The 57,671-nt window shown below is 41.5% G+C and carries 52 protein-coding genes and 1 pseudogene (1 of these 53 running past the window's edge); 23 read left to right on the top strand and 30 right to left on the bottom strand.

What is annotated here, in order from left to right:
- The 5 genes from B0185_RS07070 to rraA all read right to left on the bottom strand — a co-directional run.
- On the bottom strand, positions 1-3,990 hold a 3,990-nt coding region (locus B0185_RS07070), incomplete at its 3' end, for a S6 family peptidase (RefSeq protein ID WP_143413719.1).
- Between the two features lie 350 nt (positions 3,991-4,340).
- Positions 4,341-6,611 carry a 5-methyltetrahydropteroyltriglutamate--homocysteine S-methyltransferase gene (gene metE, locus B0185_RS07075; RefSeq protein WP_005706964.1) on the bottom strand — a complete coding sequence of 757 codons (2,271 nt, stop codon included), beginning with the start codon at positions 6,609-6,611 and terminating at the stop codon, positions 4,341-4,343.
- A 306-nt stretch (positions 6,612-6,917) separates the two neighbouring features.
- Positions 6,918-7,442 (bottom strand): DUF1523 family protein, encoded by a 525-nt coding sequence (locus tag B0185_RS07080; protein WP_005706992.1) that lies wholly within the window; start codon positions 7,440-7,442, stop codon positions 6,918-6,920.
- A gap of 8 nt (positions 7,443-7,450) precedes the next feature.
- Entirely contained in the window at positions 7,451-8,239 is a 789-nt protein-coding gene (locus tag B0185_RS07085; protein WP_005706934.1) for a TatD family hydrolase, read from the bottom strand.
- 66 nt (positions 8,240-8,305) lie between these two features.
- Complete coding sequence (rraA, locus tag B0185_RS07090) at positions 8,306-8,803, bottom strand: ribonuclease E activity regulator RraA (RefSeq protein ID WP_005706937.1); 498 nt, start codon at positions 8,801-8,803, stop codon at positions 8,306-8,308.
- Positions 8,804-8,986: 183 nt separating this feature from the next.
- Here rraA and murB point away from each other — a divergent pair, with 183 nt between their 5' ends.
- From murB to miaA, 3 genes are read left to right on the top strand one after another with little or no spacing between them, the layout of a single operon-like run.
- Positions 8,987-10,012, top strand: a complete 1,026-nt coding sequence (gene murB / locus B0185_RS07095) for a UDP-N-acetylmuramate dehydrogenase (RefSeq protein ID WP_005706976.1) — start codon at positions 8,987-8,989, stop codon at positions 10,010-10,012.
- 22 nt (positions 10,013-10,034) lie between these two features.
- Entirely contained in the window at positions 10,035-10,796 is a 762-nt protein-coding gene (locus tag B0185_RS07100; RefSeq protein ID WP_005706984.1) for a biotin--[acetyl-CoA-carboxylase] ligase, read from the top strand.
- A gap of 14 nt (positions 10,797-10,810) precedes the next feature.
- Positions 10,811-11,749, top strand: a complete 939-nt coding sequence (gene miaA, locus B0185_RS07105) for a tRNA (adenosine(37)-N6)-dimethylallyltransferase MiaA (RefSeq protein WP_005706982.1) — start codon at positions 10,811-10,813, stop codon at positions 11,747-11,749.
- Between the two features lie 76 nt (positions 11,750-11,825).
- Here miaA and B0185_RS07110 read toward each other — a convergent pair whose 3' ends face one another.
- The 4 genes from B0185_RS07110 to B0185_RS07125 all read right to left on the bottom strand — a co-directional run bounded on the left by B0185_RS07110 (position 11,826) and on the right by B0185_RS07125 (position 15,361).
- Positions 11,826-12,311 carry a hypothetical protein gene (locus tag B0185_RS07110; protein WP_005706959.1) on the bottom strand — a complete coding sequence of 162 codons (486 nt, stop codon included), beginning with the start codon at positions 12,309-12,311 and terminating at the stop codon, positions 11,826-11,828.
- Positions 12,312-12,334: 23 nt separating this feature from the next.
- The gene (locus B0185_RS07115) at positions 12,335-12,655 is read right to left on the bottom strand and encodes a DUF2322 family protein (RefSeq protein WP_005706989.1); all 321 of its coding nucleotides are present in this window, start codon (positions 12,653-12,655) and stop codon (positions 12,335-12,337) included.
- 146 nt (positions 12,656-12,801) lie between these two features.
- A complete protein-coding gene (nadN, locus tag B0185_RS07120) occupies positions 12,802-14,553 on the bottom strand; it encodes an NAD nucleotidase (RefSeq protein WP_050855330.1) in 1,752 nt (583 codons plus the stop codon).
- Between the two features lie 85 nt (positions 14,554-14,638).
- Positions 14,639-15,361, bottom strand: a complete 723-nt coding sequence (locus B0185_RS07125) for a hypothetical protein (RefSeq protein ID WP_005706921.1) — start codon at positions 15,359-15,361, stop codon at positions 14,639-14,641.
- A gap of 224 nt (positions 15,362-15,585) precedes the next feature.
- Between B0185_RS07125 and znuA the strand changes: the two genes are divergently transcribed.
- Positions 15,586-16,515: a zinc ABC transporter substrate-binding protein ZnuA gene (znuA, locus tag B0185_RS07130; RefSeq protein WP_370447476.1), complete on the top strand. Its 930-nt coding sequence runs from the start codon at positions 15,586-15,588 to the stop codon at positions 16,513-16,515.
- 197 nt (positions 16,516-16,712) lie between these two features.
- Here znuA and ddc read toward each other — a convergent pair whose 3' ends face one another.
- The 10 genes from ddc to radC all read right to left on the bottom strand — a co-directional run bounded on the left by ddc (position 16,713) and on the right by radC (position 25,997).
- Complete coding sequence (gene ddc / locus B0185_RS07135; RefSeq protein ID WP_005706963.1) at positions 16,713-18,248, bottom strand: L-2,4-diaminobutyrate decarboxylase; 1,536 nt, start codon at positions 18,246-18,248, stop codon at positions 16,713-16,715.
- Positions 18,249-18,267: 19 nt separating this feature from the next.
- Positions 18,268-18,666 carry a type II toxin-antitoxin system tRNA(fMet)-specific endonuclease VapC gene (gene vapC, locus B0185_RS07140; RefSeq protein WP_005706920.1) on the bottom strand — a complete coding sequence of 133 codons (399 nt, stop codon included), beginning with the start codon at positions 18,664-18,666 and terminating at the stop codon, positions 18,268-18,270.
- Positions 18,666-18,899 (bottom strand): type II toxin-antitoxin system antitoxin VapB2, encoded by a 234-nt coding sequence (vapB2, locus tag B0185_RS07145; protein WP_005706948.1) that lies wholly within the window; start codon positions 18,897-18,899, stop codon positions 18,666-18,668. The genes vapC and vapB2 overlap by 1 nt, the downstream gene beginning before the upstream one ends.
- Before the next feature lie 146 nt (positions 18,900-19,045).
- Entirely contained in the window at positions 19,046-20,410 is a 1,365-nt protein-coding gene (locus B0185_RS07150; RefSeq protein ID WP_005706918.1) for a diaminobutyrate--2-oxoglutarate transaminase, read from the bottom strand.
- A 351-nt stretch (positions 20,411-20,761) separates the two neighbouring features.
- Complete coding sequence (gene rpmG, locus B0185_RS07155; protein ID WP_005706939.1) at positions 20,762-20,932, bottom strand: 50S ribosomal protein L33; 171 nt, start codon at positions 20,930-20,932, stop codon at positions 20,762-20,764.
- A gap of 11 nt (positions 20,933-20,943) precedes the next feature.
- Entirely contained in the window at positions 20,944-21,180 is a 237-nt protein-coding gene (gene rpmB / locus B0185_RS07160) for a 50S ribosomal protein L28 (RefSeq protein ID WP_005599762.1), read from the bottom strand.
- A 169-nt stretch (positions 21,181-21,349) separates the two neighbouring features.
- Positions 21,350-22,006, bottom strand: a complete 657-nt coding sequence (gene torD / locus B0185_RS07165) for a molecular chaperone TorD (protein WP_005706922.1) — start codon at positions 22,004-22,006, stop codon at positions 21,350-21,352.
- Positions 22,006-24,489, bottom strand: coding sequence for a trimethylamine-N-oxide reductase TorA (torA, locus tag B0185_RS07170; protein ID WP_005706995.1), 2,484 nt, complete (start codon positions 24,487-24,489; stop codon positions 22,006-22,008). Before torA ends, torD begins: the two co-directional genes overlap by 1 nt.
- A gap of 8 nt (positions 24,490-24,497) precedes the next feature.
- Complete coding sequence (locus B0185_RS07175) at positions 24,498-25,124, bottom strand: hypothetical protein (RefSeq protein WP_005706941.1); 627 nt, start codon at positions 25,122-25,124, stop codon at positions 24,498-24,500.
- A gap of 207 nt (positions 25,125-25,331) precedes the next feature.
- The gene (gene radC / locus B0185_RS07180) at positions 25,332-25,997 is read right to left on the bottom strand and encodes a RadC family protein (protein ID WP_005706985.1); all 666 of its coding nucleotides are present in this window, start codon (positions 25,995-25,997) and stop codon (positions 25,332-25,334) included.
- 162 nt (positions 25,998-26,159) lie between these two features.
- On the opposite strand from radC, the gene coaBC reads away from it, so the two are divergent.
- The 5 genes from coaBC to crp all read left to right on the top strand — a co-directional run bounded on the left by coaBC (position 26,160) and on the right by crp (position 29,477).
- Complete coding sequence (gene coaBC / locus B0185_RS07185) at positions 26,160-27,371, top strand: bifunctional phosphopantothenoylcysteine decarboxylase/phosphopantothenate--cysteine ligase CoaBC (protein ID WP_005706923.1); 1,212 nt, start codon at positions 26,160-26,162, stop codon at positions 27,369-27,371.
- Positions 27,371-27,826 carry a dUTP diphosphatase gene (gene dut / locus B0185_RS07190; protein ID WP_005706994.1) on the top strand — a complete coding sequence of 152 codons (456 nt, stop codon included), beginning with the start codon at positions 27,371-27,373 and terminating at the stop codon, positions 27,824-27,826. Before coaBC ends, dut begins: the two co-directional genes overlap by 1 nt.
- Positions 27,827-27,871: 45 nt before the next feature.
- Complete coding sequence (slmA, locus tag B0185_RS07195; protein WP_005706993.1) at positions 27,872-28,480, top strand: nucleoid occlusion factor SlmA; 609 nt, start codon at positions 27,872-27,874, stop codon at positions 28,478-28,480.
- Between the two features lie 9 nt (positions 28,481-28,489).
- Entirely contained in the window at positions 28,490-28,711 is a 222-nt protein-coding gene (locus B0185_RS07200; RefSeq protein ID WP_005706947.1) for a YheU family protein, read from the top strand.
- 70 nt (positions 28,712-28,781) lie between these two features.
- Positions 28,782-29,477 (top strand): cAMP-activated global transcriptional regulator CRP, encoded by a 696-nt coding sequence (gene crp, locus B0185_RS07205; RefSeq protein WP_005706936.1) that lies wholly within the window; start codon positions 28,782-28,784, stop codon positions 29,475-29,477.
- Between the two features lie 74 nt (positions 29,478-29,551).
- On the opposite strand, the gene mutL is transcribed toward crp, so the two are convergent.
- The gene (gene mutL / locus B0185_RS07210) at positions 29,552-31,492 is read right to left on the bottom strand and encodes a DNA mismatch repair endonuclease MutL (protein ID WP_005706954.1); all 1,941 of its coding nucleotides are present in this window, start codon (positions 31,490-31,492) and stop codon (positions 29,552-29,554) included.
- A gap of 81 nt (positions 31,493-31,573) precedes the next feature.
- On the opposite strand from mutL, the gene proA reads away from it, so the two are divergent.
- The 4 genes from proA to cysE all read left to right on the top strand — a co-directional run bounded on the left by proA (position 31,574) and on the right by cysE (position 35,748).
- On the top strand, positions 31,574-32,815 hold the full coding sequence (proA, locus tag B0185_RS07215; protein ID WP_005706961.1) for a glutamate-5-semialdehyde dehydrogenase: 1,242 nt from the start codon (positions 31,574-31,576) through the stop codon (positions 32,813-32,815).
- 80 nt (positions 32,816-32,895) lie between these two features.
- The gene (locus tag B0185_RS07220) at positions 32,896-33,831 is read left to right on the top strand and encodes a KpsF/GutQ family sugar-phosphate isomerase (RefSeq protein WP_005706965.1); all 936 of its coding nucleotides are present in this window, start codon (positions 32,896-32,898) and stop codon (positions 33,829-33,831) included.
- A 76-nt stretch (positions 33,832-33,907) separates the two neighbouring features.
- A complete protein-coding gene (gene gpsA, locus B0185_RS07225) occupies positions 33,908-34,918 on the top strand; it encodes an NAD(P)H-dependent glycerol-3-phosphate dehydrogenase (RefSeq protein WP_005706952.1) in 1,011 nt (336 codons plus the stop codon).
- Positions 34,919-34,929: 11 nt separating this feature from the next.
- Complete coding sequence (gene cysE / locus B0185_RS07230; protein ID WP_005706924.1) at positions 34,930-35,748, top strand: serine O-acetyltransferase; 819 nt, start codon at positions 34,930-34,932, stop codon at positions 35,746-35,748.
- 53 nt (positions 35,749-35,801) lie between these two features.
- Here cysE and B0185_RS07235 read toward each other — a convergent pair.
- Positions 35,802-36,697 (bottom strand): annotated as a pseudogene (locus B0185_RS07235) (MFS transporter).
- Between the two features lie 408 nt (positions 36,698-37,105).
- Between B0185_RS07235 and gshAB the strand changes: the two are divergent.
- Positions 37,106-39,304 (top strand): bifunctional glutamate--cysteine ligase GshA/glutathione synthetase GshB, encoded by a 2,199-nt coding sequence (gshAB, locus tag B0185_RS07240; protein ID WP_232610055.1) that lies wholly within the window; start codon positions 37,106-37,108, stop codon positions 39,302-39,304.
- Between the two features lie 157 nt (positions 39,305-39,461).
- Here the strand turns inward: gshAB and B0185_RS07245 are convergent, their stop codons facing one another.
- Entirely contained in the window at positions 39,462-40,169 is a 708-nt protein-coding gene (locus tag B0185_RS07245; RefSeq protein WP_005706957.1) for a tRNA1(Val) (adenine(37)-N6)-methyltransferase, read from the bottom strand.
- An 87-nt stretch (positions 40,170-40,256) separates the two neighbouring features.
- On the opposite strand from B0185_RS07245, the gene B0185_RS07250 reads away from it, so the two are divergent.
- The 4 genes from B0185_RS07250 (at position 40,257) to recN (ending at position 44,847) form a co-directional block, all read left to right on the top strand.
- The gene (locus tag B0185_RS07250; protein ID WP_005706955.1) at positions 40,257-41,003 is read left to right on the top strand and encodes a M48 family metallopeptidase; all 747 of its coding nucleotides are present in this window, start codon (positions 40,257-40,259) and stop codon (positions 41,001-41,003) included.
- Positions 41,004-41,281: 278 nt separating this feature from the next.
- On the top strand, positions 41,282-41,899 hold the full coding sequence (locus B0185_RS07255) for an L-threonylcarbamoyladenylate synthase (RefSeq protein WP_005706971.1): 618 nt from the start codon (positions 41,282-41,284) through the stop codon (positions 41,897-41,899).
- A gap of 48 nt (positions 41,900-41,947) precedes the next feature.
- Complete coding sequence (rluB, locus tag B0185_RS07260) at positions 41,948-42,988, top strand: 23S rRNA pseudouridine(2605) synthase RluB (protein WP_005706996.1); 1,041 nt, start codon at positions 41,948-41,950, stop codon at positions 42,986-42,988.
- Between the two features lie 179 nt (positions 42,989-43,167).
- A complete protein-coding gene (gene recN / locus B0185_RS07265; protein WP_005706919.1) occupies positions 43,168-44,847 on the top strand; it encodes a DNA repair protein RecN in 1,680 nt (559 codons plus the stop codon).
- Positions 44,848-45,042: 195 nt separating this feature from the next.
- On the opposite strand, the gene hflX is transcribed toward recN, so the two are convergent.
- From hflX to mgsA, 5 genes are all read right to left on the bottom strand, one after another.
- Positions 45,043-46,434 carry a ribosome rescue GTPase HflX gene (gene hflX, locus B0185_RS07270; RefSeq protein WP_039863324.1) on the bottom strand — a complete coding sequence of 464 codons (1,392 nt, stop codon included), beginning with the start codon at positions 46,432-46,434 and terminating at the stop codon, positions 45,043-45,045.
- Positions 46,435-46,438: 4 nt separating this feature from the next.
- A complete protein-coding gene (gene hfq / locus B0185_RS07275) occupies positions 46,439-46,723 on the bottom strand; it encodes an RNA chaperone Hfq (protein WP_005706956.1) in 285 nt (94 codons plus the stop codon).
- Between the two features lie 133 nt (positions 46,724-46,856).
- Positions 46,857-47,270, bottom strand: a complete 414-nt coding sequence (locus tag B0185_RS07280) for a hypothetical protein (RefSeq protein ID WP_005706987.1) — start codon at positions 47,268-47,270, stop codon at positions 46,857-46,859.
- Between the two features lie 186 nt (positions 47,271-47,456).
- On the bottom strand, positions 47,457-49,709 hold the full coding sequence (gene yccS, locus B0185_RS07285; protein WP_005706962.1) for a YccS family putative transporter: 2,253 nt from the start codon (positions 49,707-49,709) through the stop codon (positions 47,457-47,459).
- An 18-nt stretch (positions 49,710-49,727) separates the two neighbouring features.
- On the bottom strand, positions 49,728-50,189 hold the full coding sequence (mgsA, locus tag B0185_RS07290; RefSeq protein WP_005706969.1) for a methylglyoxal synthase: 462 nt from the start codon (positions 50,187-50,189) through the stop codon (positions 49,728-49,730).
- A 261-nt stretch (positions 50,190-50,450) separates the two neighbouring features.
- On the opposite strand from mgsA, the gene thrC reads away from it, so the two are divergent.
- On the top strand, positions 50,451-51,725 hold the full coding sequence (gene thrC / locus B0185_RS07295; protein WP_005706942.1) for a threonine synthase: 1,275 nt from the start codon (positions 50,451-50,453) through the stop codon (positions 51,723-51,725).
- 98 nt (positions 51,726-51,823) lie between these two features.
- On the opposite strand, the gene rsmI is transcribed toward thrC, so the two are convergent.
- Positions 51,824-52,675: a 16S rRNA (cytidine(1402)-2'-O)-methyltransferase gene (gene rsmI, locus B0185_RS07300; RefSeq protein ID WP_005706990.1), complete on the bottom strand. Its 852-nt coding sequence runs from the start codon at positions 52,673-52,675 to the stop codon at positions 51,824-51,826.
- Positions 52,676-52,754: 79 nt separating this feature from the next.
- Here rsmI and B0185_RS07305 point away from each other — a divergent pair, with 79 nt between their 5' ends.
- From B0185_RS07305 to dolP, 4 genes are read left to right on the top strand one after another with little or no spacing between them, the layout of a single operon-like run.
- Positions 52,755-54,497: a penicillin-binding protein activator gene (locus B0185_RS07305; RefSeq protein WP_005706975.1), complete on the top strand. Its 1,743-nt coding sequence runs from the start codon at positions 52,755-52,757 to the stop codon at positions 54,495-54,497.
- Complete coding sequence (locus tag B0185_RS07310) at positions 54,472-54,846, top strand: YraN family protein (RefSeq protein ID WP_039863322.1); 375 nt, start codon at positions 54,472-54,474, stop codon at positions 54,844-54,846. Before B0185_RS07305 ends, B0185_RS07310 begins: the two co-directional genes overlap by 26 nt.
- A 14-nt stretch (positions 54,847-54,860) precedes the next feature.
- Entirely contained in the window at positions 54,861-55,466 is a 606-nt protein-coding gene (locus tag B0185_RS07315) for a D-sedoheptulose-7-phosphate isomerase (protein ID WP_039863333.1), read from the top strand.
- Positions 55,450-56,040 (top strand): division/outer membrane stress-associated lipid-binding lipoprotein, encoded by a 591-nt coding sequence (gene dolP / locus B0185_RS07320; protein ID WP_005706940.1) that lies wholly within the window; start codon positions 55,450-55,452, stop codon positions 56,038-56,040. Before B0185_RS07315 ends, dolP begins: the two co-directional genes overlap by 17 nt.
- Positions 56,041-56,425: 385 nt before the next feature.
- Here the strand turns inward: dolP and dnaJ are convergent, their stop codons facing one another.
- On the bottom strand, positions 56,426-57,577 hold the full coding sequence (gene dnaJ, locus B0185_RS07330) for a molecular chaperone DnaJ (protein WP_005706986.1): 1,152 nt from the start codon (positions 57,575-57,577) through the stop codon (positions 56,426-56,428).
- 93 nt (positions 57,578-57,670) lie between these two features.
- Position 57,671, bottom strand: a 1-nt sliver of a protein-coding gene (locus tag B0185_RS07335) for a hypothetical protein (protein ID WP_050855326.1). It continues 464 nt past the right edge of the window; a 1-nt sliver of its 465-nt coding sequence is all that appears in the window; its start codon lies beyond the right edge, outside the window; only part of the stop codon is in view: it crosses the right edge, with 1 base visible at position 57,671.

Consider the following 57,671-nt stretch of genomic DNA (forward strand, 5'->3'; position numbering starts at 1 on the left):
CTTACGAGCTTCTTCGGCTAGGCGTTTGGCTTCCTCAGCTTTGCGTTGCTCTTCCGCTACACGTTTTTCTTCCGCGATACGTTTTTCTTCCGCGATACGTTTCTCTTCCTCTTGGCGGAATTGAGCAGTAACAGGCATAGTTTGCTCAATGGTTTGACGTTGTTGAGCATTTGCTTTGTGATGCTCTGCTTGCGTTTTGTCTTGTTCGACTTTTGCTTGCTCTGCCGTTAATGCTTGAGCTTGTACATTCGTGCTATTTTTAAGATTTTCGACCGCTTGTTGTTTAGCAATAACAGCTTGATTCGCCAGATTAAGAGCACTTAAGCTACTATTATTTTGTTCTGCTGCTTTTGCTTTTTCTTGAGCCGCGGTTGCTTTCTCTTGCTGTGTTTCCGCAAGAGTAGTTTTGAAGGTTTGAGCCTCTTTATTTTGATTGGCTTGTTCTTCTAAGTCGCGTTCAAGTAATGCTTTTTTCGCTTTCAATTCTGCATTGTTAGCTTGTGCTTGTCGGAGAAGCTCTTCTGTGATGATAAGTTCCTCTTTCACTTCCTCAAGTGATAACACCATAAAATAGAAAGCCTGCTTTTCAGCCTGTAAAGACGCCCCTTTTTCAGATAACACTTTTTCTTCTTCAGCAACAGCCAGTGCTTTTTCTTGTTGCTGTTTTGCGAGATTAAGCTGTGTCAGTTTAGCTGTGGCAAACTCAATTTGAGCTTCCTCTTTTTTCACCTGTGCTGTCGCTAAAGCGATATTTGCTTCATCTAAAGCTTGAGCAGTTTCTAGGCTTTTAGCGGATTCGTACGCATTGGTTGCAGTCTGTGCTTTTTCTTGAGCCGCTTGTACTGTAGCTTGTGCTTGGGTTAGTGCCATTTCTTTCTGATTTTGCACTTCCTGTGCTGCATTTTGGTTACGTTGAAGTGCTGCTAATTCCGTTTTTAATGTGTTGAGATGGCTTTGATCAGGCAATACTTCGGATAATACTGATCTTTTTGACCGCACTTTTTCTTCTTGAGCATGACGTTTTTCGGTTAATGCCGTTTTTTTCGCTAATAATTCGCTTAACTTTTGAGCTTCATTGGTTAAGTTTTGAGTTAATTCTTGTTCTTTAATCGGATTATATAGACGATATTCATTCCCTTTTTTAATTAACTCATAACGCCAAGTACCTGCATCAACATGTTGATTGGCTAAGGTAAAGTTCAAGCCTAAATCTACCGCTTGTTTAAGGGTAACTAGCGTTAATTGTTCAAGTGTTGTGGGTTCTGCCCCCGTATTATGCACATTAAGCTTAAAGTCACCTTGTGCACGTCCATTAATTTGCAATTTATCGCCTAAATATTGAGTCAGATAAGTGCGATAATTAAACGTCCCATTGCCACTTAAATTGCCGTTGATAGTAAGCGTATTAAATTGGCTATTGTTCGCTTGAGTAACAAAATCTGGATTCAGCGTAATTTCACTATTATTGAGTGCCAAACTACCTAAAGTAGTGCTCGCTGGCATTGTCCAATTTGCATTGTCTAAATTAACCGTAGTGCTTTCTGCACCGCTAATTTGATGTGAAAAATGACTATTCGCTAAATTAAACTGAGCAGAATCTGATAATGTTACATTTCCCATTAACTGGGCATTATTCACGGTTGCATTCGCTTGATTAACAAGGTTTAACGAACCAGTTTGGGTTGCATTATGGCTTAATGTAAATCGACTCTGTTCGGTTAAACTCACGTTGCCAATTAAATCCACGAATCCTGATGCAACGAGGCTTGCGGTATTAGATAACTGCACGTTGCCATTTACTTTTGTTCTTGGTAACGAATTGATAGTTTTTTCGTTAGTTAATTTTTCTGATTTACATTGAGTGAGTCCTGTCCAATCAGAACGAATGCAAACTAAATTTTCTTGATTTGGTGTCACACCAAAAGTTGCTGAGGCGTTGTTATTAATTGTCCAATTACCATTAATTGCAGAAACATTGCGAGAAACCACCGCTTGCCCGCCTTTAATTTGGAAGTTTTCTGCTTTAAATGTGCGGTTGATCCAATCATCATCGATGATGACCTCTCCTCGCGTTGAACCTTCTATCTTGGCATGATTTTGATTTAAATGATTGTAAGCATGAGGCGTTGGACGACCGCTAAAAATTAAGTTACCGCCATTTTGGGTAATATTCCCTTTTAAATTTGTTCCACCTGATAGAAGGAAGTGATTATCTTTGTTAAGTGGATTGTAATTAACATTCAAACGTCCAGTATTTTTAGTATCATCTTTATTACCAAACCAACCATTAAAAGCAATATCACGTTTATTGGTTAAGTCGCCTCCTTGATTATTGGTAGTATCACTGCCAGTAATGATAATTTCTGATGCTTGAGTTGCATTGTGGTTAACTAACATCGCTCCTTCGTCAGTATTTTGAATACGTTTGAAAGTCAATGAGTTACCATTAAGATCTAATCGTCCTCCACGAAATCCGAAATAAATATTGTTAGGATCAACTTGATCTGCACTATTGAGTTGAACTGTTGCTCTACCGCTTACAATGCCAACTTCTTTAAAGGTTTGCTTTTGATTATTTTCATCGGCTTGTTGATCCAAGATTACTTTACCATCGCCAACGCTAATTGAGCCTAAGTTTTTACCTTTTGCTTGAATATGTAACGTTCCTTTACCAATTTTAGAAAGGCGATCATTTTCAACACCATTTACTTTCCAAGTAACGGTGCTACCTTCACTTACATGTACGCCTGCCCCTTGCCAAGTTGCATTATTTTCTGAAGATACTGTAAAGTCACCTTCAAAATATAAACCGCCAGCCCCTTGGTTAATATTATTAGTAAAAGTAACTTCACCTTTCGCATAGTCAATAAATGAAATATTTTTACCATTATTTAGTCTTGGTTTATAAGCATTTACACCACCTGCGGCGTAAACAGGTTCTTTATCTTCTGCTTTTAATGCTTCATTAAATAACTGAACCGTTCTGACTTTAAATTGAGGCATACTCACTTTTTCATTCGTTTGAGTAACCGTACCAGTTCCATTATTATTTGAAGTAAATGAATAATGACCGTTACTTCTTGGTTCTAAAAATGTTATAGGCAAATCCTCTGCAAAGATATTGTCATAAAACCAATCTTTTCTAATTAATTGGAATCCATTTCCCGCCCCCAAGAAAGGGTTACCTGTTTGCAATACGCCGTTGATCAGCCATTTTTGTTTTTTTGCATCATAAATAAACATTGGCGATCCACTATCGCCTAAAGAACCAGCGATTGGCAAAGGTCCATAATCATTCGGTTTTGTCAGATCTCCATTTAAATTTACCGTACCATTACCTGCCCCACCTTGGGAATGCGTGTTACCAGCAGTTCTCCATTGATAGCCACTAGCAATCCAATATGAGCTATTACGTCCCTTTTCTTGATCTTCAGCGGTTCTCCACCATTGTCTACCTGCACCAATACGAACACGTTCAGGATATCTAGTATGATCTGCATACGTATTTCCATGCATTGTTTCTGTCATTTCTATCGGCTCAGCATCAGTGACAAATTTATGTAATCTAGGCATATGATAATCGCCATCATATTGACCAGGTTTATAATTATTTCTCTTTACAATTTGATATGAAAAACGATGCTGATCTGGATTTTGTCCTTCCGCACCAAAATCAACGCTATTATATCCACCGTTATGTGCAACACTCACAATATACTGATCGCCCACTAATGCCGCTACGCCGTTGCGCGACACTACAGAAAAATCAATCATCGGTGCTTTTGTCATTGATGTACCGACTAATTCCCCTTTCTTGTTATAAACCTCAATATTCTGGGCTCCAACTGTGAACTTCCCTTTATTCTCTGCAAAATCACGATAGTATTGGTAGTTGATACCGAAATAAGTGTGTCCTGCCGATGCTTGTGATGCTATCCCTAATGAAATACAAGCGGTTAAAAAATTAAGACGAAATACAGTTTTTTTCATAAGATTGATCTAAAAGTGCCTCATATTTTAAATTTAGCAAAAAGTGGTTATTTTATGAATACATTTTAATCAATAGATTAAAAGTATAGAGAAAATAAGAGCCAAGTTAATGCTAGAGTTTCAAATGGTTTGCAACAATAGAGGTTGCAAATGATTAGAATTAAAGAAATTTTACTATTCTATGTAATTTAGTTACTAGAAGATAATGAAAAATTTTATAGTTATGTAATTATCCCTCTTTTTTGACCTTAATATAGCGGTTACAACGGAACGGAATAGAAAAAAACCGAGCTTGAAAAGCTCGGTTTTATTTATGTGTTTGCAAATTATAAGTTAAATTTCACCGCTTATTACGCTAATTCCGCACGTAATTTTTTGGTCACATCCACCATCACTTTTAATTGATCGATAGTTTCTGTCCAACCACGTGTTTTTAAACCGCAGTCTGGGTTTACCCATAAGCGTTCTTTTGGAATGACATTTAACGCTTTGCGTAATAAATGTTCTACTTCCGCCGCCGTTGGTACGCGAGGGCTGTGAATATCATACACACCAGGGCCAATATCATTTGGATATTTGAAATCCGCAAATGCCGTTAATAATTCCATATCTGAACGTGAAGTTTCGATGGTAATCACGTCCGCATCTAATGCCGCAATCGCAGGTAAGATGTCGTTAAATTCAGAGTAACACATATGAGTGTGAATTTGCGTATCATCTTGCACGCCCATTGAGCTTAAACGGAATGCCTCGCCTGCCCATTGTAAGTAGGCATCCCAATCTGCACGTTTAAGTGGTAAACCTTCACGAATGGCTGGCTCATCAATTTGGATAACTTTAATGCCTGCTGCTTCTAAATCTAACACTTCATCAGATAATGCCACGCCAATTTGTTTACATACGGTTGAACGTGGAATATCGTTACGCACGAATGACCATTGTAAAATAGTCACAGGGCCTGTGAGCATTCCTTTCATCACACGGTTTGTGAGGCTTTGTGCATATTGTGACCAACGTACCGTCATTGGCTCTGGGCGAGTCACATCGCCGTAAATTACCGGTGGTTTTACACAACGTGAACCATAGCTTTGTACCCAACCAAATTTAGTGAATGCGAAACCCTCTAATAATTCCCCAAAGTATTCCACCATGTCGTTACGTTCTGCTTCGCCGTGAACTAACACATCTAAATCCAATTCTTCTTGGCGACGTACTACATATTCGATCTCTTTTTTCATTGCCGCTTCGTAATCTGCAAGAGATAACTCGCCTTTTTTGAAACTTGCACGGGCGTGACGAATTTCAGTCGTTTGCGGGAATGAACCAATGTTTGTAGTTGGCAGAAGCGGTAAATTTAACCACGCATTTTGCTTAACAATACGTTCTGCAAATGGCGATTTACGTTGATCCGCACCTTTTGGTAAGTTTGCTAAACGTTCTGCCACTTCAGGGCGATGAATTTCTTTTGAGGTTGCACGTGCATCTGCTGCCGCTTGGCTTGCATCTAATGCCGCTTGTACAGAGGCTCTGCCATTATTTAAGGCTTGTTTTAATACATTTAATTCTTCTACTTTTTGTAGTGTGAAAGATAACCAGCTGTAAAGTGCGGTATTTTTTTCTTTTAATTGTACTTCCACTTCTAAATCAAATGGGGTGTGCAATAATGAACAGCTTGGAGCAATCCATAAACGCTCGCCTAATTTTGCTTTTAATGGCTCTAATACATCTAACACTTTGTTTAAGTTTGCACGCCAGATATTACGACCTTCAATCACGCCTGCTGAAAGCACTTTGCTGTAATCTTCAAATGCCGCAAGTTGTTCTGGTGCACGCACTAAATCTAAATGCAAGCCCGCAACAGGTAAGGCTTTTAATAAGTCAGCGTGTTGTGCAACAGAACCAAAATAAGTGGCTAACAATAATTTTGCGTTCACTTTGCTTAATTCAGCGTAAACAGATTTATAGGCTTCAACCCATTCTGCTGGTAAATCTAATGCTAATGCAGGTTCATCAATTTGAATCCACTCTGCCCCTTCAGCCACTAATGCATTTAAGATTTCAACATAAACAGGCACTAATTGATTTAATAAATCGAAACGGTTAAATGGTTCGCCTTTTTCTTTACCTAACCATAAGAATGTTAATGGCCCAACAATCACCGGTTTGAAGTTTAAATCTAAGGCTTTTGCTTCACGAATTTGATTTACATAATGTGCTGGATTAGCTTTGAATTGTGTATTTTTATGAAATTCTGGCACAAGATAATGATAGTTCGTATCAAACCATTTGGTCATTTCAATCGCGAATTGATCTTTGTTACCACGTGCAAGTTGGAAATATTGATCAAGGGTTAAATTTTGGCTATCAAAACCAAAACGAGCAGGAATTGCCCCAGTTGCCACTTGTAAATCTAAAATATGATCGTAGAACGTGAAATCGCCCACTGCAACAAAATCTGCATTCGCCGCTGCTTGATGTTTCCAGTTTTTTTCACGCAATGCTTTCGCTAAATCTAATAAATCTTGCTCTGCTAATTCTTTACGCCAATAACGTTCTTGTGCAAATTTTAATTCACGTTTTGCCCCTACACGAGGAAAGCCTAAGATGTGTGCTGTTGTCATAATGTACTCCTGCTATTTTAAATCGGGTTTGTTTAGACGTTTAGCCGTCTAAACTGCTTGGTTCACATCTTCTAACTTTTTCTTACATTATGCAACCTCATAATTTTCTTATTGGTTATGAAAATTTTTAATATTTTAGGGGGGTGAAAACGGAACAGTAAATTTAGTTTACATCGACATGTTAGTGTTGGGTTTGCGAGTAGGCAACGAGAAACTGTGGTTTGCCGACCTAAAAAGGTCGGCGATATTTTGGAGAGTAAATTTAGAGGTACTGTAGTGATCTCTTATCACGTTGTAGATTCGCGATTATTTATCACGAAAAACGCCACGAATAAATTGGATAGAAAGGAAGAATAAGAAAGCAAGCACGGCATATAAAATATAGCTTACAATCGGTTGGGATAGCGTTTCGCCTTCGGCAAGTGGTTTGATGGAAACTACGTTGCGGAACTCATTCATCCAGTTAATACGCCAACCGTAATATTTGATTTGCACGCGTTGATGCTCGTTCGCATAGGCTTGTGCTTTCGCTTGCATATCAGCAGAGCCGAATTTGAAGTAAGGCGGTAATCCCCAGCCTGTATCTTCATTACGATAAACCATTGTTTTTTTACTGTCTGGATTTTCGGTGAACAAGAAATACACATCACGCACTTCGCCATCTGCAGGGTTAGATTTGCTGATGACGCCATCTTTGTCCATTCGGCGCACTTCCATTCCTGTTACCACCGTTTCATCGTAACTTGGCATTACGTAGTTTACTGTGCCTGCGATGACGATGAAAAATGAGAGCGAAACGAGAAATAAGAAATATTTGAGGATTGATTTCATACTAAGTCCTACAAGTTAATTTTGAATAATTTTTGAACATTCTGCGTGGTGATGCGAGCCAATTCTTCGGTTGAAACGCCTTTTAATATTGCCAAATATTCGCACGTTTCACGCACATAAGCAGGCTGATTTGGCTTGCCACGGTAAGGAATTGGCGCAAGATACGGAGAATCGGTTTCCACCAATAGGCGATCAAGCGGTAGTTTTCTGACCACATCCCGCAATTCTTCTGCATTGCGGAAGGTGATAATACCCGAAATCGAAATATAAAATCCAATATCCAATGCACGTTTTGCCATCGCATAATCTTCGGTAAAACAATGTAACACACCGCCACATTGTTTTGCACCGTCTTGCTCAAGCATATTCATGGTATCTTCGCGTGCTGAACGAGTGTGAATAATCAGCGGTTTATTGACCTTTTTCGCCACATCAATTTGAGCCGTAAATTGCTCTTGTTGAAGTATTTTAGTTTCAGGTGTGTAGTGGTAATCTAATCCTGTTTCGCCAATGGCAACGACTTTATTGTCTTGGGCATAAGCCAAGAGTTTGTCGTAATCGAAAGGTTCTTCATCTACATTAAGCGGATGCACACCGCAGCTTAGTGAAACATCATTGCGATGAGCGGTAAGCTGTTTCATCGTCTCAAAACGTCCAAGTGTAGTGCAAACAGAAATAATATGTCCCACACCACGTGCTTTGGCTTTTTCGATCACTTCATCCACGCTTTTATGTTGCGTTTGATAGTCTAAGCCATCAAGGTGGCAGTGGGAGTCAATAATAAATAAGTCGTTCAAATTTAGTTCCTACTTTACGATAAAAATGCAAGCATAACGCTTGCATCTTCAATTAAAAAAGCAAAATTACTCTTCTAATTCGTTTAAATCCAGTGCTTCAGGCGAAAGAATAATACCCGTTAAGTCCGCATACACGTAATCTTCTGGGAAGAATGTTACGCCACCGAAATTTACAGGCGTATCAATTTCGCCAATTTCGGTATTGTCCGCACCAACAGGGATCGGGGCTAAAGCGTGAATGCCAATATTTAAGGTTTCCAACACATCTAACTGACGCACCGCACCATAAACAATAATGCCTTCCCAGCCGTTATCGACAGCTAATTGTGCTAACTCCGCATCAATCAACGCACGGCGCACTGCACCACCGCCATCAACGAGTAGCACGCGACCGTTACCTTCTTCTTCTAAAACTTTTTCAATTAAACCATTACTTTCAAAGCATTTTACGGTTGTAATTTGACCACAGAAAGAAGACGCACCGCCAAAGCTTGAGAAGATTGGCTCAACCACATCAACTTGGTCTGAATAAATATCGCAAAGTGCTGAGGTATCAATACGCATAATAGGCTCCGTTTTATTTTTGTTTTAATGTGGCAAGTATAAACCTAAGTAGGGAATTTGCAAAATTTTCTAGGAATTTGACCGCTTATTTAAAGAAACATTCATATGTTGGAAAATATCAAATACCAAATAATCTGTGTATTTATGTTAAAATGCCCGAAATTTTCTAACTGAACAAATATTATGCAAAACTTAACGCCTTTTCATACCTTTCATCTGCCTGTTAAGGCTTCCAAAATTATTGAATATACTAATGTCGAACAGCTTTTAACTGCGTGGCAAACCGCAACTCACGCTAATCAACCTATTTTGCTTTTAGGGCGAGGCTCGAATGTACTTTTTACCGATGATTTCCACGGTGTTGTGCTGGTCAATAAAATGCAAGGAATTGAACAGCGTGAAGATGCGGACTTCCACTATTTGCACGTGCAAGGTGGGCAGGATTGGCACGAACTCGTAAAAACGGCACTTTCACTGGGTATTTACGGCTTAGAAAATTTAGCCTTGATTCCAGGTGTGGCAGGTTCAGCACCAATTCAGAACATCGGTGCCTATGGCGTAGAATTTGCGAATGTGTGTGATTTTGTCGATGTTGTTCATCTACCAACGGGCGAACGTTCCCGCTTAAGCAAAGAAGCCTGCCGTTTTGGTTATAGAGACAGCATTTTCAAGCACGAATACAAAGACGAATATGCAATTATTGCGGTTGGTTTGAAATTGCCAAAAGTGTGGAAACCTGTGCTGAATTATGGCTCATTGGCACAGTTTGATCCTGAAACGGTAACGGCTCAGCAAGTGTTTGAAGAGGTGTGTGCTGTACGCTCGAGCAAATTGCCAAATCCAGATGAATTTGGTAATGCAGGCAGTTTTTTCAAAAACCCTGTGATCGATGCTGCCACTTTTCAGCAAATTCAGACCGCTTATCCGAACATTCCAAACTATCCGCAAGCTGATGATACGGTCAAACTAGCCGCTGGCTGGTTGATTGACCAATGTGGTTTAAAAGGTTTTCAAGTAGGCGGAGCAGCCGTGCATACCCAGCAAGCGTTGGTGTTGATTAACAAAGAAAACGCTACGGGAATGGATGTTGTGAATTTAGCAAAAGCTGTTCGTCAACAAGTTCGTGAAAAATTTGGCGTAGAGCTGCACCCTGAAGTGCGTTTTATGGGCAAAAATGGCGAAATTGATAGTGAATGGATTACTCGCTAGAAACTCGTATTAGGGAAATAAAATGAAGCTCAACCAATCTCAAATTCAAGAAGCTTTGCTTTGCGGGCAAGCCTTTGTGTTCAATGAAATTAACTCTACCAATGCTTACTTGCTTGAACATTATCAAACGTTAGAACAAGGCACTGTTTGTCTTGCGGAAACCCAAACTGCAGGGCGTGGCAGACGGGGTAGAACGTGGTTTTCGCCTGAAAGTCAGAACCTCTACTTTTCGATTTTATGGCATTACAAGCAAGAAGAGTTGGATAATTTACCCGCGTTGAGTTTGGTGGTTTCGCTTATTATTGCTGAAGCCCTACAAGCCCAAAATGTGCAAGATATTCAGATCAAATGGCCGAATGACGTCTATTACCAAGGCAAAAAAATGGGTGGGATTCTGATTGAAACTAAAGCTAACCGAGAGGGTATTCATTTGGTGATTGGAATCGGGCTGAATTTAGGAATGACGCAAGTGGATGAGAAAATTGTCACGCAAGCGTGGTCAGATCTTTCGCAATACCATTTCGACCGTAATAAACTCGTCTGCGATTTAGTGCAGGCATTGCAAAAAAACTTGAAAATTTACCCGCTTGTTGGCTTCTCTCACTATCAAGAGCGTTGGCAAGCATTCGATATTTTCCAAAATCGAGCTGTTAAATTGATTGCCAACGATCACGAAATTCACGGTACTTCACGTGGTATTAACGAACAAGGCGAGTTATTGCTTGAGCAAAATGGCGAATTGAATGCTTTTGCGATTGGCGAGATGTCGCTCAGATCAGAATAAAAATAGAATAAAAGATGAATAATAAACCTAAAGCGATTTTTTTAATGGGCCCGACCGCTTCGGGCAAAACTGACTTGGCAATTGCCTTGCGTGAAAGCCTGCCAGTGGAAGTGGTTAGTGTAGATTCCGCCTTGATTTATAAGGGAATGGATATCGGCACAGCAAAGCCAAGCCCTGAGGAATTGGCAAAAGCACCGCACCGCCTGATCGATATTTTAGACCCAGCGGAAAGCTATTCTGCTATGAATTTCCGAGCCGATGCCTTAAAAGAGATGGCAGAAATCACTGCAAGCGGTCGAATTCCGTTGCTCGTTGGCGGCACGATGCTTTACTACAAAGCTCTGATTGAAGGGCTTTCGCCGCTACCTTCTGCTAACAGTGAAGTGCGAGCTAAAATTGAACAAAAAGCAGCAGAATTTGGCTGGGGGGCTTTGCACCAAGATTTGATGATCATCGATCCTGTTTCGGCAAATCGTATCAATCCCAACGACAGCCAGCGTATCAACCGTGCGTTGGAAGTGTTCTACATTACTGGTAAAACGATGACTGAACTCACTGCCCAACAAGGCGAAAGTTTGCCCTATGATGTATTGCAATTTGCTATCGCCCCTGAAGATCGGGCTGTGTTACACCAACGCATTGAGCAGCGCTTTCATAAAATGATTGCGCTTGGTTTTGAACAAGAAGTACGAAAACTATTCGAGCGCGGCGATTTGAATATTGATTTGCCGTCTATTCGTTGTGTGGGCTACCGCCAAATGTGGGAATATCTGCAGGGCAATATTTCGCTTAATGAAGCGATTTTCAAAGGCATTTGTGCCACTCGCCAGCTTGCAAAACGCCAAATCACTTGGTTGCGTGGCTGGCAAAATGAAATTACGTGGTTGGATAGTTTGCAGCCTGAAAGGGCGCAAGACGTTGTGTTGGAAAAGTGGGCTAAGTTTAGTGCATAATCACTTTTTCAAAGATAGAAAAAGCATCCTAATTATTGGCATTTAATGGGATGCTTATGTTAAAACAAAGGCTTTATTATTTAGCCACAACAATACGTTTGCCATTTGAAAACACAACATTTTTAGCACCATTGATGGCACTAATTTTAGCCTCTCGGCTAGTAAATAATTGCTGTGCTTGTTCAGGCATTTCTGATAAAGGTACATTAAATGTAACATCAATCTGTTGTTTTGAATCCAGTGAAGGTTCAAAGTTAATCGGGAGTTCTCGCACATAGAAAATTTTGTTTTCAATTTGGTAAGCAGATACCCAATTTAGAGACCTAATTTTATTTTGACCTTTATTTTGAATAGTATAAGTTAGTGTTACAACAGGTTGATTATTTTTATCTGCTTGTAACCCTCGTGAAATAAGGTAAATGCCTACATTTTGGTTAAAACGCTCAAGTGCTATATCGCGTTTTTGTGTTTGTTGTTGTGCTTTTTTTTCTGCAGCTTGGCTAGTTGTTACTGCTATTAAAGATGATAAACCTAAAATTACTAATGATTTTAATAATTTCATAAAAACTCCTCGTTATTCAATCGTTAGGCTTTATTAATAGGGACTAATGTTAAAGTGATATTTTTTTCAATTACATCAAAAAGCAAATCAATATTAGGATGTTTACCATGATGTAATTTTGCATCTTCTACGTGTTCTGCAAACCACTCTAACCCTTGTTGGGCTGCTAAAGCGGTTAATTTGCCATTAAATTTTGCAAATAATGCATTATATAGCTTTAAAGAGCCCAATTTCCCTTCAATTGCTGGAATATAATGAATGACTTCATCTGATTTATTTTTAATTTCTAAACTTGCAAGATGATCAATGCTAGGAAAGGTTGCTAAATAATCTTGAAATTGCATAAAAGCCTCAAAAATAAGAAATCAATTACTACAAAGTTTACACATTTGCATAGCTGAACGCAAATGACAAAATTAACTCGTTTTATAAATAAAATTGCATGTGTAGTAAGCTTTCTTACTACACCGCAATCTATTTGGAGAGATAATTATTTTTTAGGTAGTACGTCGTTGACTACATTAAATTTCACATTTGATGTGCTATAAGATTCAAAAGAAGGGTTTTTCTTCATAAATTTAATGAAACTTTCAGCATCTGGCAGATAAGTATCAGTGCCTTCATATTTTGGATCGTTAAACATTTTCGCAAATGTTTTATAACCATCCTTACCGCTTGCAATATATGAGTTAGTACCGACTAGATAACGTTTAGTATCATCTATAGCTTCCCATTGTTGAGTTTGTTTATTAAATACTTCCACATTCACTAAACGTTTTCCTTCTGCATTAGGCATTTCATTAGCTTCATAGCGAATACCTGCTCCATATGGGAAACCACCCGTTGAACCATCAACTAAAGAAAATTGCAAAGCATCTTCAATCACTTGTTTTACTAATGCCCCTTCCATTTTATAGGTAAATAATGTATTACCAAAAGGTAAGAAGGTATAAGCATCATTAAAAGTAATATTTCCTGGTACTATATCTGAACGAACGCCACCTGCATTTTGAATTGTTAAATCAACATTTTTAAGTTCATTATACATAGTCTCTGCAATGAAGCGTGTTGCTACTGAACCTTCAGGGTTTGAACCTGCCTTATTTGGAATACGGTTGTCAGAACCACCTGGCATAACATTACCGTTGATAGTACCCACCACTTCTTTTGCTAACTGATCTTTTTCATGACGATATTTAGCAATGATTTTATCAGTGGTTTTATCACTATAGTCTAATGAGATACTTGGCGTTGCTTTTAGGCTATCAACAGCTTGTTTACGCTCTTCACCTTCAAGTTCTTTCCATTTGCCTTCTTTGTCTTTTACTTGCAGTTTATTACTACTCATAAGTACGTGAGGAATTTTTCTCGTAATACTTGCAATACCATCTTTGCTAAATTTCACACCTAAATCGCCTACTACAGCAGAATATGCCCAGGCTTCCATGACATAAACAGGCTCACCATTTGGAGATTTAAACTCAAGTGGATATTCATAAATCACAGGTAATTTTAATGCTCTCAGTTCATCATTGCCGTATAAATTATGGGAGTCACCTGTAACAATAATATCAATATCATTTACTTTTTGAGCAATTTCGATATTTTTTTCACTGCCTGCATGAGAAAGTAAGATGATCTTGTTAATGCCTTGCGATTTTAAGGTATTTGCCATAATTTGAGCTGTGACCACTTCATCGTAGAATTTAACATCTTTACCAGGTGATGATGAGTTAACTGTTTTATTAACGGTATCTAGTCCAATAATGCCTATTTTCTCACCATTAACAGTAAAAATATCGTAAGGCTTCCATTTGTTATATAAAATAGAACTTTTGTCAGGGATCACATTAGCAGATAAAACAGGAATTTTTAGTGGTTCAAGGAGCTTTAATAAGCCTTCATTACCCGCATCAAACTCATGATTTCCTAACGTAAAATAGTGAAAATTACCAGCATTCATCACTGCTGCATCAGCTGAACCGCCAAATAAGGTGAAATAAAGCGTGCCTGTAATAGCATCACCTGCATGTAATACAAGCGGATTTTTATATTTTTTACGTAATTCTTTTAATTTTGCATTTACTGCTGAAAAACCACCAATATCAACTTTGGTTTGTTTTCCATTAAGTTGAATACGGGTTTCATGAGGTTCTAAATAAGAATGGTGATCGTTAATATGTAAAATACTTAATTCTACTGCCTTATGTTCAGGTATTGGTGTTGTTGCGATAGTAGGCATTGCAAATAAAGCAGTAGTGATGCTAAAAATAGCTATTGTGCTTTTTTTCAGCTTAAATGTCATAATAAACTCCTGTTGGGTAAGATTAGTTTTCCAAACCTTCTAGCATAGCTTGGAAAGTTTTATAACGAATGGTTTGATTGTTATGCTGTAAATTGCTTCGAGGTTGATCTAAATATGAAAAATCATCCACTTCAACCCCTTTGAATTGTTTATCAAAAATAGCGTTAGCCAATGCTAAACGAGGTTTTATCAGTGAAGAAGGAACAATTAAACTAATGCGATTCTCCGTAATTGAAAATACCGTTTTAGGGGAGAAATCCTGTTGCATTTGTTGAGCAATGCTTTGCAAGATCGCTTTAGCTGAACCTTCAACTTGCACAAGTTGAGAAGATTTTGCACCATTTTCAAGCAATAAATCAATAAAAGTTTGCGTGTTTGAACTATGTTTTAGATAAATTTTAGCCTTCTCATTTGCGAAAAAAGAAACAAGTAAATTCTGTTTCATTGCATTATTGAGAGTAGCATCATTGCTTTCAGTTGGTTCGAAATAGAGGTAGTCTAAAAATTTGGGGGTGAGATTTTTATCTGTTTTAAAAATCCGGGTGAGAATATTTTCTGTGATTTGAGTTTGTCTATGAAATTGTTCAGTAGATAATGCGTTTTGCTTTAAAAAAGCTACTTGTAAAGCAGATAGTTGTTTTTTATCTTCTTTCGCTAAAGCCATCGCTAACTGGTGTGTTAATGATTGTTGCGTTATTTGTTTGTTACTTGATTGGACATGAGGTTGCTCTGCCATAGATTGCATACTACATAATGCTACAAATAGCATAAAAGATGAGTGTATTTTTTTCATTGTTAGTCTCACTATCGTGATGGTCATTTTGGATATTATAACGAAATAATTGGGTGTATAAAAAAGAATTTATCATAATTGAGAATACCAACTTAAAAAGCCCATAAAAAAATAATGGTAATTTAAAATCATTCTGCTAGAATGCTCAAACTTAACGCTTTATTAACAGGAGATACATTATGAAAAAAACGTTACTTACAGCAGGAATTTTAGCCGCAACTTCATTTGCTCATGCGGATGTATTAACCACTATCAAACCGCTTGGTTTTATTGCGAATGCGATTACCGATGGTGTGACAGAAACACAAGTGCTATTACCTGTGAGTGCATCACCGCATGATTACAGTTTAAAACCATCTGATGTCGAAAAATTAAAATCAGCAGAATTAGTGGTTTGGGTAGGTCACGGTCTTGAATCATTTTTAGAAAAATCGGTTGAAAAATTACCTGAAAGCAAAGTGTTAGAATTGGGCGAAGTGCCTGCAATCGAAGAGATTATTGAAGCAACACATCACGAAGATCACGACCACGACCATGATCACGGACATCATCAACATGCCCATGGTCACGATCATCATGGACATGACCACAGTCATGACTGGCATATTTGGCTTTCAAGCGATGCAAGTAAAATTGCAGCAGAGCAAATCGCAGATCGTTTAACGCAATTGTATCCAACGAAAAAAGCAAAAATTGCAGAAAATTTAGCAAAATTTAAAACTGCAGTAGACGCCAAAACTGTGCAATTAAAAGCCCAGCTTGAGCCAGTAAAAGGCAAAGGCTACTATACCTTCCATGAAGCCTACGGTTATTTTGAATCAGCTTATGGTTTAAACTCGCTCGGTTCATTTACTATTAACCCAACCGTTGCCCCTGGAGCGAAAACTTTGGCTAAAATCAAAGAGCATATTGCGGAACATAAAGCAGTTTGCTTGTTTGCTGAGCCGCAATTTACACCACGTGTAGTAGAAAGTTTAAGCAAAGGTACACAAGTGGGTGTTGGTCAGCTTGATCCACTTGGTGCGAAAGTTAAGATGAGTGCGGAAGCTTATCCTCAATTCTTGCAAGGCATTGCGGATGAGTTTACGAAATGTTTAGCGAAATAAATGCTAATATTGGGGGGAAACAAGCGGTTAAAAATAGAGGGAATTTTTGCATTCCATATGTTTTATTAAACTAAATTTGCTCGGAATTTAGATCTAAAAGTAAATGTTTTATTATAGATAAGACATTTATTTTGCCCTATATGTCAAAATAACCGCTTGTATCCGAATACAAGCGGTTATTTTTCTTAGTAAATTAACTAATCAATCGGTGGAACGTAAGTGCCATTAGCAATCGCCTCTTTAATACGATTAGCTTCTGCTAAGACTTGTGCAAGCAAGGCTTTCACATTTTCCAAAGTTGCAATCGGGCTTAATGTGGTCATTTTTAAAGACTGTTTATCGCCTACTTTGGTCACACCAATATTCGCTTCGCCTCGTGCAAAGAGTTCATCTGCCACGTTTTGGTTGAGGGCATCAACAAATTCAGTTGGGTAGCCTTCTGGCACAACGCGGAATAGCACGGAAGCGAATTGGCTTGGTACGAGCATTTCTAATGATGCGGTGTCGTTGATGTATTGTTCCACTGCTTTGGTGAGTTTTACGCCGTGGTCGATCATTGAGGCGTAAAGTTCTTCGCCCAAGGCTTCAACGGTGAACCACAATTTCAATGCATCAAAACGGCGGGTGGTTTGTAGCGATTTTGCCACTAAGTTTGGTACGCCGTGCTCTTCATCATATTCTGAGTTGAGGTAGTCGGCTTTGTAGTCGATAAAGCGATAATTCGCAGGATCTTTCAACAAGAACGCCCCACACGAGATTGTTTGGAAGAAGTGCTTGTGGAAGTCAAGCGTGATGGAATCGGTCAATTCAATACCATCTAAGAAATGGCGGTAATCTTTGGAAAGCAATAACGCCCCTCCCCAAGCGGCATCAACGTGTAACCACGCTTGGTATTCATCAGCAAGTTTGCGGATTGCTTTTAAATCATCAATTGCGCCCGCATCTGTTGTGCCTGCAGTTGCCACGATACAAGCAGCGATTTTACCTTCGGCTTTTAATTGGGCAAGCGTTTGTTCAAGAGCAGCTACGTCCATTTGAGCATTTGCATTCGATGGCACGGTCACGACAGATTGGAAACCCATTCCCATCATCGCCATATTTTTTTGTACGGAGAAGTGAGCGTTTTCTGAGCAGATTACTTTCACTTTTTTCATTGCATCAGCAGGAATACCATCACGTTGTACCGACCATTCAGAGCTGTCTTCGTTTTTCCAGTGGCTTGCAATCGCCCAATCGCGTGCCAACAATACGCCCATTAAGTTAGATTGCGTACCGCCAGAAGTAAACACACCCGAAGTGCCTTCGCCGTAGCCCGCTTTTTGGCGGAGCCAGTCGATCAAATGCTCTTCCATAATCGAACCCGCAGGGCTTTGATCCCAAGAGTCCATAGATTGGTTGGTGGCATTAATCAACACTTCCGCAATTTGGCTTGCGACCATCGTTGGACAGTGTAAGTGTGCTAATGAATGTGGGTGATGTACTTTCAAACTTGGATTTAGAAAAATTTTCACCAAGTGTTCGAGCGATTTTTGCACGCCCACACCTTCTTTCGTTGGTTTAAAGCCGTCCACCAAAGCCCGCATCTGTTTGATAGAACCGCCCGTGTACATTTTTTCATTTTTCAGCCAAGAAGAGACCGCTTGCACTGCATTGTGCATTGCTGTTTCGTAGTCAGTGATTGCTTTGCTATCGTTGCAAAACAAGGCTTGTTTGTGTTGTTCAAGGTTTGACATAATTATTCCTAGATATAAATTACACCCAATTTTCTGTACGCAATGCGGGAACTCGCTCAAATTCTTTTAAATTGTTACTAACCAGAATTAACCCTTCACTACGAGCATGAGCAGCTATATGAATATCATTTTCGCCAATCAATTTCCCTTGTTTAGAGAGTTCAGCTTTAATATTGCCGAAATGAGCTGCATGCTTTGGTTGGTAATCTAAAATGGTGAGGCGTGATAAGAAATCTTCAATAACCGCAAGGTTTCTTTCGGGATATTCGCTTTTTTCAGCTCCATAATAGAGTTCAGCCACAGTAATGCTACTCACGCACATTTTCCCTGCATTTTGATTAAAGCGAGAAAGAACTTCCAATGGTCTACGCTTAATCACGTAAATCACAATGTTAGTATCAAGCATATATTTCAACACTATAAAGCCTCACGCTCTGGTTGAAATGCAATTTCTCGTTCATTCATAAAATCATCGCTAACTGCTTGATCATTCAAGAAAAAACTATCCCAAGATTGGTTGAGAGGCGATAAAATCCGATCACTGCCTAATACACGAACCGATAATTTTTTGATTTCTTCAGAAAAGCGAACTTCAGCGGGCAAACGCACGGCTTGACTTCGATTAGTCATAAAAACAGAGGCTTCAATCATAGTTATTCCTTATGCTTAATTGTATATAGCATAAGTATATCCCAGTTTTGTACAGTTGAGTAGAAAAAAGGTGGGATTTCCCCACCATTTTGAATTTACAAGCGGTCAAAATCCGCAAAACTTTTGCAAAATCCAACCGCTTTTAATTAACCACGCACCGCTTTTAATGCGTCTACAACGGATTGTTTGAAGCGTTTGATAAACTCTTCGCACTCAGCTTGATTGATATTCACCGCACAAAGCACGCGAACCACGTTGCCGCCGCGTCCGCCACGTTCGAGCAAGAGTTTGTTTTTGAAGCACGCTTTTTGGATTGCTGCTGCTAATTCACAATCGCGTGGGTAAGCCCCTGTTGCATCTTTCGCTTGGTGTTCGTCTACAATATCGATACCCATCATTAATCCACGACCACGCACGTTACCGATGCACGGATATTCTTTGCTTAATTCGCATAATGCGTTTGTTAAGTATTCGCCACGCTTTTGGGCATTTTGTGCGAGGTTTTCATCACGCATAATTTTAAGTGAAGCGTAACCTGTCGCCATCGCTAATTGGTTGCCGCGGAATGTGCCTGTGTGCCCCGCTGGTTGCCACGCATCGAATTCTTTTTTGATCGCAAGTACCGCTAATGGTAAGCTACCACCAATGGCTTTCGACATCACCACGATATCTGGTTGAATACCTGCGTGCTCAAAGGCGAACATTTTACCTGAACGACAGAAGCCTGCTTGTACTTCGTCCACGATCATTAAGATACCGTGTTTTTGGGTCACTTCACGTACTTTTTGTAGGAAGCTGATTGGGGCTGGTACAACACCGCCTTCGCCTTGGATTGCTTCTAAGATCACAGCAGCAGGTTTTACCACGCCGCTTTCGATGTCTTCGATGAAGTTTTCAAAGTAATGCTCAACCGCTTTCGCACCCGCTTCGCCACCGATGCCAAATGGGCAGCGATATTCGTGCGGATATGGTAGGAATTGCACGCCTGGCATTAAGTTTTGCACGGCATTTTTTGCACCAAGATTACCAGTTAAGGCTAATGCACCTTGGGTCATTCCGTGGAAGCCGCCAGAGAAGGCGATCACGTTACCACGACCTGTGTAAGTTTTCGCTAATTTGATCGCCGCTTCGTTGGCATCTGCACCTGAGGGACCAGTGAATTGTAAGATGTACTTATCTTTCGGGAAGAATGACAATAATTCTTCAGTGAATGCGTCTTTCAGCGGGGTCGTTAAATCTAAAGTGTGTAACGGTAAACCGCTGTCTAAAACGTCTTTGATGGCTTGCATTAACACTGGATGATTGTGTCCTAATGCAAGGGTTCCTGCCCCTGCTAAAAAGTCGAGGTATTCGTTGCCCTCAACGTCTGTTACCCAACAGCCTTGTGCCTTTGCATAGGCAAAAGGCAATTTGCGCGGATAGCTACGTACGTTAGATTCCATCGCATCTTGGCGGTCTAAGAAATGTTGGTTTGAAGCAAGGATTGCTTGTACAGGTGTGGTAATTGTCATTTTTAATTAAAACCTTCTAAAAGAGGTGAAAAAAATAAGTCGGGTGCCTTGCGGGAAGCCTAAGCTTTCTGATCCTAAAAGACCAGATGTCATGGGGCATTTGACTCGCTACTTATTAAAAAAAGCGTTTCAGCTTTTTTGTTTTTACCCTAGTTTGCCCAAAGGACGGGCTAGGTTGGAAACAGATTTTGATGTAGGGTTACGTCAAAACTGGCTCATTGTACATTTTTTTTGCAAGATGGAAAGCAAATTTAACAGCTTACAGGTTGATTGTCTAATCAATAAGCAACCGTTTGCGGTTTCGGAAAAGAAAAAACCCGAGCATTGCTCGGGTTTAAAATTAGTCTAAAATTATTTAATTTTAGCTTCTTTATAGATAACGTGTTTACGCACTACTGGATCAAATTTTTTGATTTCCATTTTTTCAGGCATATTACGTTTGTTTTTATCAGTTGTGTAGAAGTGACCAGTTTCTGCAGTAGAAACTAAACGGATTTTCTCACGGTTACCTTTAGCTGCCATTGGTTAGCTCCTTAGATTTTTTCGCCACGAGCACGGATTTCAGCTAATACTGCATCGATGCCTTTTTTATCAATAATACGCATACCTTTCGCTGTTAAGCGTAAAGTTACGAAACGGTTTTCAGACTCAACCCAGAAACGGTGAGTGTGAAGGTTAGGTAAAAAACGACGACGAGTCGCGTTTAATGCGTGTGAGCGGTTGTTACCAACTGCTGGACGCTTGCCGGTTACTTGGCAAACTCTTGACATTTTAATTCTCCAATTACTTAAGTAAGTTTGTATGGTTCGGGCGATGAGTGCTGACTCAACACAGCGTACTCACTACCTCGTCAGGTATAAACCCGACCAAAGACTATAATAAAGGTTCGCAATTATACTTGTTTTTCTTTGCCTATTCAAGCTCTTCTCTCAAAATTGCCTATTTTTTCGTGAGGTGATATGCCTTATCCATCGCCATAATCACCTCACGTACCACTTTTTCTTCTCTAATTTGGCGACTTGCGTGCAATGCCAAAATCTTACACAGCAACGAAAATAGTGCTGGGTAAAACTGATTTTGAAGGGAAATTTTTGCCAATTTTTCTGTCATCTTCGGCAGCCACGTCTGCAGTTGTTCGCGGATAAATTGACGTTGTTCAGCAAGCGTTTTTTGCTCAACAAGCTTAAGCAAAATTTCCAAATAGACGCAAAGATGATCGCTCGGTTCATTCACTTGGCGGTTGGTTTGCAGACCAAATTCTGTGAAATAATCATCCATTTTTTGCAAGTTTTGCGTCAGTTCCTCGCCTGCTAAATAAGCGGAAGCATAAGGCATTGCACTGATTGTACCTTCTAGCAAAAAGCATTCGGCAAAATCGGCGGCCAGCTCTAAACGGGTGTGTGGGTGGAGCTGCAAGCTGGCAAGTGCCGTTTCAATCTGTACGATTTCAGCAGCAAAGCCCGTCTCTTTCAAAAAGGCAAAAAACGGGGTAAATTCGCCCGCTTGTAAGCCTTGCAATTGTGCATCGGTAAGTTCCCGTCCGAGTATATTGCTAAACCAGCGATAGATAAATTGGTACTCTTCTTTTTGGAACATTACGCTCGCTCCACTATTTTCGGACCACTAAAGCCGTTCGGCTCAGGAGCTTCGCCTTGCCATTTTTCCACATTGACTAAGCAAGTGCTGACACAAGTAGCTTGCGAGAGTTTAGATGCCCCAATGTCTAACGTTAAGGTATTTGGGCAGCCGTAGGTGTCAATTGAGCCAACTTTTTCATCAAGCGGTGAGAACCACGCTCCTTCTTGCAAACGCACCACCCCCGTTGGGAAGTTATCCGATAATACTGCCCCTACTAACACTTGCCCGCGTTCGTTGTAAACACGCACTAAATCACCGTCTTGAATACCAAGTTTCGCCGCATCTTGCGGATTCATATAGAACGGTTCACGCCCTTTTACGCTGTATGTATCACGTAAGTTTTTCGCTTCGCACAGCTGAGAATGCAAGCGTTTATCGGGGTGAACTGATTGCATCCAGAACGGGTAGCTTTCTGAGTTTGGTCCGCCGTGCGAGCGTTCGGCTTTTTCGAACCACATTGGATGCCCTTTGCAATCGGTATAGCCATAGCTGGCGATTTTTTGGCTGTAAATTTCGATAAAGCCTGATGGCGTGCCAAGGGCGTGCAATTCAGGATCTTCGCGGAAATCAGCATGGCGTACCCAAGGTTTGCCCTCTGGGAAAAGCACGTAGCCTGTTTTCCAAAACTCCTCAAACGAGGGCATTTCAAACTTGCCACGGTTGGCGTTGCGACAATCACGGTAGAGGCGTTCCACCCATTCCATTTCGTTCATTCCGCGGCAATATTCTTCCGCTTTGCCAAAACGTTCGCATAATCCTTTGAAGATCTCAAAATCAGTTCGGGCTTCATACATCGGCTCAACCAATTTGTGCATCGCTAATATCCCACGGTTGCTGTAAGAGCCATAGGCATCGATGTCGTTGCGTTCAAATGGCGTGCAAGCAGGTAGCACGATGTCGGAGAAACGGCAAGTTGCCGTCCAGCTGTAATTAAGCGAAACCACGGTTTCCAATTTTTGGAAGGCTTGCTTCATTTTGTTCAATTGCGATTGGCGGCTCCACTGGTTACAGCCTGAAAAAATCGCCATTTTATATGGAGCGTAGGTGATTTTTTTGCCGTTGTAATCAATGGTTTCGCCTGCGTGAAGTAATGCATCGGTGGTACGAGCCACAGGGATAACTTCGCTATAACCTTGATAATCTTTGTTGTTGTATTTCGGTGTTTGCCCTTCATCTAAATTCGATGGGAAGGAGCCTGGCATTGAAGCCCCAGAACTTGAAACGCCTACCGAACTGTAATGGTGAGCATAACTCACACCGCCGCCAGCCAAGCCAATTTGCCCCAACATCGCGGCTAATACTGCACCCATCCAATAAGGCTGCTCGCCGTGTTGTTGGCGTTGGATTGCCCAGCCAAAAATCAGTTGGGTGCGTTTTCCTGCCAACGTACGTGCAAATTCGCGGATTTTCTCGGCAGAAACGCCACAAATTGGTGCAGCCCACTCTGGTGTTTTAGCGATTTTATCTTCGGTTTCACCCAGCAAATAAGGCACGAATTTCTCAAAACCAAGGGTGTAAACATCGAGGAAGGCTTTGTCGTATAAATTCTCGGTGTAAAGTGTATGGGCAATTGCCAACATAAACGGCATATCCGCTTGTGGGTTTACATAAAAATGGTCGCAGCCCAAATAATTTTGCGTTTTGCTTTTCACAGGATCAACACACACCACATTGATCGCTTTATTTTTCACTTTCTCTTTTAGCTGCTCAAAATAGGCATAAGCCTCGTGCGTTTCGCAGTTCCAGCCCACTTGTAGATTTTTAATTGGATCGTTCGCCCAGAAGATCAGGTTTTTGGTCTCTTTTAAAATGATCTCCCACGAAGTACCTTGTGAATAAACTTCAGTTGAACCCAGCACATACGGCAGAATGGTTTGTCCAGCTCCTGTGGAATAATCGCCCACCGTACCAACACTATGCCCGTGCATTGCAATCGCTCGGATCATATGGTTTCCGCAGCTGTGGAATTGCCCAGAAGAACGCCAGCCTACGTTAGCGGTGTGGAGTGCCCAAGGGCCGTAATTTTGCTGGATGCGTTCCAGTTCTTGATAGAAAAGATCGAGTGCTTCATCCCAACTGACGCGAACAAAGCGGTTGTCGCCCCGTTGCAAGCGGTCGCTTTTTTCACGATTTTTGAGCCAGTCTAATCGTACCATCGGATAACGCACGCGAGACTCGCCATATAAAATACCTTTGATGCCTTGGATCATTTCAGTCGGGTGTTTATCAAATTCAAAGGGTTTAATTTCAGCGAGTTTGCCATCGACCACTTTGGCACGCACTGCACCCCATTGGCAGCCAGTCATTTTCCATTCATCAGGCGTTTTTGTTCCGTTTGCTTTTGCCTCACGCGGAACAAGGAATGAAGGCATCGCAAGGCTTGCCGTCATCAGCGACATTTTTTGTAAAAATTGGCGACGTGAAAATTCAAGAGAAGACATACAAATTCCTATTTTGACGCATCAGAGGCGTGTAATTGTAAATAACGAAGCACTTGTTTTTGTTGCGGTTTGTCCATATCGGTAAAGCCAACCATGCCATTAAACACCGCTACCCATTCATTCGCATCGTGCATTTTCGGATCGCGCTGTTTGTGGCAAACGCTGCATTCAGTTTTGAAAGTGCTTTCTGCATTCGCCCAGAATGCGGTGAGATTTTGGCTAAGTTTCGATTTTTTTGCCCAAACTTTTGTTTTGACTTTCTGCCAAATTAAACCTGTGAGCGGATCTTCTTTGTTCTCCAACACCTCAAAATTAGCAGCGTTTTGCGTGAAGGTTTTATCAAACACTGCATCGGTAATATGTTTGGCAAATTGGTTATACCAAATTCTCCCAAACCCTTTGGTTTTTCTCCACATTTCCAGCTCAAGTTGATCAGCATTTTGCGTGGTTTGCACTAGTTTTACGGGCACGCCTGCTTCTAATTCGCCAATGGGTTTGGAAAGGGCTTCATCTGCATATAACGGCAGACTTTCTGGCGTGTAAGAATAAGGGGAAGCGGTTGAATTTGGGGAAAATATTGCAAACGACAAGCTCAAAATGAGCGAGGAAAATAGGGAAGAAAATTGCATTTTCATAGAGAAATCACTCGAAATAATAAAATATCGTCACAACTCAGTTGTTCGTGTATAGGAGCGTGTGCAACACTCCATACGAAAGAAAATAGATGATATCAATTATCCACAACCTTCATCTATTTACCTTGATTTATATCATAAATGCAGGATTTTAATGTTTTGGTAAAAAATTTCACAGAATTAATCGCTTGCGGTGTGTAAGTGATACTAAAACATCTCTCGTTTTTCTTCTTCAAAAGAAAAATAATCGCCTTTACCGACAATAATATGATCAACAAACCGAATATCGACTAAATCGCATGCCAGTTCAATACGTCTGGTTAGATGGCGGTCAGCATCGCTTGGTGTACACTCGCCAGAAGGATGGTTATGAGCGATGATAATCGCTGCTGCATTGCATTTTAGTGCTGCTTTTACGACTTCTCGCGGGTGTACACTGGCTTGATTTATCGTGCCAAAAAACATTTTTTCGGTACGAATGAGGCGGTTTTGATTATCTAAAAAGATCACCATAAACACTTCACGCTCCCAATGCTCAAGCTCTGATTGGAAATACATAATTGCCGTATAAGGCTCACTAATAGTTTCATTCGCTTCCATTTGCTGTGAAAGATAACGCTTGGTCATCTCCTTGGTGGCTTGCAGTTGAATGTATTGCGTTTTGCCCAAACCTTTAACTTTACAAAAATCTTCGATTGAAGCGGTTAATAATCCTCGTAAACTGCCAAAAGTTTCAAGCACATTTTCTGAAAGTTGCATTACAGGAATACCACGAATTCCAGTGCGTAAGAAAATTGCCAATAACTCTTGATCGTTCAATGCTTCTACGCCTTGTTTTAATAACTTTTCGCGTGGCATTAATATTTTATCCATATTATCCTCTACTCCTTAAATCGTGGAGAGGATAAAAAAGATAAGGTAAAGAGGCAAAAGGCAATTGCCAAATTTTCGAGCGAGATCGCAAAACTTTTTAGTTGTGAGTATCTGCTTGTTTTTGTAGAATGCTGTACTTATTTTCACATCTTATTTCATTTTATGCTGAAAAATAAAAAAATTCTGGTCGGCATTACAGGTGGTATTGCTGCTTATAAAAGCATTGAGTTAATTCGTTATTTCAAAAATGCGAATGCAGACGTGCGTGTGGTGCTCACTCCTGCAGCAGAAGCCTTTGTAACGCCGTTAACCCTGCAAGCGATTTCAGGTAATGCGGTTTCTACTTCGCTCTTAGACCCACAAGCTGAACTCGCGATGGGGCATATTGAGTTGGCGAAATGGGCAGAGCTGATAGTGATTGCCCCCGCTTCGGCAGACTTTATTGCTCGCCTTCGTGCGGGAATGGGCAATGACTTACTTTCCACCCTTTGCCTTGCGACAGCTTCGCCAATTCTGCTTGCACCCGCGATGAATCAGCAAATGTTTAAACAAGCAGCAGTGCAAGAAAACTTAGTGACATTAATGAAACGTGGTGTGCAGATGATCGGGCCGAACAGCGGTTTTCAAGCGTGTGGTGATGTGGGTAAAGGGCGAATGTCTGAGCCGAGCGAAATTTTCCAAGCCGTGTGCGAACATTTTACGGGTAGACAAGATTTAGCCGATCTAAACATCACCATTACTGCGGGGCCAACCCAGGAAGCGATTGATCCTGTGCGTTATATTAGCAACCATAGCTCGGGCAAAATGGGTTTTGCGATTGCTGACGCTTTTGCCAAACGTGGGGCGAAAGTGACGTTGATTGCGGGACCTGTGAGTTTAGCAACCCCCAAAAATGTGACTCGAATTGATGTACTTTCAGCCCAAGAAATGGCTGAACAAGCGGTGAAACTTGCCCAACAATCTGCAATTTTTATTGGCTGTGCTGCGGTGGCAGATTATCGTGTAGCAGAAGTAGCAAACCAGAAAATTAAGAAAACGGCAGATAGTGATGAATTGATGCTAAAACTCGTGAAAAACCCTGATATTATTGCAAAAGTCGCGAACTTACAGGAATATCGTCCGTTCGTTGTCGGTTTTGCGGCAGAAACACAAAATGTGGCGGAGTATGCTAAAAGTAAATTGCAACGTAAAAATTTAGATTTGATTTGTGCAAATGATGTTTCTGGTGGGCAAGTATTTGGGCAAGAACAAAATGCTTTGCAGCTTTTTTGGCAAAAAGGTGAGAAAATTTTACCGCTTGCAGATAAGGGTAAATTAGCTAAAACATTGGTTGAAGAGATTATCCAATTGTATAATGATAAAAAGGAAAAATAATGAAACAAATTGATTTAAAAATTTTAGATAAGCGTATTGGATCAGAATTTCCACTGCCAGCGTATGCTACTGAAGGTTCCGCAGGCTTAGATTTACGAGCCTTGATTGAGACACCAATGACGGTTGAAGCAGGTCAAACGGTACTTATTCCAACGGGAATTTCTATCTATATTGCGGATCCAAGTTTAGCTGCGGTAATTTTACCGCGTTCAGGCTTAGGGCATAAGAATGGCATTGTGTTAGGTAATTTAGTGGGTTTGATTGATAGTGATTACCAAGGCCCACTTATGGTGTCACTTTGGAATAGAAGTGATAAACCGTTCAAGATTGAAGTAGGTGATCGTATTGCACAGTTAGTATTTATGCCTGTGGTACAAGCTAGTTTCAACATCGTAGAAAATTTTGAACAAACAGAACGCGGTGAAGGCGGTTTTGGGCATTCAGGTAAACAATAATATAACCGTACACTTTCATTCAAACGTTTTATTGGGAGAAAAAGTATGTCAACGCTACAAGTCAAAATGCCGAAAAAAACTAAAGCAGAACGCCAACAACAGGTCTTGGAAACACTGATTAACGAGCTTAATTCTGAAGGTGGTATGCAACGTGTGACTACTGAGCGATTAGCCAAAGCAGTGGGAGTGTCGGAAGGTGCGTTGTACCGCTATTTCCCAAGTAAAGCGAAAATGTTTGAAGCACTGATTGAAAAAATCGAACAAACATTGAATAGCTATGTAGCAGCAAGTAAACGTCGAGAAAATGGCACAGAGGCGATCATTAAATCGATCATCTATTCAGTGATCGAATTTGCTCGCAAAAATCCTGGAGTTACTCGCATTCTTACAGGGCATGCTTTGATGTTTGAAGATGATACCTTAAAAGCCCGTATCGCCAAATTTTTCTATAGCCTTGAGATACAATTTTCCAATATTTTGCAGATGAGTAAATTGCATGGCGGTAGAGCGTTTGATGACGAACGTGCGTTAGCTGCTTATTTAGTGAATTTTTGCGAAGGACAATTTTTACGCCTTGTTCGCTCAAATTTTAATTCCTCTCAATATCAACCTTTTGAAAAGCAATGGGCTATGCTCAAGCCGCTTTTTGAATAAGGAAAGACAATGATTATTCCTTGGCAAGAACTGGAAGAAGAGACACTTTATAATGTGCTTGATTCCTTTATTCTACGTGAAGGCACAGATTATGGTGCTCGTGAACTTTCATTAGATGAAAAACGAGAACGTTTATTAGCACAACTAAAAACAGATAAAGTGGTAATTGTGTGGTCGGAATTACACGAAAGCCTTGATATTAAAGATAAAAGATCTTTCTTAGGAAAATAATGATTAGGAGACAAACACCGTGCTACAATACTTTTTCCCTATAAGCCAAAATAAGTAAAAAGGATTTTTTATGCAAGACATGATGCTTAGCACGCCTCCAATTGAGGATTTAACGCCTGCTCCATCTATCAATGATCCTGTGGTGGAATGGTTCTTAACGCAATGCCACGTGCACCGCTACCCTGCAAAATATACATTGATCCATGCAGGCGAAAAGGCTGAATCGCTTTATTACATCGTAAGTGGTTCGGTGTCTGTTTTTGTTAAAGATGACGAGCATAAAGAAATGCTTTTAACCAACCTTGGACAGGGTGAGTTTTTGGGCGAAATTAGTCTTTTTGAAGAAAAACTGCAAACTCGCACTGCTTGGGTGAAAACCAAAGAAACCTGCGAAATTGCTGAGATTTCATACAAACGTTTCAAACAGATTGTACATATTAACCCTGAAATTTTGATGTATCTTTCTGCTCAAATGGCACGCCGTTTACGCCAAACTTCGAGCCAAGTGAGCAATCTTGCGTTCCTAGATGTAGCGGGAAGAATTGCACAAACCTTGATGAATTTAGCTCGCCAACCTGATGCGATGACCCATCCAGAAGGAATGCAGATCAAGATCACCCGCCAGGAAATCGGTCAAATGGTCGGCTGTTCCCGAGAAACGGTTGGACGTATTCTAAAAATGCTTGAAGATGATGATCTGATTTCAGCTCACGGTAAAACGATTGTGGTGTTCCACAAGCAGCTACAGAAAGCGATGGGCGTATAAGATTTTCTGGTATTTATATAAAAATAACTTTGTGTACTGCTATATCGTATTGGATTTTACTGTTCAAGAAGAATTTAATAGAGATATGCTGAAAAATCCACTTCTACTTTTAATGTTTCTAATGCCTTGGCAGAATGTTGTTCTGCTTCTGCCAATAAGTTCACACCATCGCTGAGCGTCCAAGCGGTTGGCATTGGCAAAGATTTTGCAAAAAATTCGACTAAATCGATCGCTTGTTCATTTAATAATTGGAAAATCAGCTGTTGAAAATTTTGCTCTCGTAAGCATTTTGGCACGGCTGAAATCATCAAGCGAGTTTGCGATTGCCAATGTTTCTCGCTAATTTGAAAGCCAAGATTTTCTAGCCTATCTTTCACTTTTTCCCAATACTGTTGCTGTGTTTCGTCTAGCGTTAAGCTCAGTGGAATCAACAAAGTTTGCGGTTCGGCTTTTTTGAGCTGTTCGACAAATTTTAAGCGATACAATTGATGGAGTGAAACTAAATAGAAATTATCGTTTTCCTTGAGCAATAATGCCTGATTTTTCACTACCGCAAGTACGCTTGAACGTGTTGAAACTGCTGTTTTTGCAACATATTCTGTTTTTTCTACCGCTTGTTCGGTAGCTCGTTTTTCAGGTACTTCAGGCTTTGCAAAAATTGCAACAGCTTGATGTGGTTGTGGCCCTGCAAGCGGTAAAAAATCGCTTCTGGTTTGCGAATCTGCATTACTTTCCGTTTTGACTAACTCGTTATACCAACGCTGTGCTGATTTGCTTGAAATGCTCGAACGTGGCGTATATTGCGGAGAATGTGCACGATGTTGCGTAGAACTATCTGAAAATTGCACCGCTTGCGGGTGAAGCTCATTGTCTGTAAGCGGAGGCACAAACATATTCGCACCTGCTGCCTGACGATTGCGGTCTTGTACGTATACGGGGAAACTTTCGTGCACTTTATCCACAGGCGCTGAATTCGCTGTGAGTAAATCTGCTTGTGGTTGCAACGCTTGTAGCACACCTTGCAAGATAAAATCGTGCACCAAACGTCCTTGGTGGAAACGTACCTCGTGTTTAGCAGGGTGTACATTGACATCCACGTGGGTTGGGTCTAAATCCAAAAACAGCACAAACGCAGGGTAATTGCCTTGTGCGATATGCTCTCCGTAGGCTTGGCGAATGGCGTGGTTAATGGTTTTATCCCGCATCATCCGCCCGTTTACGTAGCTATAACAGAGATCGTTTTGCGGATGAGCCAGTTCAGGTGAGCCAATCCAACCGTGCAGATGTAAATCCCCGTGCTGCCAGTCCAAATAATTTGCGTGCTGAATAAACTGTTCGCCACAGATTGCTGCCACACGTTTTTGCTTTTGTTCAATCGAATTATCCATAGCTTTGCGATATTGGCGAACAATTTTGCTATTGTGCGAAAGGGTAAAATTCACGTGCGGTTTTGCAAGAGCAATGCGACGCACGACTTCATCAATATGCTGAAATTCGGTTTTGTCGGTGCGTAAAAATTTACGACGAGCAGGCGTGTTGAAAAAGAGGTTATTCACTTCAATGGTTGTGCCGACAGGATGCGAAGCGGGTTGAATGTCGACTGCCATTTCTCGCCCTTGAGCATAAGCCTGCCATGCTTCAGCTTGCCCTTCAGGACGAGAGGTTAAAAGTAGACGCGAGACCGAGCTGATACTCGCCAGAGCCTCACCACGAAAACCGAGGCTTAAAATTGCCTCTAAATCTTCCAGTGAACTGATTTTGCTGGTGGCGTGGCGAGCCAAGGCAAGCACTAAATCTTGCTTGGCAATGCCACAACCATTATCACGGATTTTAATCAGCTGCGAACCGCCCTTTTCAATCTCAATCTCAATCTGCGTTGCCCCTGCATCAAGGCTGTTTTCAACCAATTCTTTGACGACAGAGGCAGGGCGTTCTACCACCTCGCCCGCCGCGATTTGGTTGGCAAGTTGGGGAGGAAGAATATTGATGAGGTGTTTTTCAGAAGGTTCGATCATATTTTGCGTGGCTCTTATTGCATTTTGCCAAATTTTAGCATAATTTGACCGCTAATGACGTTTTCAAAAAAAGGATAAATGATGACCAACGTTTCACAAATTGCTCAACAAGCGAAACAAGCAAGTGTGGCACTTGCTTTATTCGGTCAAACTGCCAAAAATCAGGCACTGCTCACCATTGCTGACAGCCTTGAAAGCCGTGTGGCAGAAATCTTACAAGCAAACGAAAAAGACATTGAATTTGCGAAATCACAAGGCATTTCAGCTGCCATTATCGACCGCTTATTGCTCTCCGAAAGCCGCTTAAAAGCGATTGCCGATGATGTTCGCAATGTGGCAAGCCTTCCTGACCCTGTTGGGCAAGTAATTGATGGTGGTGTGTTAGCAAGCGGTTTGAAAATTGAACGCCAACGCGTGCCTTTGGGGGTGATTTTAACCATTTACGAAGCACGCCCGAATGTGACCATTGATGTTGCTTCACTTTGCTTAAAAACAGGCAATGCGGTCATTTTACGTGGCGGCAAAGAGACTAAATTTACCAATGCTGTGTTGGTCGAAGTGGTGCAAAATGCGTTGGAAAAAGCAGGCTTACCGAAATTAGCTGTGCAAGCGATTACCGATCCAAACCGAGCCTTGTTGCTTGAGTTGCTCAAACTTGATCGCTACATCGATATGGTTATCCCTCGTGGCGGAGCGGGTTTGCATCAGTTTTGCAAAGAGAATTCGACTATTCCTGTGATTGTGGGTGGAATAGGCGTTTGCCATCTATTTGTAGAAAAAACAGCCGATCAAGAGAAAGCGTTAGACGTTGTTGTGAATGCGAAAACGCAGCGTCCAAGCACTTGCAATACCTTGGAAACCTTATTAGTGGATCGTGCAATTGCTGCTGAATTTCTGCCAAAATTAGTTGCGAAAATGAAAGAGGTAGGTGTTACACTACACTGCGATGCTTTGCAAAAAGCAGACGGAATTGAACCGCTTGATCAAGATAAATTACGCCAAGAATGGCTTTCGCTCGATTTAAGTGTGGTGTTGGTTGATGGCTTGGATGCGGCTGTTGCCCATATTCGTGAATATGGCTCGCAACATTCAGAGAGTATTCTAACTAGCGATTACAAACTCGCTCGCCAATTCGTTACTCAAGTGGATGCAGCCGCGGTTTACATTAACGCTAGCACGCGTTTTACCGATGGTGCACAGTTTGGTCTTGGTGCAGAAGTGGCGGTGAGCACACAAAAACTGCACGCCCGCGGGCCAATGGGATTAGAAGCACTCACCACTTACAAATGGGTATGTGAGGGGGATTATTTAGTGAGGGGGTAGGTTTCTGACACAATAAGCGGTAAAATTCTGCCAGAGATTTACAAATAATGGTTGATACAATAGCCTTTTTTAAGGATCCTATGAACTACTTACAAACCGCCAAAGAAACCCTTGACCTTTATACCCAAGAAATTGACCGCTTGAAGCAGCGGTTATCAGATGAATTTAACCAAGCCGTTGAATTAATGCTCCACTGCGAAGGGCGTGTTGTCGTGGCAGGAATTGGAAAATCAGGCTTAGTGGGCAAAAAAATGGTGGCAACTTTTGCTTCCACGGGTACACCAAGCTTTTTCTTACATCCGACCGAAGCATTCCACGGTGATTTGGGTATGCTCAAACCGATTGATGTGGTGATTTTAATCTCTAATAGTGGCGAAACCGATGATGTGAATAAACTCATTCCAAGCCTGAAAAGTTTCGGAAATAAGATCATTGCGATTACGGGTAACCCGCATTCAACGTTGGGTAAATATGCCGATGTGGTGTTAAATATTCACGTGGAGCGGGAAGCCTGCCCAAATAACCTTGCTCCGACCACTTCAACGCTGGTTACCATGGCATTGGGTGATGCTTTGGCGATTGCCTTGATTAACGCTCGCGACTTCCGTGCTGAAGATTTTGCACGCTTCCACCCAGGTGGTAGTTTAGGGCGTAAATTGCTCTGTAGAGTGCGTGATGTGATGAATCCAAACGTGCCTGTGGCTGAACCAAGTGCGACTTTCAGTGAGTGCCTTTCTGTAATGAACGAAGGCAGAATGGGCGTAGCGGTGATTATGCAAGCGGGCGAATTATGTGGCATTATTACCGATGGTGATATTCGTCGTACGCTCGCAAAATTCGGGGCAGAAAGCCTGAATAAAACTGCTGAGCAGATTATGAGCCGTAGTCCGAAAACCATTGCTGATAGCACTTTCTTGGGCAAAGCTGAAGAGATGATGAAAGCACTGCATATTCACTCGCTAGTTGCGTTAGATGAGCACGGCAAAGTGAGTGGGTTGATAGAATTTTCGAATTAGTCGCAAGTATTTTTGCAATGTCTACAAGCTCCCTCAAGCGGTGACATTGACCTTATTTTTTGCAAAAGGATATGATATGACAGCAACTTACTCCGCCCCGGTTACCGTGCTTGGTGCAGGCTCTTACGGCACAGCATTAGCGATTGCACTTGCACGCAACGGACACAAAACTTACCTCTGGGGACATCAGCCTGAAGCCATGGCAAAATTGGCTGAAGAGAGAATGAACCAAACCTTTTTGCCTGATATTCCTTTCCCTGAGGCACTTGAAATTGAAAGCGATTTAGCACAAGCATTAAGTAAAGCACGTGATTTACTGATTGTTGTTCCAAGCCACGTATTTGCCGAAGTGCTACAAAATATCAAACCGTTTATTCGCCCTGAACATCGTATTATGTGGGCAACCAAAGGCTTGGAACGCAACACTGGTCGATTATTGCAAACGGTGGCTGAAGAGATTTTAGGTAAATCACACTCACTAGCGGTCTTATCTGGTCCTACTTTTGCAAAAGAACTCGCAGCTGGTTTGCCTACCGCCATTGCCCTTGCTTCAAACGACTCACAATTTGCGGATGAAATGCAACAACGCATTCATTGCTCAAAAACTTTCCGTGTCTATATCAACAATGATATGGTCGGTGTTCAATTAGGTGGAGCGATTAAAAATGTAATTGCAATTGGGGCAGGTGTTTCAGATGGAATGGGCTTCGGGGCAAATGCTCGCACCGCGTTGATTACCCGTGGTTTGGTTGAAATCAGCCGTTTGGGTGCTTCACTTGGAGCTGATCCAAAAACCTTTATGGGAATGGCAGGCTTGGGCGATTTGGTGCTCACTTGTACCGACAACCAATCACGCAACCGTCGTTTCGGTTTAGCATTAGGACAAGGCAAAAAAGCAGACGATATTATTGAAGAAATCGGACAAGTGGTGGAGGGCTTCTACAATACTAAAGAGGCTTATTTACTCGCTCAAAAACAAGGGGTAGAAATGCCCATCGTCGAGCAAATCTACCAAATGCTGTTCGAAGGAAAAAGTGCCGTGGATGTTGCCAAAGCTTTGTTAGGACGCGAGCGTAAAGGCGAGTAAAAAGGAAGAATATGATAAACGCACAACAACAAGCCATCATCTGGCAAGAGATTCGTCAAGAAGCACAGGAATTGGTGGAAAGCGAACCCATGCTTGCTAGCTTTTTCCACGCAACTATTTTAAAACACCTTAATCTCGGTAGTTCGTTGAGCTATATTTTGGCGAATAAATTAGAAAATCCTATTATGCCTGCGATTGCCCTGAAAGAAATTATTGAAGAGGCATATCGTGCTGAGCCGCAAATTATTTTGAGTGCAGCCTGCGATATTGATGCGGTTCGTACCCGAGACCCTGCGGTAGATAAGTGGACAACGCCGCTGCTTTATCTCAAAGGCTTCCACGCCTTACAAAGCTATCGCGTAACCCATTATTTGTGGAAGCAAGGTCGCAAAGCGTTAGCAGTTTATCTACAAAATGAGATCTCCGTCGCGTTTGATGTGGATATTCACCCTGCCGCACGTGTCGGCTGTGGCATTATGTTTGACCACGCAACAGGCATTGTCGTGGGCGAAACCGCGGTAATCGAAAATGATGTGTCGATTCTGCAAGGTGTGACTCTTGGTGGTACGGGAAAAGAACATGGTGATCGTCACCCGAAAATTCGCGAGGGCGTGATGATTGGTGCAGGTGCAAAAATTCTTGGCAATATCGAAATTGGGCAATACGCGAAAATTGGAGCAAATTCAGTGGTGCTTCAGCCTGTACCCGATCATGCTACCGCTGCAGGTGTGCCTGCCAAAATTATCAGTAAATCTTCCGACCAAAAACCTGCCTTTGATATGAACCAATATTTTGAGGATACCCAAGGAATGTTTGGAGATGGGATTTAGCATAATACGAATGGAAAAAGACCGCTTGTCGTCATAATACAAGCGGTCTTTTTTTAGACTTTTTTACGTAAATGATCGCCATCGGTGTTGTGTAATTTTAAGACTGTCCACACCAGCAAAATGGCAAAAATAGTTGAGGTTAAAAAGGTGTAACTAAAGGCTTGTTGCAGGGCTTCTCCTTCGTTGCCGAAGTATTGGCGGTACATCGTCAGAATAATAGAGGAAACGGCAATGCCGAAGCCAATCCCAAGTTGTTGCACGATGCTTAACATGGTCGAACCTGCACCTGCTTGTTCTGGTGAGAGATCGCCCACCGCAAGGGTGTTAACGGCAGTGAAAATCATCGACATACAAGCCCCATACCACATCAAGTTGAGCACCACCCAAACCAATGAGGTTTGTTGTTCAATCCACGCCATTGAAACTACTGAGCCTGCCATTAAAATTGAGGAAATTAAAAGCGTCATTTTATAGCCTAATCGGTTCAGAATTCGTCCAATCAGAGTTTTAAAAATCACTGACATCAATGTAATCGGAGCAAGCAACCAGCCAGACATTTCTGCACTATAACCAAATGAAAGTTGAAACATGAGCGGTAGCAAAAATGGCAGACCTGAGCTTGAAAGGCGGATAAAAATATTGGCGATAATGCCAAGGTTGAAGGTGCGCGTGTGGAAAAGCGAAAGCGGTAAAATTGCTTTTTCGTTATTATGTGAATAAAAGCCGTAATCGTCGCTGCCCAAGCGGTAAGCGGTATAAAAAGAGCCACCGAAAGCGAATAGGCGATAATTGCCATCTGCATTTCAAATGCTGGTTCATGCAAATCTGCTGCAATGCTAGGCAGGGCGGTGTTGAGGATGGTGGCATCGAGGCTTTGCATAAAAAGAGCCATTGCAGCCACCCAAGCGAGACCTTTGTAGTTTTGGAGATGAGGTTGAGATTGGGGCATTTGCGATCCTTAATTTATTATGAGTTCCGCTAATCCCTACTGCCACAAACGCTTGTGTTTGAACGTTGCTTTAGCAACGGCACGAAGTGTGAGCACAGCGAGTAAATCTCCCCTCCTCTCTTGGCTAAAGAGAGGAGGGGAGATTTGGTAGAAGTTAAAACGAAGAAATTAGTTTGTAAATTATACTATGTAAAAACATACAAAACCTTGATATAACCCAAAATTCTATTCCGTTCCATTTGCTTATAAACCTGAGCAATTTACTCTACCTTTAATTGTGCTATGATGTGGACAATAATTTTCCTCTTAAAAGGACACAAAATGAAATTACAGCAATGGATTAAGCAAAATCAGTTGGGATTACTGTTTCAACAAGGCAGTTTTGGTTTGGAAAAATAGAGCCAACGTATTGATGAAAACGGCAATATTGTCACTACACCACACCCTGCAGTGTTTGGTAATCGTGCCTACCACCCTTATATTCAAACCGATTTTGCAGAAAGTCAGTTAGAACTGATAACCCCGCCAAATAATAAGCTTGAAGATAGCCTACGTTGGCTTTCTGCGATTCACGAAGTTGTTTTACGTTCTTTACCTGAAAATGAATTCATTTTTCCGTTTAGTATGCCAGCAGGCTTGCCACCTGAAAGTGCGATTCAAGAAGCCCAGCTCGATAATGTAGAAGACGTAAAATATCGAGAACATCTCTCGCAAAATTATGGCAAATATAAACAGATGGTGAGCGGTATTCATTACAACTTCCAACTCTCACCTGAATTTGTGAAAGCAGTGTTCAGCTTACAAAATGAGTATACGGAACTCAAAGATTTCCAAAACGCCTTATATATGAAATTGGCGAACAACTTCCTGCGTTATCAATGGATTTTGGTTTATCTGCTAGCTGCAACGCCAATGGTAGAAGCCAATTATTTTTCGCGAAACGGTGTTGAAAATTCACCGCTTGCAGCAGGGCAATTGGTGCGAAGCCTACGCTCTAGCCCTTATGGTTATGTCAATTCGCCTGATGTGGTAGTGAACCACGACAGTCTTGAAAGCTATGTGGAAACGCTAGAAGAACAAGTGAAAGCAGGTCGTTTGATTGCAGAAAAAGAGTTCTATTCCAATGTGCGTTTGCGTGGGGCGAAAAAGGCACGTGAATTACTGGAAAAAGGCGTGCAATATGCCGAATTCCGCCTATTTGACTTAAACCCGTTTGAGCCATATGGAATTAGTTTAAGCGATGCAAAATTTATTCACAGTTTCTTGCTCGGAATGCTATGGATAGATGAAACAGGCGGTCAAAAAGAGGTAGAACTTGGCAAACAACGTTTGTATCAAGTTGCCCTTGAAGATCCACGTGAACCAACGGTATTCCAAGCGGAAGGCGAGGCGGTATTACACCAAATTATTGAGATGCTGAAAACCATCAATGCGGACGAAAGTGTGATAAAAGCTACGGAAGAAAAATTGGCACAGCTTGCCGACCCAAGCCAAACAGTAAACGGTAAATTGCTGAAAGAGATTGAACAAGCAGGCAGTTACAAAGCATTAGGTGCAAAACTTGCACAACAATACAAAGCCCAAGCCTTCGAGCGTTTTTATGCTCTCTCGGCATTCGACAATATGGAGCTTTCTACTCAAGCGTTGCTATTTGATTTGATTCAACAAGGCATTAGTACGGAAATTTTGGACGAAAACGATCAGTTCCTTGCCCTTAAATTTGGCGATCATCTTGAATACGTCAAAAACGGTAATATGACCAGCCACGACCAATACATATCACCACTGATTATGGAAAACAAAGTGGTGACCAAAAAAGTATTAGCGAAAGCAGGTTTTAATGTGCCGAAAAGCATTGAGTTTACCAATGTGGAACAAGCTGTAGCACACTATCCGCTCTTTGAAGGTAGAGCGGTGGTCATCAAGCCGAAATCGACCAATTACGGCTTAGGCATCACGATTTTTCAACAAGGCGTAAGCAACCGTGAAGACTTCACTAAGGCGATTGAAATCGCTTTCCGCGAAGACAAAGAGGTGATGGTGGAAGATTATTTAGTCGGCACAGAATATCGTTTCTTCGTGCTAGGCGATGAAACCTTGGCGGTATTGCTCCGCGTGCCTGCAAATGTTGTAGGCGACGGAGTGCAAACAGTGCGTGAATTAGTGGCAGCGAAAAATACCGATCCACTACGTGGCGATGGATCCCGTTCGCCACTGAAAAAAATTGCTTTGGGAGACATTGAATTATTGCAGCTTAAAGAACAAGGCTTAACGCCAGATAGCGTGCCTGCAAGCGGTCAAATTGTGCAACTACGTGCCAATTCCAACATCAGCACGGGTGGCGACTCCATTGATATGACCGACCAAATGCACGACAGCTATAAACAACTTGCTGTCGGCATCGCCCACGCGATGGGTGCGAAAGTGTGCGGGGTGGATTTGATTATTCCTGATTTAACGAAACCTGCCGAGCCATCGCTTAGCTCCTGGGGCGTGATTGAAGCCAACTTCAACCCAATGATGATGATGCATATTTTCCCATACCAAGGTAAATCAAGACGATTGACTAAAAATGTGATTAAGATGTTGTTTCCTGAGGTGGTTTAATTAATAAACATTTAGCAAAAGAAACATGATTTATTGGACTGCAGGATTTGATTTTGCCTCTGACGAGCTCAGAGGCGACTTGATAAGTATAATGAGCATAGCTCTATACAATGCAATAGATTCGGCGCATATAAACTCCCTTTAATTAGGGTTTAAGTTACATTTTTAAATAAAAATCACGGGTCAGAACCACAAATTCGGGCGTGTATTGGTTTTGTTCGTTATAAATCACAAGCGGTTTAATTTTGCAATCCAAATGTTCAAACTGAAAGGTTAAAATCAATCGTTTCGGAGATTGCCCATTTTTAGTGATGATTTGGTAAATTTTAGTGCAAAATAATCCGCTTTTTTTGCTCTGTTCGAGCAGTTTTTCCGCCTCTTGAGTAGGCAAAATAAAGCTGATTTTCCCTGTTTGAGCAAGCCATTTTTTCGCTTGCATCAACCAATCAAAATGGCTTTTTTGAAGACTGCGGGCAAGATCGCGTTCTGCAGTTCGGCTGGCAAGGCTGTCACGAAAATAGGGCGGGTTCGACACAATCAGATCGAATTTTTGTGGAAAATCGCTCTCAAAGATATCGCCTTGTTGAATAGAAATTCTCCTTTTCCACGTAGAATGTTGTGCATTTTCAACCGCTTGTTGGTAAGCATTTGGCTCTAACTCAAGGGCGGTAATGTCACAATTTTCCTCTGTTCGCTGTGCAAGCATTATCGCAATCAAGCCTGTACCTGTACCGAGGTCAAGAATTTGCTTGGCATTTTTTATTTCCGCCATTGCCCCAAGCAAAATGCCATCGGTATTGACTTTCATCGCACATCTATCGTGGGCGATAAAAAATTTTTTAAATTGAAATCCTGATTTTTTCATTTTGGGGTTATTTTGTAGAAAGATGGGCTATAATCTCATTGTTTTTCATCTTCGACAACCTAAGACAGAGATTTAAATGAGGATACAATGAAACCATTAAAAAAGATTGCATTAGTCGCAATACTGAGTACTTTTTTGACCGCTTGTATGAGTACGCAACAAATTAACGCAGAAGCTTCGCAAGGTTATAGGCAAATGAAACAACAAAATGCCAAAGCGATTGATACTAGCTCCGTAACTGCTCAACGGGTACATAAAATTTTTAATAAAATGAAACCTTATGCAGAACAAGAAAATAAAACGGGCGTACCATTCCAATGGGAAATTACCGTTTTTCGTACCAATGAACTCAATGCGTGGGCAATGCCTGGTGGCAAAATGGGCTTCTATACGGGTTTGGTTGAAAAGCTCAATATGAATGATGATGAGATTGCTACCGTAATGGGGCATGAAATGGCTCACGCCTTACAAGAACACGGTAAATCTTCTCGTAATGTGACATTGATTACAGGTATTGTGGGACAAGTTGCAGATGCGGCAGTGACTGCAACAACGGGTGTTGATACTCAAGGTTTGTTAAGTGTTGGAACTGATTTAATTGCGAATAAACCGTTTTCACGCAGCCAAGAAACAGAAGCCGATGAAGTGGGCTTGATGTTGATGGCAAAATCAGGGTATAACCCTTCGGCTGCACCAAATGTGTGGGTAAAAATGAGCCAAGCCGGTGGTAGCGGTGGCGGGATTTTCTCTACTCATCCTTCAAATGCGGATCGGCAAAAAAATCTAGAACGTTTAATTCCTGATGCGATGAAGCTTTACAAAGCGGGTCGATAGCTAATATACATAAGGGCGAATACAATGCGATCTTTACCTCAAATATTGCACTAAACTTCTAACTGATTAAAGTGCAGATTTTTACGGTCAAATTCTAGATAGCTCTCTAAAGGTAACCTGATAAAACGCCTGAAAAATTGTTTTGTGGAAACGCTTACTTTTTATTGTGATTTGTCAGATTAAGTCTGATCTTCTATAGGGAAAGGCGATTCTGGTGTATAATCTCCCCCATATTAATATCAGCAGAAATATTTAGCGGAACACAAAAGGAGTTGCATATGAGCCAATTTTTCTACATTCACCCTGAAAATCCGCAGCCTCGTTTGATTAACCAAGCGGTTGAAATTATTCGTAAAGGTGGTGTGATTATTTACCCGACCGATTCAGGCTATGCTCTTGGTTGTGGGATTGGGGAAAAATCGGCGATGGAACGCATCGTAAGAATTCGCCAACTGCCTGAAAATCATAATTTCACGCTGGTGTGCAGCGATTTATCGGAGCTTTCTACCTATGCGATGGTGGATAATCAAGCCTATCGCTTGATGAAAAATAACGTGCCGAATCCGTACACTTTTATTCTACCTGCTACTAAAGATGTGCCGCGTAGGCTACAAACTAAGCGTAAAACCATCGGAATTCGAGTGCCAGATAATGCGATCGCATTAGCATTGATTGCTGCCCTTGGCGAACCACTGCTTTCTTGTTCTTTGATGTTACCTAGCGAAGACATGACGCAGTCGGATCCCGAAGAAATCCGTACTCTTTTAGAACACCAAGTGGATTTGATTATTCACGGTGGTTATTTAGGCGTTGAGCCGACAACGGTTGTTGATTTAACTGGCGACAGCCCAGAGATTATCCGCGAGGGATCAGGCAGCCTCACGCCATTTATTTAAACCATTTTTAAAATATTTAGACGCTTGTGAAAGCGACAAGGACAAACAATGAAAACCTTTCAAAATAAACAAAAACCAACATTTAATCGTCAATCTGATGAGAAAAAAGGAGCAAAAAATCCAGGCTTAGCGGAACGTAATGAACAGCGTGCGGCACGCCCAACTTCTCGCCCGCTTGCAAAAAAAATTGCAAAACCGACCGCTTCTTTAGATAAAGCCACTGAGAAAAAAGAGAAAGTTTTAGGCGAAAAATTACAGAAAATTTTAGCCCGTGCAGGGCAAGGCTCACGTCGTGAATTAGAAGAGGTAATTGCGGCAGGTCGCGTGAGTGTAGATGGTAAAATCGCTTCATTAGGTGATCGTGTTGTCGTTAGTTCGGCAACCAAAATCCGTATCGACGGGCACTTAATCAACATCATTCCAACCCAAAAAGAGATTTGCCGTGTGTTGATGTATTACAAACCTGAAGGCGAACTTTGTACTCGCTCTGATCCTGAAGGTCGAGCAACTGTTTTCGACCGCTTGCCACGTTTAACAGGCTCACGCTGGATTGCGGTGGGGCGTTTAGATATCAACACTTCGGGCTTATTGCTGTTTACCACTGATGGTGAACTTGCCAACCGTTTAATGCACCCAAGTCGTGAAGTAGAGCGTGAATACTCCGTGCGTGTATTCGGCAACGTGGACGAAGCGATGTTACAACGCTTACGCAAAGGTGTGCAGTTGGAAGACGGGCCTGCGAACTTCAAGCAAATTAAGGCGGTAGGCGGTACAGGCATCAACCAATGGTTTGATGTGACTTTAACTGAGGGGCGTAACCGCGAAGTACGTCGCTTATGGGAATCGCAAGAAGTGGAAGTGAGCCGTTTGATCCGCATTCGCTACGGTAACATTAAGCTCGAAAAAAGCTTACCACGTGGGGGCTGGGAAGAGATGGGGCTTGAGCAAGTGAACTATCTGCGTGAATTAGTTGGACTCCCTCTAGAAACGGAAACCAAAGTGGATGTGACTAAAAATAGAAGACGCACTAGCATCCGTCAAATTCGTAAGGCGGTCAAGCAGCATACAAAATATAAAGTAAAAAACTAATTTAGATATGAGTTAATTAGCGGTTCTTAAAAAATAGGTTTATTTAATTCAAGGACTAAGTGCTGTAATCTACAGGGCTTAGTCCTTTTATTTTAGACTTTTTATTGTATAAAAATACTTTACTGTATATTAAATCAAGTGTAATATAACACAAGTTACTATTTATACAGGTATTCGGTATGCTTACTCAACTAACTATCAACAATTTTGCGATTGTACGCCATCTTAATCTTGAACTTTCTGAAGGAATGTCGGTGATTACTGGAGAAACGGGAGCAGGGAAATCTATTGCGATTGATGCCCTTGGGCTTTGTTTGGGTTATCGATCTGAGAGCAGTATGATCCGCAATGGTGCAGATAAGGCCGATATCACCGCGACTTTCCAAATGCAGCCAAATAGCCCTGCCTATTTATGGTTAAAAGAGCATGAATTACTAGATGAAGAGAATTCTCACGAATGCATTTTACGCCGAATGATTAACCTTGAGGGACGTTCGAAGGCTTTTGTGAATAATCGTCCATTGCCGATTTCTCAATTGCGTGAGTTAGGGCAATATTTGATCCATTTAAACGGTCAGCACGCACCACAATTGCTGTTAAAAAGTGAGTATCAGCTTGAGCTTGTAGATAATTATGCGGGCATTCATAACTTGCTTGGCAAGATGCAAGAGCAGTACAACAAATGGCGAAAATTACATCAGCAAGTGAAAAACTTTCGCCAACAATGCAAAGAGAATGAGGCTCGTAAGCAGTTGTTGCAATATCAGGTAGATGAATTGGATGAATTCGATATTAAAGAGGGCGAATTTGAAGAAATGGAAGAGACGCATACTCGTTTGTCCAATTCTGAAGAGCTTACTGAAATGTCGCAATCAGTATTGGATTTATTGAGTGATGATAATTCAAATGCTGATTCTCTGATTTACAACGCTATTCGATATTTGGAAGATTTGGTGGATGTGGATATAAACTATCAATCTTCGCTTGATATGCTTAATGAAGCCTTGATTCAAGTGCAAGAGGCAAGCTCGGAAGTGCGTGCATTGGCAGATAGTATTGAGCAAGATCCTGAATTATTAGCAGAATTGGATGAGCGTATTTCTCGTGCGATGTCACTAGCGAAAAAACACTATGTTTCGCCAAATGAGTTATGGCAACATCATAGTGTATTGCAAGATGAGCTACAAAAACTTGTTGATTTTGAAGATAACGAAGATCAACTGATTGCTGATGAGAAAAAAGCATACCGTGAATGTGTAGCGTTAGCAGAACAAATTTATCAAGAGCGAGTATCTGCTGCTCAAAAATTGGCAGAACAAGTAACTAGCCAAATCAAAGCACTTTCGATGGAAAATAGTGAATTTTATATTGATATTCAGCACGATGTGAAAAAACTCACACCAAATGGGGCAGATTTGGTTGAGTTTAACTTACGCAGTAACTTGGGGCAAAATGCTCAGCCTCTCGCTAAAATTGCTTCAGGTGGTGAGCTTTCGCGTATTTCTCTTGCCGTACAAGTTTTAACTGCAAATAAACTTTCGACACCGACGATTATTTTTGATGAAGTGGATGTGGGAATTAGTGGTATTGCTGCTACAACTGTAGGCAGATTATTACGTCAATTAGGCAATAAATGCCAAGTGCTTTGCGTGACCCACTTACCACAGGTGGCAAGTCACGGGCATCAACATTTCAATGTGCAAAAATATGTGAAAGATAACCAAACCGAAACACAGATGAGCTTGCTTTCTGAACAAGAACGAGTCAATGCCTTAGCTCGTTTATTAGGTGGTAGCAAAATTACTGATGCGGTATTGGCGAATGCTCAGGAAATGTTGAGTTTGGCTAAGATTGAATAGTACGAGGGTTTAGTAATGAACTCTCCTAGAGAAAGTTAATTATTTCGGTAATATGTAGCAGTTGCCCAATGAAGCGATTAACTTGATGTTTTTGTTGCAACGGTGGTTTTAGGTAACCATAGTTGCTATGGACAAGAACGATGATATTTATATAAAAAAATGAGTTGTGCAACTGCTACATCATACCGAATTATTTTATCCCCACTTTGCCAACTCAATACACTCTATCAATTCAGGATATTGCTTCGCCCATTTATTCCACTGCACTTTGTCAATTTCAATGTTGATAATGCGATCGCCAAACTCATTGAAATGCTCGGCTTTAATTCCTTTTTGTTGTTTGAAAAGAGTGTACAGATTGCCTGCAGTTGGAGAGAGAAGTAACGTTTCTTTCACTAATTCGTTGCGTAACTGTTCGTGAATTGCTTCAAAAAGCAGATCGATACCTTCGCCAGATTGAGCAGAAAGGTAAACCGCGGTTACTTTACTTTCATCATCTCGTTCAACAAAAGGTTGAATGCCGTCTAGTTTATCTACTTTGTTATAAACCAAAAGAGTCGGAATATCTGCAGCACCAATCTCTTCCAATACTTGATTTACCGCTTGGATATTCTCATTTTTGCGTTCATCTGCAACATCAATCACGTGCAATAAGAGGCTGGCTTCAACTGTTTCTTGCAAGGTAGATTTAAATGCAGAGACCAAATCATGTGGCAAAAAGCGAATAAAACCCACGGTATCAGCAAGAATAGTTGTGCCCACATCTTGAATTTGCATTCTTCTTAGCGTTGGATCAAGCGTTGCAAAGAGCTGATCGGCAGCATAAACGTCTGCTTGCGTAATCGCATTAAACAGGCTTGATTTCCCTGCGTTAGTATAACCCACAAGCGAAATGGTCGGAATATCTGCTTTCTGGCGAGTTTTGCGATTTTGCTCGCGTTGCTTACTCACTTTCGCCAAACGATTTTGCAGTTGTTGAATGCGAACTTTAATCAAACGGCGGTCAGTTTCCAGCTGAGTTTCACCTGGCCCACGTAAACCAACAGCTCCCCCTTTTTGCTGATCTTGATTACCTAAACGACGTACTAGGCGACTCGCAAGATGCTTAAGCTGAGCTAATTCCACTTGCAATTTTCCTTCGTGACTACGGGCACGTTGGGCGAAAATATCTAAAATTAAGCCTGTTCTATCTACCACTCGGCAATTGCATAGCGATTGCAAATTCCGTGTTTGTGAAGGGCTTAATTCGTGATTAACTAGCACGAGGGTTGCTCCCAAATTTTCGACCGCTTGTTTAATCTCTTCCGCCTTGCCTTTACCGACAAAATAGGTGATATGCGGGCTAGAACGGGAAGTAGTGAGCGTGCTTAAAATTTCTACGCCTGCCGATTCAGCAAGAGTGTGAAATTCAACCAGATTTTCGGTGTCTTTTTGTTGGGAAAGATAGAGATGAACCAGAATTGCTTTATCTGCTTGATGAGAGTGTTCAAGAGATGAATTTTTTTGGTCTTTAGAAAAAGAGAAACCAAGCGGCTGATTTTCATCATCGCTTGGTAAATCATGTTGAGTAAGATTTGAAGTGTTAATAATCTTATTCCGTTACGTTTTCAACAATTTCAACGGTTTGTGTCACGTGCACTGGGGCATGTGAATTGTGGTTATTGCCGTGAGAAATTGCTCGAGCAGGCACCACAGTTGAAATCGCGTGTTTGTAAACCATTTGGCTTACCGTGTTTTTCAATAAAATAACGAATTGGTCGAATGATTCGATCTGTCCTTGTAGTTTGATTCCATTAACTAAATAAATTGAAACTGGAATACGTTCACGACGTAGTGCATTTAAGTAAGGGTCTTGTAATGATTGACCTTTTGCCATATTCATTTCCTCTTTGCTTTTTATTGTTATGTGGAATTCCATTTTTTCGAGCGTAGAATATCAAATTCTACGTTTGAAATATTATCACGTTTCGATTTGGTTCGCTATCATTTTCAGAGTCCGATGAGTTGCGTCAAATCTCAAACTTCCCCCTCATACTCCCCACTGCCACTCTTGCAAAGAAAATGGCAAAGAGGAAATCGCCAAAGCCGTAACTCGCGAAAAAGCAGAAATAGACCATCGATTGCCCTGCTAATACATCTAATTTTTCTGGTGTAGTCAGCAACCAATGTAACCAAGCGCCGAAGTAAACCAATTTTTCTACGCAGAAAACCCAAAGTAAAACTGGTACTTGCCAGAAACGTTTAGCGACCGACCAATACGCCAATCCCCAAAGCAAAATCGAAATTTGCCCGAGCCATGAGAAAACAATCGGATCGTTATCTATTAAAGTGGTGTCAGTAAAAAATTGGGTAAAGCTTAAAACACCAATAAAGTTATAAAGCCCCGCTAAAAAGAAACCTTCTCTTGCACTCTTGAGTTGCACGTTTTTCCTCCTTTTTTCTTTTATTATACAAAAAAAGTGCGATGAAATTCACCGCACTTTTTCTCAATTCTAGGCTTATTATGCCACTTTCACTAAAATCTTGCCCGCTTGTGGTTGGGGAATTTCCGTTTCTTCGATAAAAAGCACATCGGGCGTGCCTGTTGTTTTCATATTGATTTGTTGCATTTATTCCTCTGTTTCTTTTTCCAATTCTCTTTCCAATTCGCCTAGTGCATTCTCTTGCATCAAATGTTGTAATTGTGGAAGGAGTTGCACTATCAGGCGTAATTGTTGGATGAGCACCAAGCTCAATTCATCCTGTTTTTCGTGATGTGTTTGCTCAAATTGGGCAAGATCGCTATCAATAGCGGTCAAATTTGCTTCCAATTTTGCAGGCGAGCGTTTGCCCTCTGCTATTTGCCCGATAATGGTTGCTACTTCCCGCCCATGTGAGAAGAAAATCGCGGAAAAATCCACCTGTTGATTCAGCATCGGGCTGGCGATGCGATAGGCACCCAGTGCAGAAATATAGCCAAGCAAAGTATAATTTATACCTAGTAAATTCGGGGCAACTGCTGAAATCGCTTGGTATTTTTTCGGCTCGCTGTCTAGGTTTGACACCGCAGAACTCAAAGCAGAAATGTAGTTGTGCACTTCGCGACGAGCGGTGCGGTATGGCAACTGTTCGTTATAGCCAAACTGCAGCTGTGCAATGATGTGGCGTAGGTAGTTACTGCTTGCCAGCACGGTCGATTTCAAGTTCTGTTTGAGGTTGATATACTTCCAGTCGGGGAAAATAAAAGAGACGGCAAACCAAGCAATTGATGTACCGACCAACGTATCAATCACCCGCGGTAAAATGCCCTCATCTGCACCGATGCCAATAATATCAAGGCTTATCAATACCAACAGCGTGATGTAGAAGGTTGAGAAACTGTAATGACGGAAACGGAAATAGGTGTAAAGGCTGGCGGTAATCACAATCAAGCCCAGCTCGGCTTCCAGAGTGGATGTAAGGTAATATTCCCGCAACAGCATTCCGACCAACACGCCCAAGATAGTGCCGATAACCCGCTGTCCTAAACGTTTCTTAGTTGCCGAATAGTTCGGCTGGCAGACGAAAATTGCTGTGAGTAGCACCCAGTAGCCTTTGCCGTCTAAATGGAAAATCGGCACGATGGCACTACACAACCCTACCACGACCGATAAGCGGATGGCGTGGCGAAAAAGTTGCGATGAGAGGTTGCAATGGCTTTGAATGGTTTGCCACATATTGCGAAAACCTGACACATTTTCCGCCAACAAGCGGTTAGAAAGATGCTGCGATTTGCTAGATGCAAATTTATTGCTCATTTTAACCGCTTGTTCCATGCCCTCTTCTTGTTCGCTTTGGCCGTGCTCAATCTGGCAAAGTTGGCTTTCAATATTGCGTAAGTTTTCCGCAATCGACTGCCAGCGATACGCACTTTTTAACCCCTGTTCTTGATGATAATTGAGCGAATTAAATAAGCCTTGCATTGCTTTTTCCCCGCGAGAGCTGTGCTGATAATGTTCCGCATAACGCAACGCCACCGCCACCTTTTGGCACGCCATAGCTTGCAGTTCCAACACGCGTTGGAAACGGAAAATTAAATCGCTGTTTTTGAGGTGCTGGAAAAATTCGTGATATTGATAATGGCTCGAACTGGCTCGTTCCAGAATATCTTGGGCGGTGTAGTAATAACGCAACATTTTTTGTGTCCGAGTTTGGCGATTATGGCGACGCAAGCGATAGAAGAGCGACACTCGAGTTTGTTCAAATGCCTGAATCACTTCACTATTCGTGCGTGCTAAAGCACGCTGCTTAGCTACTACATCGTCATCATCGGGATCAAAATAGGCAGCTTTCGCTTGTAAATATCTGCCCAAGGCTTCGTAAGATTTTGCCAAATTCTCTTGTACCGTGCGGTTTGGAAAGACGATATAAACTAACATTGCGACTAAACCATAAAGCAACGCTCCCGCTAAAATCAGCAATGTATTGGTGTACCAAGTAGTTTCGGGCATGTAGGTAAGCGAGGCATAAACAGATACAACAAGCGTACCAAAAGCGATGGTGCTATAACGCTGCCCAATGCTGCCGAGCATGACTAAAATAAAGGTGCTGAGCACCGCAAGCGGTACAAAAAGCCAGCCAAATTCCAAAGAAAGCGTTGCCCCTGCGGACGAAATCGCAAAGGCAATCAGGGTAATGATAAGGTTTTTAAATCGCCCAGAAAGGTTGTTGTCTAAATCTACCAAACCGCCTGCAATAATGCCTAAAATCAGTGGCATACTGTGCTCAGAAATGTTAAGCAACCAGATACCAATGGCGGCAAGGTTGGTGGTAATAAAAATTGGCAAAGTGCTCAACACGTGAGCACTCAACCAATGAGATGGCATTTTTGTTGCAATTTTCATTGTTTAATTTTTAGTCCATTAACGCTGTAAACGTTCCGTCAAATAGCGATCGTAATCAGGCACTTCAATCTCTACTTCGTGGTTAAAACAGCTAGAGTGTAATAAGAAATCAGCGGTTGCTTCATTGATTGCTACGGGAATATTCCAGACAGTCGCAATGCGCATTAAGGCTTTTACATCAGGATCGTGCGGGGCAGCGTTCATTGGATCCCAGAAGAAAATCATCAAGTCGATTTTTTTCTCTGCAATCAATCCTCCCAGCTGTTGATCGCCGCCCATCGGGCCGCTCAATAAAGCGTGAATACCCAAGCCCGTTTCGTGAGAAAGTAAATTGCCCGTCGTACCTGTGGCATACAAAGTGTGTGGTTTTAAGGATTCAGCGTGTTTTTTCGTCCACGCCAATAAGCTCTGTTTGCAGCTGTCGTGTGCCACTAAGGCAATGCGTTTGTGTAATTCAATTTTGCGAGTAGTTTTGTACATTCTTTGCTCCTTTTGCTTTTTCGCAAGATAGTAAAATCATACCCCTATTTGGAAAAGGTTAGCAAGCCCAAAGCCAAGAATGGGGAATAATTCCTGCGATTTGCAAAAAATTTTAAGATCTGACCGCTTGAGATTGACTAAGCTCGCATAATAGTTAAAAATCCAGATAGTTTTTAGCAACAATGTTGCTCTTTAATATATTTGGTCGGGGATAAACCCTGCCCCTACGCATAACTCCATAAATAGTAAAGGACATTCCGAATGAATTTATACAACATCAAACACCCAGAAGAACAAGTAAATTTCGCACAGGGCGTGCGTCAAGGTTTAGGTAAAGATCAGGGGCTTTTCTTCCCTGAAGTGTTGCCAAAATTTGATGATATTGATGCACTTTTAGCCTTACCATTAGTTGAACGTAGCCAAAAAATCTTAGGTGCGTTAATTGGGGATGAATTACCGAGAGAGACACTCAACAAAATGGTGGCAAATGCGTTTACCTTCCCTGCACCACTTGCTCGTGTGAATGATGATATTTATGCGTTAGAGCTTTTCCACGGCCCAACACTTGCATTTAAAGATTTCGGCGGTCGCTTTATGGCACAAGCGTTGAGTGCCGTGCGTGGCGATGGCAAAATTACCATTTTAACCGCAACTTCTGGCGACACAGGCGCGGCAGTGGCACATGCTTTCTACGGTTTAGAGAACATCAATGTGGTGATTTTGTATCCAAAAGGCAAAATCAGCCCGCTTCAAGAAAAATTATTCTGTACCCTTGGCGGCAATATCCGTACCGTGGCGATTGAGTCTGACTTTGATGCTTGCCAAGCGTTAGTAAAACAAGCCTTTGATGATGCAGAACTTCGCCAAGCGATTGGCTTAAACTCAGCAAACTCAATTAATATCAGCCGCTTGCTTGCTCAAGTGTGCTACTATTTTGAAGCCGTGGCACAATTACCGAAAGAGAAACGTTCAGAAGTAGTCGTTTCTGTGCCAAGTGGCAACTTCGGTAACTTAACCGCAGGGTTAATTGCAAAAACTTTAGGTTTACCAATCAAGCGTTTCATTGCTTCAACCAATGCAAATGACACCGTTCCACGCTACTTAAAATCAGGCAAATGGGAGCCGAACACAACAGTGGCAACGCTTTCAAATGCAATGGATGTGAGCCGTCCAAACAACTGGCCACGTGTAGAAGAACTTTTCAAACGCAATGGCTGGAGCTTAGCGGATTTAGGTTCAGATGCGTTAAACGATGCAGAAACGGAAGAAGCATTGAAAGCACAATATGCGGAAGGCTACCTCTGCGAACCACACGGTGCTATTGCTTACCAAGTGTTGAAAGACCAACTCCAAGCAGGCGAAACAGGTATTTTCCTCTGTACCGCCCACCCAGCGAAATTTAAAGAGTCAGTAGAACGCATTTTAGACATTGAGTTACCATTGCCAGAAGCATTGGATAAACACAATAAAATGGAATTGTTATCCGATACAATGCCAGCAGATTTCGCTACATTGCGTGAGTATTTGTTGAAGTAGATTAAATAAAAAATCTGCACCTTAATCAGTTAGAAGTTTAGTCTAACTTTTGGGGTGCAGATCAAATTGTGGGATTTTTTATTCCTTTCAGAGATATCTTACTTCTCAAAATGCTCCAATCCAAACTGATAAAGGGCATTTTTCTTATAGCCAAAAGTCTCTGCCACGATGCTAGCGGCTTTTTTCATTGGCATTTCGTTGGTTAAAAGTTCGAATAATTTGACCGCTTGTGGGCTAAAACTTTCCTCTTCGGTTTCGGGTTTGCCTTCCACAATTAGCACGATTTCGCCTTTAGTGCGGTTGCTATCTTCATTCAGCCATTCGATTAAGTTACCGAGTATGTCACCGTGAAGGGTTTCCCACGTTTTAGTGAGTTCTCTTGCCATCACGATATAACGGTCAGATCCCCAAATTTTTTGCATATCAGCAAGCGTGTCTAAAATGCGGTGGGTCGATTCGTAGAAAATCAGTGTGCGATGTTCTTCGCTTAAGGCTTCTAATTTATCGCAACGTGATTTTGTTTTGGCGGGCAAGAATCCTTCAAAACAAAAACGGTCTGAAGCAATGCCTGAACAGCTTAATGCGGCAATCGCAGCACAAGCACCGACTACAGGCACAACACGAATGCCTGCTTGTCGGCAGTGGCGAACGAGGTGAAAGCCAGGGTCGCTAATGAGTGGCGTGCCTGCATCTGAAATCAGGGCGATATTTTCTCCTTTGCTTAATTTATCTACTAAAACGACCGATTTCTGCTGTTCGTTGTGGTCGTGTAGAGCAAAAAAGGGCTTTTTAATGCCGTAGTGACTTAAAAGTAATCCGCTGTGGCGGGTGTCTTCGGCGGCGATTAAATCGACTTGTGCGAAGGTGTCTAATGCACGCTGAGTGATGTCGCCTAAATTACCAATCGGGGTGGCAACAATATATAAAATGCCGTTTTGTTCGTTTTTCATTTGATTTTCAGATATTTGATAAGTAAGATTTAAAATATTACCGCATTATACTTTTTTTATGCATTTTAGGGAGAATAAAATGGCAGTAGCACTTCGACAAAAAATGAAAACCGTTTTTGTCCCAACTCTTGTGTCTCTTTTAGTGGCAGCGTGTAGTTCGCCTAATTTGGTAACGGAATCAATGAAAAATGAGGCATACGCAAGCTCTGAGTTTTACATTAACAAAGCAGATCAAGCAAAAGAGAAAGAAGATAAAGTTTCTTATCAGCTTTTGGCGGTACGTAAGTTAGTGGAAGAAAATAAGGCAGACGAGGCACAAGATGCGTTAAATGAGCTCACGCCATTTATGAAAGATATTCAAGAAAATCCTGTGCAAAAATTAGAATATGCGTTAGTTTCGGCTCAACTTGCGGCATTACAAGGTAAAAATGAGGAGGCTTTGAATGGTTTGAGAGCTTTGCAAAACAATGCGAAAAATGAACCGCTTAGCCAAGCTCAAATGTTGCGAGTTTACCAAACCCAAGCTCAAGTGGCAGAAAACCATAAAAATGGGGAAGAAATTGTGCGAGCTCGTTCGCTGATGAATGGTTATTTGTTTGACAACAAAGCTCGCCAAGAGAATAACGATATTATTTGGAATACGCTTAGAAAGGCTAATCGTGGCATTGAACAAGCTCAACCGCAAGCGGGCGAAGTGGAATTTGCAGGTTGGATTGCCTTGATTTCGCTTTACAATCAAAATGTGATGAATCCAGTACAAATGCAACAGGCATTGAATCAATGGAAGATGCAATATCCAAATCATAGTGCGGTCAATGTGATGCCAGCTGAGTTACAAAATGTAGCAAGTTACCAACAAACGCAGCTTAATGGTGTGGCAGTGCTATTACCGTTAAGTGGAGATGCGCAAATTTTGGGGCAGTTAGTACAAAGAGGCTTTAATGATGCACGCGGTAATGATGGCACAATGGTGCGTTTTTATGACACCGCAGTGGCGGATGTTAATAGTCTGATTGCACAAGCGAAACAAGAGGGGGCAAGCACGATTGTTGGTCCATTGTTGAAAGAGAATGTGGATGCGGCATTAAGTAGCCCAGAGCTTAACAATGTGAATTTATTGGCGTTAAATGCAACGCCAAATGCGAGGGCGATTCCGCAAGTTTGCTACTACGGCTTAGCGCCAGAAGCCGAAGCGAAAGCGGCTGCAGATCGTATTTACAATGAAGGTAAACGCAATGTGATTGTTTCCGTACCGCAAGGCGATGTAGGACAACGTTCAGGCGATACTTTCGCCCAACGTTGGCGTCAGCTCACAGGTAATGATGCGGATGTGCGTTATTACTCTTCTGCTGAAGATGCCATTGCATCCATTTTAAGTGCAGGTATCACGCAAGGTGGTTTGTATTTGCTCGGTTCGCCAGAGGATGTGGTGTTGATTAAGCAAGGCATTGACGCTTCGTCATTAAAAGATCAGTTAGCTATTTATACCTCTTCACGCACGAATTCACCAACGAATGATGCAGATTTTTATACTGTGATGGAAGGTGTAAAATTCAGTGAAATCCCACTGTTAGCTGATCCAACTTCAGATGAATACAAAAAATCGGCGAATTTATCTGCAGGCGATTTTGCCAAAATGCGTTTATACGCAATGGGGGCAGATGCGTGGTCTTTGGCAAATAAATTCAATGAGTTAAATAAAATCCCTGGTTATAGAGTTTCTGGCTTAACAGGCGTGTTAAGTGCGGGACAAAATTGTAATATCGAACGTAATTTATCTTGGTTGCAATATCACAATGGTGCTGTTGAGCAAGTTCAGTAACAAGCGGTCACAAGGTTCGATTTATGAGCAAAAAGCCCGAGTTTATTTAGAAACGCAAGGGCTGAAATTCATTGCGGCTAACGAGACTTTTAAATGTGGCGAGTTAGATTTAGTGATGGCAGATGGCGATACTATCGTGTTTGTGGAAGTTCGGCAACGTAAATCGAGCCGTTTTGGTAGTGCGGTGGAAAGCATCGATTATCGCAAGCAGCAGAAATGGCTTAATGCGGCGAATATGTGGTTATTTACCAAGCGTAATCAGAGTTTAGACACTGCAAAATGCCGTTTCGATGTGGTTGCCTTTGAGGGTGATAATCCGCCTCTTTGGTTGCCCAATTTTTTAGGGTAATATCCAACATTATGATGTTAGAAAAAATCCAAAATAGCTTTACCGAAAGCATCCAACTCCAAATTGCGGCAACTGAATTATTGCCTACAAGGTTGGAGCAAGCAGCAAAACAGATGCAAAACTGTTTGTTACGCGGTAATAAAATGATTGTTTGCGGACACGGGCGTTCTTATGGTAATGCACAGTTACTAGTAAGTCATCTGTTGCATCAATATGAGCTAGCTCGCCCAACGCTTTATGCTGTGCAATTAGACTTAACAGGTACAGTAGCAGGGGTGGCAATTCAACGCAATGAGCTTGATTTGCTCTACCAAAAACAGTTGCAGGCTGTGTATCGTAAAGGCGATATTTTTGTTTGCTTTTCGCCTCTTGGTAATGAAGAAGCGGTCTTAAATGCGATCCATTTTGCAAAAGGCGAAGGTTTGGATATTATCGTATTTACGAGTAGCCATAACGAGCATACGCAAGGTTTGTTGGAAGATGAAGACATTGAAATTGTCATCCCTTCCACTAATGAGGCACGTATTATTGAAGGGCATCTGTTCTGTGTAAATCTGCTCTGTGAATTGGTCGATCATCTACTTTTTTCTGAAGGAACAAGCTATGAAAACGTTAATTAAAAAAACTCTCTCACCGTTTCTGCTTGGAGCAGTATTACTTTTATTACAAGGCTGTATTACCACCGCAGTGGTGACTACAGCTGCTGTCGCAGGGAAAGTGGCAACCGATCCACGTTCAGCAGGTACACAAGTAGATGATGAAATTTTAGAAGAAAAAGTTGCACAGAATTTAAATAACGATGCACAATTAAAGACAGAGACTCGCATTAATGTCGTTGTTTACAATGGTAAAGTCTTATTGATTGGGCAAGCACCCAATTATACAGCCGCAGAAACAGCAAAAAATATTGCAGCAGGTGTAGAAGGTGTAAAAGAAGTAGTGAATGAAATTCGCACAGGTGAAGTCATTCGTGCTTCACAAGTTGCGATAGACAGCTGGATTACCACGACAATTAAGTCTAAGCTTCTTTTAAATGGTGAAGTGAAAACTACAGAAGTCAAAGTGATTACCGAAAATGGTGAAGTCTTCTTAATCGGTAAACTTTCGCACACACAAGCAGATGCAGCCACTGAGGTTGCTCGTAATGTGCGTGGGGTTTCTAAAGTGGTGAAAGTTATTACTTACGCGATGTAAAACGGGATAAAACGAAGGGCTTGCATTTTTATAAAAGCAGCCTCTACTTCTAATTTAAGGCTGCATAGGTGTAAACGTTCTTCTATTTTGGGTGGTAGAGGTATTCATACTTAACCGACCTTTGGGTTTGGAGTCAGGTTCATTTTTTGCCGTGTAATACCAGTCATTCATTGCCGAAATATTTGTATTGTGCAATCTAACGGTTCTTTTAGGTAAATTGAAATACTTTAGAGTGAAAGCAAGGTTTTTCGTGAAGTTCAAAATAGAAATTCACGATTTGTTGTTTGAAAAGTTGATTGTATTTAGTTATAAAAAATCTGCACCTTAATCCGTTAGAAGTTTAGTCTAACTTTTGAGGTGCAGATCAAACCTTAGTCCTTTTTTATTACTTACCTAAATTTCCAAAAAAATTCTTAACGCTATTTAGAAATCCCTCTTGCTGTGGGCGATGTTTGCCTTTGCCGTCAAAACTTTCTTCTAATTTGCGCAGAAGTTCTTTTTGTTCTTCGCTTAATTTTACTGGTGTTTCAACAATCACTTTGCAGATTAAATCACCTGCGTAGCCACCTCTCGGGCTTGCCACTCCTTTACCTCGTACACGGAAGAGTTTACCCGTTTGGGTTTCGGCTGGAATTTTAAGTTTCAATTTGCCTTCTAAAGTTGGCACTTCAATCTCGCCACCTAATGCAGCTTGAGTGAAGCTAATTGGCACTTCGCAGTAAAGGTTTGAACCATCACGCTCAAAAATTTCATGGTCACGAACATGGATTACTACATATAAATCGCCCGCTGGTGCACCATTTTCCCCTGCAGCACCTTCGCCTGATAAGCGTAATTGGTTACCTGTATCTACACCTGCTGGAATCGTGACCGATAGATTTTTCGCTTTTTGAACACGCCCATCACCGTGACAAGATTTACATGGTTTCTCAATTTTCTTGCCTGAACCGTGACAGCTTGGGCAAACGGATTCACTTACAAAGAAACCTTGTTGACGACGAATTCGACCAGAACCATGACAATGCGGACAAGTTTCCACTTTAGAATCTTTTTCTGCACCAGTGCCATGACAGGTATCACACTCTGCTAATGTCGAAATGCGAATATCTTTTTTGCAACCTTTCACTGCTTCTTCTAGCGTGATTTCGATATCGTAGCGTAAATCATCGCCACGCACCACACGTTGACGACGACCGCTGCCACCGCCAAAACCACCGCCAAACATTTCGCTGAAGATATCTTCAAATCCACCGAAACCACCGCTGCTAAAGCCTTCAAATCCGCCAAAGCCACCCGCTCCGCCGCCACCTTGTTCAAAGGCAGTGTGACCGTATTGGTCGTACATCGCACGTTTTTGGCTGTCGCCTAGCACTTCATAGGCTTCGTTGATCTCTTTAAATTTTTCTTCTGCTTCTTTGCTGCCTTGGTTTTTATCCGGGTGATGTTTAGATGCCAAACGTTTATACGCACGTTTGATGTCATTCTCACTTGCCCCTTTTTGTAACCCAAGGACTTCGTAGTAATCTTTTTTTGCCATAATATTTCTATTTGTAAATATGTATTGTAATTTGACCGCTTGTAATAGAGATTGAAAGCTATACGTTGATTCTATACTCGCATAGAACTTCGTT

Source organism: Haemophilus parahaemolyticus (assembly GCF_002015035.1).
GTDB lineage: Bacteria > Pseudomonadota > Gammaproteobacteria > Enterobacterales > Pasteurellaceae > Haemophilus_A > Haemophilus_A parahaemolyticus.

Bases quoted from the DNA above. Each gene is read 5' to 3' on its own strand.
- metE (WP_005706964.1), bottom strand. From the start codon at position 6,611: ATGACAACAGCACACATCTTAGGCTTTCCTCGTGTAGGGGCAAAACGT.
- B0185_RS07080 (WP_005706992.1), bottom strand. From the start codon at position 7,442: ATGAAATCAATCCTCAAATATTTCTTATTTCTCGTTTCGCTCTCATTT.
- rraA (WP_005706937.1), bottom strand. From the start codon at position 8,803: ATGCGTATTGATACCTCAGCACTTTGCGATATTTATTCAGACCAAGTT.
- murB (WP_005706976.1), top strand. From the start codon at position 8,987: ATGCAAAACTTAACGCCTTTTCATACCTTTCATCTGCCTGTTAAGGCT.
- B0185_RS07100 (WP_005706984.1), top strand. From the start codon at position 10,035: ATGAAGCTCAACCAATCTCAAATTCAAGAAGCTTTGCTTTGCGGGCAA.
- miaA (WP_005706982.1), top strand. From the start codon at position 10,811: ATGAATAATAAACCTAAAGCGATTTTTTTAATGGGCCCGACCGCTTCG.
- B0185_RS07110 (WP_005706959.1), bottom strand. From the start codon at position 12,311: ATGAAATTATTAAAATCATTAGTAATTTTAGGTTTATCATCTTTAATA.
- B0185_RS07115 (WP_005706989.1), bottom strand. From the start codon at position 12,655: ATGCAATTTCAAGATTATTTAGCAACCTTTCCTAGCATTGATCATCTT.
- nadN (WP_050855330.1), bottom strand. From the start codon at position 14,553: ATGCCTACTATCGCAACAACACCAATACCTGAACATAAGGCAGTAGAA.
- B0185_RS07125 (WP_005706921.1), bottom strand. From the start codon at position 15,361: ATGCAATCTATGGCAGAGCAACCTCATGTCCAATCAAGTAACAAACAA.
- ddc (WP_005706963.1), bottom strand. From the start codon at position 18,248: ATGTCAAACCTTGAACAACACAAACAAGCCTTGTTTTGCAACGATAGC.
- vapB2 (WP_005706948.1), bottom strand. From the start codon at position 18,899: ATGATTGAAGCCTCTGTTTTTATGACTAATCGAAGTCAAGCCGTGCGT.
- B0185_RS07150 (WP_005706918.1), bottom strand. From the start codon at position 20,410: ATGACAATTACCACACCTGTACAAGCAATCCTTGCTTCAAACCAACAT.
- rpmG (WP_005706939.1), bottom strand. From the start codon at position 20,932: ATGGCAGCTAAAGGTAACCGTGAGAAAATCCGTTTAGTTTCTACTGCA.
- rpmB (WP_005599762.1), bottom strand. From the start codon at position 21,180: ATGTCAAGAGTTTGCCAAGTAACCGGCAAGCGTCCAGCAGTTGGTAAC.
- torD (WP_005706922.1), bottom strand. From the start codon at position 22,006: ATGTTCCAAAAAGAAGAGTACCAATTTATCTATCGCTGGTTTAGCAAT.
- torA (WP_005706995.1), bottom strand. From the start codon at position 24,489: ATGTCTTCTCTTGAATTTTCACGTCGCCAATTTTTACAAAAAATGTCG.
- B0185_RS07175 (WP_005706941.1), bottom strand. From the start codon at position 25,124: ATGAAAATGCAATTTTCTTCCCTATTTTCCTCGCTCATTTTGAGCTTG.
- radC (WP_005706985.1), bottom strand. From the start codon at position 25,997: ATGGATAAAATATTAATGCCACGCGAAAAGTTATTAAAACAAGGCGTA.
- coaBC (WP_005706923.1), top strand. From the start codon at position 26,160: ATGCTGAAAAATAAAAAAATTCTGGTCGGCATTACAGGTGGTATTGCT.
- dut (WP_005706994.1), top strand. From the start codon at position 27,371: ATGAAACAAATTGATTTAAAAATTTTAGATAAGCGTATTGGATCAGAA.
- slmA (WP_005706993.1), top strand. From the start codon at position 27,872: ATGTCAACGCTACAAGTCAAAATGCCGAAAAAAACTAAAGCAGAACGC.
- B0185_RS07200 (WP_005706947.1), top strand. From the start codon at position 28,490: ATGATTATTCCTTGGCAAGAACTGGAAGAAGAGACACTTTATAATGTG.
- crp (WP_005706936.1), top strand. From the start codon at position 28,782: ATGCAAGACATGATGCTTAGCACGCCTCCAATTGAGGATTTAACGCCT.
- mutL (WP_005706954.1), bottom strand. From the start codon at position 31,492: ATGATCGAACCTTCTGAAAAACACCTCATCAATATTCTTCCTCCCCAA.
- proA (WP_005706961.1), top strand. From the start codon at position 31,574: ATGACCAACGTTTCACAAATTGCTCAACAAGCGAAACAAGCAAGTGTG.
- B0185_RS07220 (WP_005706965.1), top strand. From the start codon at position 32,896: ATGAACTACTTACAAACCGCCAAAGAAACCCTTGACCTTTATACCCAA.
- gpsA (WP_005706952.1), top strand. From the start codon at position 33,908: ATGACAGCAACTTACTCCGCCCCGGTTACCGTGCTTGGTGCAGGCTCT.
- cysE (WP_005706924.1), top strand. From the start codon at position 34,930: ATGATAAACGCACAACAACAAGCCATCATCTGGCAAGAGATTCGTCAA.
- B0185_RS07245 (WP_005706957.1), bottom strand. From the start codon at position 40,169: ATGAAAAAATCAGGATTTCAATTTAAAAAATTTTTTATCGCCCACGAT.
- B0185_RS07250 (WP_005706955.1), top strand. From the start codon at position 40,257: ATGAAACCATTAAAAAAGATTGCATTAGTCGCAATACTGAGTACTTTT.
- B0185_RS07255 (WP_005706971.1), top strand. From the start codon at position 41,282: ATGAGCCAATTTTTCTACATTCACCCTGAAAATCCGCAGCCTCGTTTG.
- rluB (WP_005706996.1), top strand. From the start codon at position 41,948: ATGAAAACCTTTCAAAATAAACAAAAACCAACATTTAATCGTCAATCT.
- recN (WP_005706919.1), top strand. From the start codon at position 43,168: ATGCTTACTCAACTAACTATCAACAATTTTGCGATTGTACGCCATCTT.
- hfq (WP_005706956.1), bottom strand. From the start codon at position 46,723: ATGGCAAAAGGTCAATCATTACAAGACCCTTACTTAAATGCACTACGT.
- yccS (WP_005706962.1), bottom strand. From the start codon at position 49,709: ATGAAAATTGCAACAAAAATGCCATCTCATTGGTTGAGTGCTCACGTG.
- mgsA (WP_005706969.1), bottom strand. From the start codon at position 50,189: ATGTACAAAACTACTCGCAAAATTGAATTACACAAACGCATTGCCTTA.
- thrC (WP_005706942.1), top strand. From the start codon at position 50,451: ATGAATTTATACAACATCAAACACCCAGAAGAACAAGTAAATTTCGCA.
- rsmI (WP_005706990.1), bottom strand. From the start codon at position 52,675: ATGAAAAACGAACAAAACGGCATTTTATATATTGTTGCCACCCCGATT.
- B0185_RS07305 (WP_005706975.1), top strand. From the start codon at position 52,755: ATGGCAGTAGCACTTCGACAAAAAATGAAAACCGTTTTTGTCCCAACT.
- B0185_RS07310 (WP_039863322.1), top strand. From the start codon at position 54,472: ATGGTGCTGTTGAGCAAGTTCAGTAACAAGCGGTCACAAGGTTCGATT.
- B0185_RS07315 (WP_039863333.1), top strand. From the start codon at position 54,861: ATGTTAGAAAAAATCCAAAATAGCTTTACCGAAAGCATCCAACTCCAA.
- dolP (WP_005706940.1), top strand. From the start codon at position 55,450: ATGAAAACGTTAATTAAAAAAACTCTCTCACCGTTTCTGCTTGGAGCA.
- dnaJ (WP_005706986.1), bottom strand. From the start codon at position 57,577: ATGGCAAAAAAAGATTACTACGAAGTCCTTGGGTTACAAAAAGGGGCA.